Origin of the sequence: Flavobacterium sp. HJSW_4, from assembly GCF_042436695.1 — a bacterium.
Lineage (GTDB): Bacteria > Bacteroidota > Bacteroidia > Flavobacteriales > Flavobacteriaceae > Flavobacterium.
Window position 1 is genome coordinate 1 of sequence record NZ_JBHNPP010000015.1, and the last position, 57,671, is coordinate 57,671.

General features: G+C 33.4%; 52 protein-coding genes. 32 read left to right on the forward strand and 20 right to left on the reverse strand.

Features of this window, described 5'->3' with window-relative positions; translation table 11 throughout:
- The 3 genes from ACE01P_RS14705 to ACE01P_RS14715 all read left to right on the forward strand — a co-directional run.
- The coding region (locus ACE01P_RS14705; RefSeq protein ID WP_379699119.1) for a gliding motility-associated C-terminal domain-containing protein at positions 1–2,792 on the forward strand (2,792 nt) is incomplete at its 5' end.
- 48 nt (positions 2,793–2,840) lie between these two features.
- A complete protein-coding gene (locus ACE01P_RS14710) occupies positions 2,841–3,767 on the forward strand; it encodes a type IX secretion system membrane protein PorP/SprF (RefSeq protein ID WP_379699121.1) in 927 nt (308 codons plus the stop codon).
- Positions 3,768–3,775: 8 nt separating this feature from the next.
- Positions 3,776–5,788, forward strand: a complete 2,013-nt coding sequence (locus ACE01P_RS14715) for an OmpA family protein (RefSeq protein WP_379699123.1) — start codon at positions 3,776–3,778, stop codon at positions 5,786–5,788.
- A gap of 60 nt (positions 5,789–5,848) precedes the next feature.
- Here the strand turns inward: ACE01P_RS14715 and ACE01P_RS14720 are convergent, their stop codons facing one another.
- Complete coding sequence (locus ACE01P_RS14720) at positions 5,849–6,289, reverse strand: hypothetical protein (RefSeq protein WP_379699124.1); 441 nt, start codon at positions 6,287–6,289, stop codon at positions 5,849–5,851.
- A gap of 492 nt (positions 6,290–6,781) precedes the next feature.
- Between ACE01P_RS14720 and ACE01P_RS14725 the strand changes: the two genes are divergently transcribed.
- The 16 genes from ACE01P_RS14725 to ACE01P_RS14800 all read left to right on the forward strand — a co-directional run bounded on the left by ACE01P_RS14725 (position 6,782) and on the right by ACE01P_RS14800 (position 26,643).
- Entirely contained in the window at positions 6,782–7,207 is a 426-nt protein-coding gene (locus ACE01P_RS14725; RefSeq protein ID WP_198854486.1) for a CBS domain-containing protein, read from the forward strand.
- Between the two features lie 153 nt (positions 7,208–7,360).
- Positions 7,361–9,652 carry an NADP-dependent malic enzyme gene (locus ACE01P_RS14730; protein ID WP_379699126.1) on the forward strand — a complete coding sequence of 764 codons (2,292 nt, stop codon included), beginning with the start codon at positions 7,361–7,363 and terminating at the stop codon, positions 9,650–9,652.
- Between the two features lie 78 nt (positions 9,653–9,730).
- Entirely contained in the window at positions 9,731–10,312 is a 582-nt protein-coding gene (ruvA, locus tag ACE01P_RS14735) for a Holliday junction branch migration protein RuvA (RefSeq protein WP_379699128.1), read from the forward strand.
- A 25-nt stretch (positions 10,313–10,337) separates the two neighbouring features.
- Positions 10,338–17,537, forward strand: a complete 7,200-nt coding sequence (gene sprA, locus ACE01P_RS14740; RefSeq protein ID WP_379699130.1) for a cell surface protein SprA — start codon at positions 10,338–10,340, stop codon at positions 17,535–17,537.
- Positions 17,538–17,623: 86 nt separating this feature from the next.
- Complete coding sequence (gcvH, locus tag ACE01P_RS14745; RefSeq protein ID WP_379699132.1) at positions 17,624–18,004, forward strand: glycine cleavage system protein GcvH; 381 nt, start codon at positions 17,624–17,626, stop codon at positions 18,002–18,004.
- Positions 17,997–18,380 carry a VanZ family protein gene (locus tag ACE01P_RS14750; protein ID WP_379699136.1) on the forward strand — a complete coding sequence of 128 codons (384 nt, stop codon included), beginning with the start codon at positions 17,997–17,999 and terminating at the stop codon, positions 18,378–18,380. Before gcvH ends, ACE01P_RS14750 begins: the two co-directional genes overlap by 8 nt.
- Positions 18,381–18,496: 116 nt before the next feature.
- The gene (deoC, locus tag ACE01P_RS14755) at positions 18,497–19,240 is read left to right on the forward strand and encodes a deoxyribose-phosphate aldolase (RefSeq protein WP_379699138.1); all 744 of its coding nucleotides are present in this window, start codon (positions 18,497–18,499) and stop codon (positions 19,238–19,240) included.
- A gap of 19 nt (positions 19,241–19,259) precedes the next feature.
- The gene (locus ACE01P_RS14760) at positions 19,260–21,383 is read left to right on the forward strand and encodes an energy transducer TonB (protein ID WP_379699140.1); all 2,124 of its coding nucleotides are present in this window, start codon (positions 19,260–19,262) and stop codon (positions 21,381–21,383) included.
- Positions 21,384–21,540: 157 nt separating this feature from the next.
- Positions 21,541–22,443 carry a heme o synthase gene (gene cyoE, locus ACE01P_RS14765; protein WP_379699142.1) on the forward strand — a complete coding sequence of 301 codons (903 nt, stop codon included), beginning with the start codon at positions 21,541–21,543 and terminating at the stop codon, positions 22,441–22,443.
- 2 nt (positions 22,444–22,445) lie between these two features.
- Positions 22,446–23,033, forward strand: coding sequence for a heme-copper oxidase subunit III (locus tag ACE01P_RS14770; RefSeq protein ID WP_379699144.1), 588 nt, complete (start codon positions 22,446–22,448; stop codon positions 23,031–23,033).
- Between the two features lie 42 nt (positions 23,034–23,075).
- Complete coding sequence (locus tag ACE01P_RS14775) at positions 23,076–24,059, forward strand: cytochrome c oxidase subunit 3 (protein ID WP_379699146.1); 984 nt, start codon at positions 23,076–23,078, stop codon at positions 24,057–24,059.
- A 19-nt stretch (positions 24,060–24,078) separates the two neighbouring features.
- Positions 24,079–24,429 (forward strand): cytochrome C oxidase subunit IV family protein, encoded by a 351-nt coding sequence (locus ACE01P_RS14780; protein ID WP_201998583.1) that lies wholly within the window; start codon positions 24,079–24,081, stop codon positions 24,427–24,429.
- Between the two features lie 78 nt (positions 24,430–24,507).
- Positions 24,508–25,149, forward strand: a complete 642-nt coding sequence (locus tag ACE01P_RS14785) for a hypothetical protein (RefSeq protein ID WP_379699149.1) — start codon at positions 24,508–24,510, stop codon at positions 25,147–25,149.
- Between the two features lie 12 nt (positions 25,150–25,161).
- Positions 25,162–25,848, forward strand: coding sequence for an SCO family protein (locus tag ACE01P_RS14790; RefSeq protein WP_379699151.1), 687 nt, complete (start codon positions 25,162–25,164; stop codon positions 25,846–25,848).
- Positions 25,849–25,850: 2 nt separating this feature from the next.
- Positions 25,851–26,393 carry a DUF420 domain-containing protein gene (locus tag ACE01P_RS14795; RefSeq protein ID WP_379699153.1) on the forward strand — a complete coding sequence of 181 codons (543 nt, stop codon included), beginning with the start codon at positions 25,851–25,853 and terminating at the stop codon, positions 26,391–26,393.
- Complete coding sequence (locus tag ACE01P_RS14800) at positions 26,383–26,643, forward strand: hypothetical protein (protein ID WP_379699155.1); 261 nt, start codon at positions 26,383–26,385, stop codon at positions 26,641–26,643. Before ACE01P_RS14795 ends, ACE01P_RS14800 begins: the two co-directional genes overlap by 11 nt.
- Before the next feature lies 1 nt (position 26,644).
- Here the strand turns inward: ACE01P_RS14800 and ACE01P_RS14805 are convergent, their stop codons facing one another.
- Complete coding sequence (locus tag ACE01P_RS14805) at positions 26,645–26,989, reverse strand: tetratricopeptide repeat protein (RefSeq protein ID WP_379699157.1); 345 nt, start codon at positions 26,987–26,989, stop codon at positions 26,645–26,647.
- Here ACE01P_RS14805 and ACE01P_RS14810 point away from each other — a divergent pair.
- Positions 26,979–27,365, forward strand: coding sequence for a hypothetical protein (locus ACE01P_RS14810; protein WP_379699159.1), 387 nt, complete (start codon positions 26,979–26,981; stop codon positions 27,363–27,365). The genes ACE01P_RS14805 and ACE01P_RS14810 overlap by 11 nt on opposite strands.
- Complete coding sequence (locus ACE01P_RS14815; protein ID WP_379699160.1) at positions 27,349–27,867, forward strand: hypothetical protein; 519 nt, start codon at positions 27,349–27,351, stop codon at positions 27,865–27,867. The genes ACE01P_RS14810 and ACE01P_RS14815 overlap by 17 nt, the downstream gene beginning before the upstream one ends.
- Before the next feature lie 98 nt (positions 27,868–27,965).
- Here the strand turns inward: ACE01P_RS14815 and ACE01P_RS14820 are convergent, their stop codons facing one another.
- Complete coding sequence (locus ACE01P_RS14820) at positions 27,966–29,372, reverse strand: DUF4403 family protein (protein ID WP_379699162.1); 1,407 nt, start codon at positions 29,370–29,372, stop codon at positions 27,966–27,968.
- 179 nt (positions 29,373–29,551) lie between these two features.
- Between ACE01P_RS14820 and ACE01P_RS14825 the strand changes: the two genes are divergently transcribed.
- The 7 genes from ACE01P_RS14825 to tsaB all read left to right on the forward strand — a co-directional run bounded on the left by ACE01P_RS14825 (position 29,552) and on the right by tsaB (position 37,383).
- Entirely contained in the window at positions 29,552–30,253 is a 702-nt protein-coding gene (locus ACE01P_RS14825; protein ID WP_379699164.1) for an ABC transporter ATP-binding protein, read from the forward strand.
- Positions 30,246–31,490 carry an ABC transporter permease gene (locus tag ACE01P_RS14830; protein ID WP_379699166.1) on the forward strand — a complete coding sequence of 415 codons (1,245 nt, stop codon included), beginning with the start codon at positions 30,246–30,248 and terminating at the stop codon, positions 31,488–31,490. Before ACE01P_RS14825 ends, ACE01P_RS14830 begins: the two co-directional genes overlap by 8 nt.
- 2 nt (positions 31,491–31,492) lie before the next feature.
- Entirely contained in the window at positions 31,493–32,758 is a 1,266-nt protein-coding gene (locus ACE01P_RS14835) for an ABC transporter permease (protein ID WP_379699168.1), read from the forward strand.
- Positions 32,759–32,796: 38 nt separating this feature from the next.
- On the forward strand, positions 32,797–33,912 hold the full coding sequence (locus tag ACE01P_RS14840) for an efflux RND transporter periplasmic adaptor subunit (RefSeq protein ID WP_379699170.1): 1,116 nt from the start codon (positions 32,797–32,799) through the stop codon (positions 33,910–33,912).
- 85 nt (positions 33,913–33,997) lie between these two features.
- Positions 33,998–35,380 (forward strand): TolC family protein, encoded by a 1,383-nt coding sequence (locus ACE01P_RS14845; RefSeq protein WP_379699172.1) that lies wholly within the window; start codon positions 33,998–34,000, stop codon positions 35,378–35,380.
- A gap of 6 nt (positions 35,381–35,386) precedes the next feature.
- Positions 35,387–36,679 (forward strand): efflux RND transporter periplasmic adaptor subunit, encoded by a 1,293-nt coding sequence (locus ACE01P_RS14850; protein ID WP_379699174.1) that lies wholly within the window; start codon positions 35,387–35,389, stop codon positions 36,677–36,679.
- A 32-nt stretch (positions 36,680–36,711) separates the two neighbouring features.
- On the forward strand, positions 36,712–37,383 hold the full coding sequence (tsaB, locus tag ACE01P_RS14855; protein WP_379699176.1) for a tRNA (adenosine(37)-N6)-threonylcarbamoyltransferase complex dimerization subunit type 1 TsaB: 672 nt from the start codon (positions 36,712–36,714) through the stop codon (positions 37,381–37,383).
- A gap of 2 nt (positions 37,384–37,385) precedes the next feature.
- Here the strand turns inward: tsaB and ACE01P_RS14860 are convergent, their stop codons facing one another.
- The 3 genes from ACE01P_RS14860 to ACE01P_RS14870 form a co-directional block, all read right to left on the reverse strand.
- A complete protein-coding gene (locus tag ACE01P_RS14860; RefSeq protein WP_379699178.1) occupies positions 37,386–38,198 on the reverse strand; it encodes a mechanosensitive ion channel family protein in 813 nt (270 codons plus the stop codon).
- Positions 38,199–38,284: 86 nt separating this feature from the next.
- Positions 38,285–38,695: a YtxH domain-containing protein gene (locus ACE01P_RS14865; RefSeq protein WP_379699180.1), complete on the reverse strand. Its 411-nt coding sequence runs from the start codon at positions 38,693–38,695 to the stop codon at positions 38,285–38,287.
- A 146-nt stretch (positions 38,696–38,841) separates the two neighbouring features.
- Positions 38,842–39,741: a NifU family protein gene (locus ACE01P_RS14870; protein WP_379699182.1), complete on the reverse strand. Its 900-nt coding sequence runs from the start codon at positions 39,739–39,741 to the stop codon at positions 38,842–38,844.
- A 143-nt stretch (positions 39,742–39,884) separates the two neighbouring features.
- On the opposite strand from ACE01P_RS14870, the gene ACE01P_RS14875 reads away from it, so the two are divergent.
- Both ACE01P_RS14875 and ACE01P_RS14880 read left to right on the forward strand, forming a co-directional pair.
- The gene (locus ACE01P_RS14875; RefSeq protein ID WP_379699184.1) at positions 39,885–40,874 is read left to right on the forward strand and encodes a type IX secretion system membrane protein PorP/SprF; all 990 of its coding nucleotides are present in this window, start codon (positions 39,885–39,887) and stop codon (positions 40,872–40,874) included.
- A gap of 10 nt (positions 40,875–40,884) precedes the next feature.
- Positions 40,885–41,400 (forward strand): gamma carbonic anhydrase family protein, encoded by a 516-nt coding sequence (locus ACE01P_RS14880; protein ID WP_379699186.1) that lies wholly within the window; start codon positions 40,885–40,887, stop codon positions 41,398–41,400.
- A gap of 99 nt (positions 41,401–41,499) precedes the next feature.
- On the opposite strand, the gene ACE01P_RS14885 is transcribed toward ACE01P_RS14880, so the two are convergent.
- From ACE01P_RS14885 to ACE01P_RS14910, 6 genes are all read right to left on the reverse strand, one after another.
- On the reverse strand, positions 41,500–42,213 hold the full coding sequence (locus ACE01P_RS14885; RefSeq protein ID WP_379699188.1) for a LytR/AlgR family response regulator transcription factor: 714 nt from the start codon (positions 42,211–42,213) through the stop codon (positions 41,500–41,502).
- A 109-nt stretch (positions 42,214–42,322) separates the two neighbouring features.
- On the reverse strand, positions 42,323–43,033 hold the full coding sequence (locus tag ACE01P_RS14890; protein WP_379699191.1) for an intradiol ring-cleavage dioxygenase: 711 nt from the start codon (positions 43,031–43,033) through the stop codon (positions 42,323–42,325).
- 11 nt (positions 43,034–43,044) lie between these two features.
- Positions 43,045–44,160, reverse strand: coding sequence for a sensor histidine kinase (locus ACE01P_RS14895; protein WP_379699194.1), 1,116 nt, complete (start codon positions 44,158–44,160; stop codon positions 43,045–43,047).
- The gene (locus tag ACE01P_RS14900) at positions 44,161–44,487 is read right to left on the reverse strand and encodes a DUF4907 domain-containing protein (RefSeq protein WP_379699197.1); all 327 of its coding nucleotides are present in this window, start codon (positions 44,485–44,487) and stop codon (positions 44,161–44,163) included.
- Positions 44,477–45,484: a Kelch repeat-containing protein gene (locus ACE01P_RS14905; RefSeq protein WP_379699200.1), complete on the reverse strand. Its 1,008-nt coding sequence runs from the start codon at positions 45,482–45,484 to the stop codon at positions 44,477–44,479. The genes ACE01P_RS14900 and ACE01P_RS14905 overlap by 11 nt, the downstream gene beginning before the upstream one ends.
- A gap of 14 nt (positions 45,485–45,498) precedes the next feature.
- Positions 45,499–46,341 (reverse strand): DUF6268 family outer membrane beta-barrel protein, encoded by an 843-nt coding sequence (locus ACE01P_RS14910; RefSeq protein ID WP_379699202.1) that lies wholly within the window; start codon positions 46,339–46,341, stop codon positions 45,499–45,501.
- A gap of 231 nt (positions 46,342–46,572) precedes the next feature.
- Between ACE01P_RS14910 and ACE01P_RS14915 the strand changes: the two genes are divergently transcribed.
- Positions 46,573–47,901: a DUF4270 family protein gene (locus tag ACE01P_RS14915; RefSeq protein ID WP_379699205.1), complete on the forward strand. Its 1,329-nt coding sequence runs from the start codon at positions 46,573–46,575 to the stop codon at positions 47,899–47,901.
- Positions 47,902–49,137, forward strand: coding sequence for an aromatic hydrocarbon degradation protein (locus tag ACE01P_RS14920; RefSeq protein WP_379699208.1), 1,236 nt, complete (start codon positions 47,902–47,904; stop codon positions 49,135–49,137).
- 4 nt (positions 49,138–49,141) lie between these two features.
- Here the strand turns inward: ACE01P_RS14920 and murI are convergent, their stop codons facing one another.
- The 8 genes from murI to ACE01P_RS14960 form a co-directional block, all read right to left on the reverse strand.
- Positions 49,142–49,918 carry a glutamate racemase gene (gene murI / locus ACE01P_RS14925; protein WP_379699211.1) on the reverse strand — a complete coding sequence of 259 codons (777 nt, stop codon included), beginning with the start codon at positions 49,916–49,918 and terminating at the stop codon, positions 49,142–49,144.
- 150 nt (positions 49,919–50,068) lie between these two features.
- Positions 50,069–50,572, reverse strand: coding sequence for an OmpH family outer membrane protein (locus ACE01P_RS14930; protein ID WP_379699214.1), 504 nt, complete (start codon positions 50,570–50,572; stop codon positions 50,069–50,071).
- A 14-nt stretch (positions 50,573–50,586) separates the two neighbouring features.
- On the reverse strand, positions 50,587–51,621 hold the full coding sequence (locus ACE01P_RS14935; protein ID WP_379699217.1) for an OmpH family outer membrane protein: 1,035 nt from the start codon (positions 51,619–51,621) through the stop codon (positions 50,587–50,589).
- A 42-nt stretch (positions 51,622–51,663) separates the two neighbouring features.
- Positions 51,664–54,411 carry an outer membrane protein assembly factor gene (locus ACE01P_RS14940; RefSeq protein WP_379699220.1) on the reverse strand — a complete coding sequence of 916 codons (2,748 nt, stop codon included), beginning with the start codon at positions 54,409–54,411 and terminating at the stop codon, positions 51,664–51,666.
- Entirely contained in the window at positions 54,344–55,084 is a 741-nt protein-coding gene (locus ACE01P_RS14945) for an isoprenyl transferase (protein ID WP_379699223.1), read from the reverse strand. Before ACE01P_RS14945 ends, ACE01P_RS14940 begins: the two co-directional genes overlap by 68 nt.
- Before the next feature lie 2 nt (positions 55,085–55,086).
- Positions 55,087–55,779, reverse strand: coding sequence for a DUF6089 family protein (locus ACE01P_RS14950; protein WP_379699226.1), 693 nt, complete (start codon positions 55,777–55,779; stop codon positions 55,087–55,089).
- A gap of 173 nt (positions 55,780–55,952) precedes the next feature.
- On the reverse strand, positions 55,953–56,837 hold the full coding sequence (locus tag ACE01P_RS14955) for an NAD kinase (RefSeq protein WP_379699229.1): 885 nt from the start codon (positions 56,835–56,837) through the stop codon (positions 55,953–55,955).
- A 100-nt stretch (positions 56,838–56,937) separates the two neighbouring features.
- Complete coding sequence (locus ACE01P_RS14960) at positions 56,938–57,597, reverse strand: CBS domain-containing protein (RefSeq protein WP_379699232.1); 660 nt, start codon at positions 57,595–57,597, stop codon at positions 56,938–56,940.
- Between the last annotated feature and the right edge of the window lie 74 nt (positions 57,598–57,671).

A 57,671-nucleotide genomic window follows, 5' to 3' on the forward strand; every position in this document is an offset into this window, starting at 1 on the left:
TAATTGCAAATGATAAATTAAACGGAAATCCAATTGTTGTAGGAACAGCTGCGGGAGAAGTTAAGTTTGAAATTGTTGGAACGCTTCCGGCGGGTCTTTCATTAAATTCAGATTACACGATAAGCGTTGCACCGAATACTCCAAAAGGAGATTACAAAGTAGAATACAAAATCTGCGAAAACACCAATCCGTCAAACTGCGATTCAGTTATAGATACTGTACCGGTTACAGCAGGAAATCTAGTGGCAAATGCAGATGAGATTCCATCAGTTTTAGGATCGAATGTTCCTCAGACTTTAGGGAAAAATGTTTTTGACAATGACACTAAAAACTCACAGCCGTTAGATCCGAAAGATGTTACGCTGAAAACTACAGCATCAGATCCAAAAGGATATCTGACAGTAGGTTCAGACGGAAGCATTGTCTTGGGCGCTAATCCTCCAGCAGGAGATTACGAGCTTACGTATGAAATCTGCGAGAAATTAAACCCAGACAACTGCAGCTCAAACACTGTAAAAGTAACAGTTAGTTTGCCTGCAATCGATGCGGTTGAAGATGTGATCGCTTCGATCAACGGAAACATTGGAGGAAAAACCATTTCATTAATTGCAAATGATAAATTGAACGGAAATCCGATTGTTATAGGAACAGCGGCGGGAGAAGTTAAGTTTGAAATTGTCGGAACGCTTCCGGCGGGACTTTCATTAAATTCAGATTATACAATTACTGTTGCACCGAATACGCCAGCAGCAAATTATAATGTAGAATACAAAATCTGCGAAAACACGAATCCGTTAAACTGCGATTCAGTAGTTTTAATTGTACCAGTTAAAGGAGGTAAACTTATAGCAAACGAAGATCTTGTACCAGCAGTTGGAGTAAATGTTCCTCAGGAAGTAATCAATGTTTTTGCGAATGATACAAAAGACGGAAATCCATTAGTGCCTTCAGATGTAAATCTTACTGTAACTAAAGCTGATCCAAAAGGATATTTAACTGTAGATGTAAACGGAAATGTTACACTAGCGCCTAATGCGCCTGCAGGAGACTATGAATTGACTTATGAAATCTGTGAAAAATTAAATTCAAATAACTGTGATTCAAATGTTGTAAAAGTAACGGTAACAGAACCAAAAATGACAGTTGTAGCAAACAGCTATTGTTCAAACAATGTTCCGTATGTTAATTATACAGTTACACCAGACAATTTCGTAGCAAATAATTTATTGACTATTAGATGGATTGATAGCAATAATAATGTTGTTGCAACTCAGACCAATCAGCAATTAAGCGGAAAGATTTTATGGCCAGGAGCAGTAATTGATAGTAATGAAAATGGAATTGATTGGCCAGGATGGGTTTTAAATAATGGTATTTGGACAGAAGGTGCTGATGGATTTGAAGCTACCAGAAATGGAGTGAAAATGGAGTTTTCATTAAATCCAACGGTAACAGTTTCTGTTGCATATCCTTCTGCTACATCAGATTGTAATGCGCGTCCAACATTCTCTATAAAAGCAAATAATGATGAGACAGGTCCAATAAATGTGAAAAAAGGAGCAAACGCTACGGTTAATATTTTTGAAAATGACGTATTGAATGGAGCTGAAATTAAACCTTCAGATGTTATTTTATCAGTACCAGTAGTAAATCCAAACTTCTCATTAAATGCAAATGGCTCAATTAATATTTCGGCAAATACGCCAGATGGAGTTTATGAATTGACTTATCAGATCTGTGAAGCTGCAAATACATCAAATTGTGCTCAAGCGATAATTAAAATTACAGTAAATAATGTTGCAGATCCAGTTCCGCCAACAGTAAATGAGATCACTTTAAATAATGATAATGATGTTAGCGCAGACGGAATTAACGGCTCTCTGGAATTTATCAATGTTTTAGAAAATGATTTAATAAACGGTCAGCCAATTAATCCAGCAGATGTTATTGTAAAACCATTAATTCCTGATGCTTATTTTGAATGGAATGCTGACGGAACAGTAAGCGTAAAACCAAACACACCAGGAAATACGTATACATTAACGTATCAAGTTTGCGAAAAAGCAAATCCATCAAATTGTGCTACGGCGACATTAAATGTTTTTGTTGAAGTTCCAGCTATTTCGGTTGTTAAAACTGCAGTTTTCAATGATGAAAATAAGAGTGGTTTTGCAAATGCGGGTGAAACAATTACGTACAAATTTACTGTAACCAATACAGGAAATGTGCCTCTTGTTGGTATCACGATAAACGATCCGTTGCCGGGAGTAGTAGTTTCTGGACAAGCAATTAATTTGGGAGTTAACGAATCGAATGAAACCAATTTTACAGCAGTTTACAAAATAACGCAAGAAGATATTAATCGAGGAAGCGTAAGCAATCAAGCAATTGCAAATGGAAGCAGTGTAAGAGGAGTTATGGTTGAGGATAAGTCAGATGATGCAAGCAATAGCGGAGATAATCCAACAGTCTTAGACTTAAACGGATGTTCTATTAAAGTGATGAATGCTTTCTCTCCAAACGGAGACAGCAAGAATGCAAGATTTTACATAAGAGGAATAGAGTGTTATCCAGAGAATACGGTTGAAATTTATAATCGTTGGGGAGTTCTAGTTTTCAACATAGATCAGTATAACAATAACGATCGAGTTTTTGTTGGATATTCTAACGGACGTTCTACAATCAAACAAACAGATGGTCTTCCAGTTGGAACGTATTTCTATGTCTTAAAATACAAAGACGGCGCTCAAAATTCTCACCAAGAATCTGGTTACTTATACCTTAATAAATAAAATTGGACTACGGCTTAGTTAGCGCTAAGCCGTTCTAAAGCTTAATAAATGAAAAAATTAATTTTAGTTTTTATGTTTTTTTCGATTGTGTCACACGCGCAACAAGATGCGCAGTATACACAATACATGTATAACACAATCGAAGTTAATCCAGCATATGCAGGTTCGCGAGGAGCTTTAAGCGTTTTTGGTTTGTATCGTACGCAATGGGTTGGATTAGATGGAGCGCCAGAAACGAGTACATTTTCTGTTAATACACCTTTGAAAAATAGTGATTTAGGACTTGGAGTTTCTTTGGTAAATGATAAAATCGGGCCAACTGTAGAAAATACTTTATCGGCAGATTTGTCTTATACAATTCCGACTTCAGACACTTGGAATTTATCTTTTGGAATTAAAGGAACAGCGAATCTTTTTAACATCGATATTAATAAATTGAGTTACGAAGATCAAGATGATCCGCAGTTTCAGAACCTTAAAAATAAATTTTCGCCAAATGTTGGAGCAGGACTTTATTTTCATTCTGACAGAGCGTATGTTGGATTGTCGGTTCCAAATTTTATAGAAACCAATCGATATGATTCAAATCGTCATGATTCAGGCGATGTTGCTATTTTCAAAGAAAAAATTAATTACTATTTAATAGCAGGTTATGTATTTAATCTAGATCGTTTAGAATACATCAAATTCAAACCAGCTTTAATGGCTAAAATGGTAGAAGGAGCTCCTTTGCAGGTTGATGTTTCTGGAAATTTTATGTTTAATGACAAATTCGTTTTAGGGCTTGCTTACCGTTGGAGCGCATCTGTTAGTGCAATGGCAGGATTTCAAGTTACAAAAGGAATGTACGTAGGTTATGGTTACGATCATGAAACGACGCAATTAAGAAAATACAATTCTGGATCTCACGAGATTTTCCTAAGATTCGAATTCTTTAATAATTACAATAAAATGATATCCCCAAGATTCTTTTAATACAACCTATGAAAGCTAGAAATTTAATATTGATCGTTTTACTGTTTAGTTTTATTTCCAATGTAAATGCACAAAATCCATTTACGACAATGAACATAAAATATGCAGATAAAAAATACGAAGAGTACGCTTACGCGGATGCCATAAAAGTATACGAGACTTTAGTAAATGCAGAAACTACTAACGAAGGCGTAATTCAGCGTTTAGCAAATTCATATTATTTTAATGGAGAATTAAAAAATGCATTAAAATGGTACGAACAATTATTTGTGATAAACGAAAACCAAGATGCAGAATATTTATACCGATATGCACAATCGTTAAAATCGGCGGGAAATTATCGTAAGTCTGACGAGATTTTGCAGAAATTCAATCAGAAAGCAACTTCAGAAAAAAGAGCAGATCTTATTAGAAGCGACAAAAATTATTTAGAGGATATAAAAGAAAATTCAGGCCGATTCCAAATTGCCGATGCGGGAGTTAATTCTCGTTATTCAGATTACGGAAGCACTGTTTACAATAACAAAATCGTTTTTACTTCTGCGCGCGATACTGGCGGAGTGGTAAAAGCCAATTTTCAATGGACAAACAGATCTTTCTCTAGATTATACATGGCAGATTTAATGCCAGACGGAAGTGTTGGAAAACCGCAACTTTTAGTTAAAAGAAAAAAAGACAATTTTAATGAGTCAAGTCCGATTTTTACAAAAGACGGAAGAACGATGTATTTTACCCGAAATAATTTTACAGATGGTAAAAGACGTAGCAACGACAAAAATGTAACCTTATTAAAATTATATAAAGCAGAATTTATCGATAACGAATGGAAAAATGTTGCGGAACTTCCTTTCAATAGCGATCAATATAGCACGGCACATCCGGCTTTAAGCGTAGACGAAAAAACACTTTATTTTGCATCAGATATGCCGGGAACGTTAGGACAATCTGATATTTACAAAGTTGCAATTAATAATGACGGAACTTTTGGTGCGCCAGAAAACTTAGGTCCAGCTATTAATACAGAAGGAAGAGAAACTTTTCCTTTCATTTCTGAAGAAAATGAATTGTATTTTGCTTCTGACGGACGTCCAGGCTTAGGCGGATTGGATATTTTTGCTTCGCGTATAAAAGCAAACGGAACTTACGATGACGTTCTAAATGTTGGAGAACCTGTAAATAGCAAGCAAGACGATTTTGCTTTCAGCATTGACAGTAAAAGCAGAAGCGGTTATTTTTCTTCAAACAGAGAAAACGGACTTGGGATGGATGATATTTACAGATTTGCAGAAACCAGAAGATTAATCTGCGAACAAAATTTATCAGGAACTGTTACCGATGCAGAATCAAACGCAATCTTGGCGAATACTTCTCTGACTTTATTCAATGAAAAATTTGATCCAATTGGAACTATCACAACAGACGAAAAAGGAAATTATGTTTTTCCGGATTTAAGATGTGGTAAAAAATATACGATTAGAACTGCGAAAGACGATTATAATGCCAAAGAAGTTGTAGTAACTATTAGCAGAGAAAAAGGAGAAACGACTCAAATGATTGGATTAAACAAAGTGTTTAAACCGCTTGCAGCAAAAACGGTAGCGATCAAAAAAGTAGCTATCAGTCCAGTAAAATTGAGTTCGATGCGAGTAGGAGTAGATATTGCAAAATTGCTAAACCTTCCTATGAATTTCTTCGATTTGGGTAAAGCAACGATTAAAAAAACATCAGAACCACAGTTAATGAAAGTGGTGAATCTTTTAAACGATTATCCAAACATGAAACTAGATATTCGTTCGCATACAGACAGCCGTTCTTCTTCAGAAAGCAATCAGATTCTTTCGGAGAAAAGAGCGCAATCAACCAAAAACTGGTTGGTTCAAAAAGGAATTGCCGAAGACAGATTAACTGCCAAAGGTTACGGAGAAACACAATTGGTTAACAAATGTGCAGACGGAGTAAAATGTTCAGAAAAAGAACACATGAAAAATAGACGAAGCGAATTTATTATTGTAGCAATGTAAAACGAACTTCTTCAAATAAAATAAAAACCCTTTTCTAAATTTTAGAAAAGGGTTTTTTAGTTAATCCTTAATAGTAGAATCTCCAGCAAGCAAATAATTAATTTCACTTAAAAACTCAAATTCATTCATTGGAATTAATTGGAGAACTGTTTCTAAAATGAGACTAACATTAATAGATTGGCTTTTGTTGGTTTCAGAAATTTTATGAGCATCTTGCTCTAAAGCCAAAATGCATAATTTCAACATATCAGTAATTACACAACCCAATTCCAAATAACTTTGAAATTTAATTTGGGCAACGTTATCTTCTATTTTGCCATTAGTCGGTTTTAAGGTTTGAAAATAGAAAGAAGTTAGTTTTTTAAGTTGGACTGAATTTTTGATTTCGTTTAATTCCATAAGTTGTTGTTTTTTTATTTTAAGTTTCGCAAGTTCCTTTTTCTTTTTATCTTTTTTGACATACGATAATATGTTTTTAAAGTAATTTCTTATTTTTTTCAAATGTACTTCAATTGGAAGAAAGATCGAACGACATATATGTCGTGTTATGATTTTTTTTCTGGTAAGTCCCAGAGGGACGAAATATTTATAGAAAACATAATAATTCTCCATAAAAAAGCCCCATCGGGGGTGATATGTCGCTCCGCTGGAGCTTCTATATTCTTGTCTTTTTTTTGCTATAAATCTTGTGCTCCGCTGGAGCATTTTTTTTGTCGTTGTGAAAAATGAAGATTATTTCGATTTTTAAAATTAATTAAAATTCGTAACTTTTTTTTGAGCCAAGTATCAGATACACAAAATGTTTATAGTTAAAAAATCTAATTTTCCTCAAAAAAGTATTCTAAACAATTCCATTCTTTACAGTATACTATTCAAAAAACGACTTTTTGTTTATTTTGTTTAAAATGAATAAGTTATGATTTCAATAAAACGTTTTCGTTGCAGATCGTGTTGGTTTTTATTATAACTTTATAATCCTAAAAATTTTTCATTATGACTGTAGATCAAATACTTAAAGCAAAAGGAAGAAATGTCTATTCGATTGTCTCCAATTTAACGGTTTATGATGCGTTAAAAGTTATGGGAGAAAAAAACATTGGAGCAATTTTAATTATTGATGATAACGTTTTGAAAGGAATATTATCTGAAAGAGATTATGCCAGAAAAATTGTTCTGAAGGATAAATCTTCTAAAGAAACTTTTGTTCATGAGATTATGGAAAGTAATGTTTTTACAGTAAAACTTTCAGATAATCTTGAAGATTGTATGGAACTTATGAGCGAAAAAAGAATAAGACACTTGCCTGTTCTCGAAGACGGAATCGTAGTTGGAATCATTTCAATCAGCGATGTAGTGAAGGCAATTATAGAAATTCAAAAAGATACAATCAACCATTTGAATTCTTATATTTCTCAATAAACGGTATCTAAAAACGATAAAAATTCAAACGAGTCCAATTTCTATTGGACTTTTTTTATTTATTCGAATGGATTTTAAAAAAAGAAAACGCTAAAAAGACTCCATTTTAAAACAAGACTTATATCTTTGTAAGCTAGAATAAATGCTAAAAAAATGAACAAAGAGAGTAAAAGAAGAGAAGCGTTACTGTATCACGCAGAACCAACTCCAGGAAAAATTCAGGTAGTTCCAACAAAAAAATATGCAACCCAGAGAGACTTATCATTGGCTTATTCGCCAGGAGTTGCAGAACCATGTTTAGAAATCGCAGCAAACAAAGAAGACGTTTATAAATATACAGCAAAAGGTAATCTAGTAGCCGTTATTTCAAACGGTACAGCTGTTTTAGGACTTGGAGATATCGGTCCAGAAGCAGGAAAACCAGTAATGGAAGGAAAAGGATTGTTGTTTAAAATATTCTCTGACATTGACGTTTTTGATATCGAAGTTGATACAAAAAATGTTGAAGAATTTATTCAGACTGTAAAAAATATTGCTCCAACTTTTGGAGGTATTAACCTTGAAGATATCAAAGCTCCAGAATCTTTTGAAATTGAAAGAAGATTGATCGAAGAATTGGATATTCCAGTAATGCACGACGATCAGCACGGAACAGCAATTATTTCTTCTGCAGCTTTAATCAATGCACTTGAATTGGCAGGAAAAAAAGCTGAAGACATAAAAATGGTAGTTTCTGGTGCAGGATCTGCAGCAATTGCTTGTACAGATTTATATGTTTCTTTAGGAGTAAAAGTAGAGAACATTTTAATGTTCAACAGTAAAGGACTTTTAACAAAAGACAATTCTTCTTTATCAGATTTACAATTAAAATACGCTATTGACGGAGCAAAAATTCCTTTAGACGAAGCAGTAAAAGGCGCTGATGTTTTCATCGGATTATCTTCTGGAGACATTTTATCGCCAGAAATGTTATTGACAATGGCAAAAAATCCGATTGTATTTGCAATGGCAAATCCAAATCCGGAAATCGACTATAATTTAGCTGTAGAAACGAGAAAAGACGTTATTATGGCGACAGGACGTTCAGATTTTCCTAATCAGGTAAATAACGTTTTAGGTTTCCCTTATATTTTTAGAGGAGCGTTAGACGTAAGAGCGACAAAGATCAACGAAGAAATGAAAATGGCGGCTGTAAAAGCTTTAGCTATTTTGGCAAAAGAACCAGTTCCTGAGCAAGTAAACGTAGCTTACGGTGCAACAAAACTTGGTTTTGGTCAAGAATATATCATTCCTAAACCATTCGATCCTAGATTGATTACGGTTGTAGCTCCTGCAGTTGCAAAAGCAGCAATGGAATCTGGAGTTGCAAAAAATCCTATTACAGACTGGGCAGCTTATGAAGATGTGCTTCGCGAACGTATGGGTAACGATAACAAAATGGTGCGTTTAATTACAAACCGTGCAAAATTAAATCCGAAGAAAATTGTTTTTGCTGAAGCAGATCAATTAAACGTTTTAAAAGCAGCTCAAATTGTTTACGAAGACGGAATCGGATTCCCAATCTTATTAGGAAACAAAGAACAGATTTTAGAGTTAAAAGCAGAATTAGGTTTTGATGCCGATTTAGAAATTATCGATCCAAAAACCGATGAGGAAGCCGTAAGACGTAACCAATTTGCAAATTCATTCTGGGAAGCTAGAGGAAGAAGAGGTGTTTCTAAATTAGACGCTGAAAAATTCATGCGCGAAAGAAACTATTTTGCAGCAATGATGGTGAATGAAGGTGAGGCAGATGCAGTGGTAACAGGATACTCTAGAAGTTATCCTTCTGTAGTTAAGCCAATGCTTCAATTAATCGAAAAAGCACCTAATGCTTCTTTGGTAGCAACGGCAAACATGATGCTTACTTCTCGCGGACCAATGTTCTTATCAGATACTGCAATCAACATTAATCCTTCTGCACAAGATTTGATTAATATTGCAATTATGACTGCTAAAACAGCAAGAATGTTTGGTATTGAGCCAGTTATAGCAATGGTTTCGTTCTCAAACTTTGGTTCTTCAACTAGTGAAAGCGCTTCAAAAGTTAGAGAAGCGGTAGCTTATTTACATAAAAATCACCCAGAATTAATTGTTGACGGAGAGATTCAAGCAGATTTTGCTTTAAACCCAGAAATGCTTCAAGAGAAATTCCCATTCTCTAAATTAGCAGGTAAAAAAGTTAATACTTTGGTTTTCCCTAACTTAGAGTCAGCAAATATCACTTACAAATTATTAAAAGAATTGTATAAAGTGAATTCAATTGGGCCAATCATGATGGGTATGGGTAAACCAGTTCACATTTTCCAATTGGGTGCTAGCGTTGAAGAGATGGTCAATATGGCTGCTATTGCTGTTATTGATGCACAAGAAAAAGAAATTAAAAAGAATAAAATAGCACAATAAACGTTCTAACAAGGATTGAACAAATTTGTCGTAGTTTTATGGCATTTTTGTTATATTTGATACTAAGAAATTACATTTATGATAGCACATTTGCAGGGAAGATTAGTAGAAAAGAATCCTACAGAGGTTGTAATTGATTGCGGAGGGGTTGGTTATCAGGTAAATATATCACTGCACACCTTCTCCTTAATTCCAAATTCTGAAAATATAAAATTGTATACGCATCTTCAAATTAAAGAAGATGCGCATACTTTATATGGTTTTGCCGAAAAATCGGAGCGAGAAATCTTTAGAATGCTAATTTCTGTTTCAGGAATTGGAGCAGGAATCGCAAGAACAATGCTTTCGTCAATAGAGCCAAAGCAAATTATAAATGCCATTGCATCGGGAGATGTGGGCATAATCCAGTCTATCAAAGGGATTGGAAACAAAACAGCACAAAGGGTTATACTAGATTTAAAAGAAAAAGTTGTTAAATTGTACGATATAGACGAAGTTTTTGCTGTTCAAAACAATAGAAATAGAGATGAAGCGTTATCTGCTCTAGAAGTATTAGGTTTTGTTCGAAAAGCTTCTGAAAAAGTAGTAGAAAAAATCGTAAAAGAAGATCCTGAAGCTACTGTTGAAACAATTATCAAAAAGGCTTTAAAAAGCTTATAAATTTCATTTTATATAAAAGAATTCTATGCGTAAAATTTGTATTTTGTTGCTGGTATTGCTCTGCGGTAATGTTTTGCGCGCACAGGTCACACCGGCAGCTCAAGATACAACTAAAACTCAGTTTTCAGTAGGTAAGATAGAGATCGGAGATCCTCCGAGCATACTCTCTGCATATCGATACGATCCTATTACAGATCGTTATATCTACACCAACTCAGTAGATGGTTTTTCTATTAATTACCCTTTAATTTTAACTCCAAAAGAATACGAAGATTTAGTTCTAAAAGAAGCCAGAAGAGATTATTTTAGAAAAAAATCTGATGCCATTGACGGTAAAAAGGCTGGAGCAGAAGCTGCAAAAAAAGACTTATTGCCAAGATATTATATCAATTCGAGTTTATTCGAAAGTATTTTTGGAAGTAATACCATAGACGTAAAACCCACAGGGTCAGTTGAAATGGACTTGGGGATGCGTTACACCAAACAAGACAATCCTTCATTTTCACCAAGAAACAGATCCAGTCTGACTTTTGATTTCGATCAAAGAATCAGTATGAGTTTGATGGGGAAAGTCGGAACTCGTTTGGAGGTAAATGCCAACTATGATACACAATCAACTTTTGCTTTCCAGAATTTATTTAAACTGGCTTATACTCCCTCAGAAGACGACATTGTTCAGAAGGTTGAGGTAGGTAACGTTAGCATGCCTTTAAATAGTACTTTGATTCGAGGTGCTCAAAGTTTATTTGGGGTTAAAGCGCAACTGCAATTTGGTAAGACAACTGTTACTGGAGTTTTCTCAGAACAAAAGTCACAAACCAAAAGTATAGTCGCAGAAGGTGGAGGAACGGTGCAGAACTTTGATTTGTTTGCATTAGATTATGATAATGACCGACATTTCTTCTTATCACAATACTTTAGAAATAAGTATGATGCTTCGCTTAAAAATTATCCATTAATTGATAGCCGTGTTCAAGTTACAAGAATTGAGGTATGGGTTACCAATAAGCAGAACAGAGTAACTACGTCAAACAATAACTTAAGAAACGTTATTGCGCTTCAGGATTTAGGAGAAGGGCAGGTTTCTGGTGTGCCAGATAATCAAGTTGTTGTAATTACAGATCCAATTGGATTTTTTAATAATCCTATAGATTCTCCGACTGATAATACAAATAACAAATACGATCCGGCAGCGATTGGAAAAGCAGGAAGTTATTTAAATTCTAATATTAGAGAAATTGTAACGGCAAAATCTGGATTCAATAACACGAACGTAAATGAAGGAACAGATTATTCTGTTTTAGAAAATGCTCGAAAATTAACCACAAACGAATTTACTTTCAACGCTCAATTAGGTTATATCTCTTTACAGCAGCGTTTGGCAAATGATGAAATCCTAGCGGTTGCGTTTGAATATACTGTTGGAGGAAAAACATATCAAGTTGGGGAGTTCGGTAGTGACGGTGTAGATGCAACTGTAGTTACAGGAAACAACAATGCGAATCAGGCAATCGTTACACAGAGTTTGGTTTTGAAAATGCTGAAAAGCAGTTTAACAAACGTGCAAAATCCAGTTTGGAACTTGATGATGAAAAACGTGTATCAGATTCCACAGGCTTATCAAATCAAACAAGAAGATTTCAGACTTAATATCCTTTATACGGATCCTTCGCCAATAAATTATATTACGCCAGTATCAGGAAGTACTTTCCCTGCAAATCCAGCACCAGATGATAAATTAGAACAAACGCCTTTATTAAATGTCTTTAATCTTGACCGTTTAAATTACAATAACGATCCGCAGACAGGAGGAGACGGATTCTTTGATTACGTTCCTGGAGTAACTGTTGATGTACAGAATGCACGAATTATTTTTACAACTAAAGAACCTTTTGGAGAGCTTTTATTTAGAAAATTAAACACCAATTCGGGAGAGAGCTATAATGATCCAACTACATATAATGCGAATCAGAGGAAATATGTATTTAGAAACATGTATAAGAATACTCAGGCTGGAGCATTACAGGATAGTGATAAAAACAAATTCTTATTAAGAGGAAAATACAAATCTTCTGGAAGTAGCGGTATTCCTATCGGTGCATTCAACGTTCCGCAAGGATCTGTTGTGGTAACCGCAGCAGGACGTGTTTTGGTAGAAGGTATTGATTATAGCGTAGATTATCAATTAGGGCGAGTTCAAATATTAGATCCTTCACTTCAAGCTTCTAATACGCCAATTGAAGTTTCATTAGAAAATAATTCAATATTCGGTCAGCAGACAAGAAGATTTATGGGATTTAATGTTGAACATAAAATTTCTGAAAAGTTTGTTGTTGGAGGTACTTTCTTAAAAATGACAGAACGTCCTTTTACTCAAAAATCAAGTTATGGACAAGAATCTGTAAATAATACGATTTTCGGTTTTAACGGAAACTACGCAACCGAAGTTCCATTTTTGACAAGATTAGCCAACAAATTACCAAACATAGATACAGATGTTCCTTCTAATCTTTCGATTCGTGGAGAAGTGGCATTTTTGAAGCCAGATGCTCCAAAAGCAAGTGATTTTGAAGGAGAAGCTACAATTTATATTGATGATTTTGAAGGTACTCAAACTACAATTGACATGAGATCTGCTTATGCATGGAGTTTGGCTTCAACACCATTCATTAATTCTGCTACAGATAATACATTTAATGCAAGCGCAAGTACATTAGAATATGGTTATAAACGTGCTAAATTATCTTGGTATACTATTGACCCAATTTTCTTTACTTCTAAACCGTCTGGAATTTCAAACGATGATTTGTCTTTGAATACAACGAGAAGGGTTTATAGTAAAGAGCTTTATCCAAATACAGATATTGCACAAGGACAGATTCAGGTTATTAATACGCTAGATTTAACGTATTATCCATCAGATAGAGGACCTTACAATAACAACCCTAATTTTGGAGCAAGCAATCCGTCAACTAATTTTGGTGGAATTATGCGTGCACTTAACTCTACGAACTTTGAGCAAGGAAATGTTGAGTATATTCAGTTTTGGGTACTTGATCCATATGTTGGAACAGGTCAGGCTCAGGGAACTAATAACGGAAAGATTTATTTCAATTTAGGTGAAGTTTCTGAAGACGTTCTGAAAGACGGAAGAAAACAATATGAAAATGGTTTAGGACCAGATCAGGTTATGGTAAACCCACAGCCAATTTGGGGAGACGTACCAGCATCTCAGTCCTTAATTTATGCATTTGATACTAATGCAGACAATCGTAAAAATCAGGATGTTGGTTTAGACGGTTTGCCAGATGCAAAAGAAGGATCAATTTATACGAATTATGCAGGAGAGCCAGACCCTGCTGCTGATAACTATAAGTATTTCTTAAATACAGAAGGAGGCGTATTGCAACGTTATAAGCAATATAATGGAACTGAAGGAAACTCTGCTGTGAGTATTGATGATCCAAATCGAGGCTCTACAACTCTACCAGACGTTGAAGATATCAATCGTGATAATACCATGAGTACAATCAATGCTTACTATGAATATAGTATTGATGTAAGACCAGGTATGCAAGTTGGAGAAAATTACATTACCGATATTAGAGAAGTTCAAAATGTAGAACTTCCTAATGGAGCTTCAACGAATGCAAGATGGATTCAGTTTAAAATTCCTGTTTCGAAACCTCAAAATACGATTGGAAATATTAGCGATTTTAGATCGATTCGTTTCATGCGTATGTTTATGACCGGATTTAACGATCAGATGACAGTTCGTTTCGGAGCGTTGGATTTAGTTAGAGGAGAATGGAGAAAATATACTGGAACATTAGATGCAAATGATACAAACCCTGATGACGACGGAACACAATTTGATGTTGCAGCTGTAAATATTCAGGAAAACGGTACAAAATGTCCTGTAAATTATGTTATTCCACCTGGAGTTCAAAGAGAGCAATTGTATAATAACAATACAATTATCAATCAAAATGAACAATCTTTAGCATTGCGAATAGCAGGTTCAGGATTGGAATATCAAGATTCTAGAGCAGTTTTTAAAAATGTAAGTGTTGATATGCGTCAGTACAAAAAACTGAAAATGTTCCTTCACGCAGAATCACTTCCAAATGAAACTCAACTTTTAGACGATGAGATGATCGGATTTATTCGTTTTGGTAATGACTTTACACAGAACTTTTATCAAATCGAGATTCCATTAAAAGTAACAAGAACTGGAGGTTCATGTACAATCAGTCCAGATCAAGTTTGGCTTGAAGAAAATAACATTGATGTAGCTTTATCATTACTGACAAGAATGAAAGTTTTGGGAATGAATATCGATATTAACTCTCCAAAAAGAGATATAAACGGTATTTATTATCCAGACCGAGATCCAGATGTAGATGGTGGTGACCAAGACGGAAAATTAACTTTAGGTATTAAAGGAAATCCGAATTTTGGTTTAGTTCGAAATTTAATGGTCGGAGTAAAAAGCGCGGCAAACCATAAAGATATTATGGGTGAGGTTTGGTTTAACGAACTTCGTATGTCTGATTTGGAAAATAAAGGAGGTATGGCTGCATTGTTGAATGTCGATACCAATATGGCCGATTTGATGACATTGTCTGCTTCTGGTAAAAAGAGCACGATTGGTTTTGGTTCTCTTGAACAAGGCGCTAATGAAAGAGATCGTGAAGATATTCAGCAATACAACATTGTAACCAATATAAATTTAGGAAAACTGCTTCCTCCAAAATGGGGTATTAATCTTCCATTCAATTATGCAATTGGAGAAGAAGTTATTACACCAGAATATGATCCGTTTAACCAAGATATTAAATTAAAGCAGTTAATAGAAGAAACGACAGATCAAGCAGAAAAAGATAATATCAGAACGCGTGCTGTAGATTATACGAAGCGTAAAAGTATTAACTTTATTGGGGTAAGAAAAGATAGAGCGCCAGAACAGAAACCGCATGTTTATGATGTGGAAAACTTTACATTCTCTCAATCGTACAATCAAGTAGAGCGACACGATTATGAGGTTGAAAGTTATGATGATGAACAATCAAATACTTCGGTTAACTATGCTTATACTTTCCAGCCGAAAGAAGTAGTTCCGTTTAAGCAGACCAAATTCATGAAAACAAGTGAATATTGGAAACTGTTGAGCGATTTTAACATCAACTATCTTCCTTCAAATGTTTCGTTTAATACTAATATTTTAAGACAAAGCAATCGCCAGCAATATAGACAAGTTGATGTTGAAGGTATCGGACTTGATCCTCTTTATAGAAGAAACTTCGCATTTAATTATCAATATGGTTTTGGATTTAATTTGACAAAATCATTAAAATTAAATTATACAGCAGCTTCTAATAATATTGTAAGAAACTTTTTGAACGACGATAATACGCCAAAAGAAGACTTTAATATTTGGGATGATTATTTTGACATCGGTATACCAAACCAACATTTACAGCAATTGGTTTTAAACTATGATATTCCGATTAATAAAATTCCAATATTTAGTTTCGTAAAAGCTACTTATTCGTATACGGCAGATTACAATTGGCAGAGATCTTCAACAGCACTTTCTCAATATGTTGATGAAAGCGGAGTATCTTGGGATTTAGGAAATACGGTTCAAAATGCCAATTCAAATACTTTGTCGACGACATTAAATATGAATATGCTGTATAAATATTTAGGTCTAACACCAGGAGGAAAGCCAGCAAAACAAAAACCTGCGGCTCCACCAAAACCAGGAGAAAAGATTGTAAATACGGCTAAACCAGTTACGAGCAGTAATCCTTTTTATGATGGTTTAATTGGAGTTTTGACAAGTATTAAAAACGTTCAGATTAACTATACTAAAAATAGCGGTACAGTTTTACCAGGTTATATTCCAGGAGTTGGTTTCTTTGGTACATCTAAGCCTTCATTAGGATTCGTATTCGGTAGTCAGGATGATGTGCGTTTTGAAGCGGCTAAAAATGGATGGTTAACTAGTTATCAAAATTTTAATCAAAACTTCACGCAAGTAAGCAACAAGCTTCTGAAAGTAACAGCAAATGTAGATTTACTGCCTGATTTGAAAATTGATTTGGCTATGGATCGCGCTTATTCTGAAAACTCATCTGAACAATATAGTGTGGATCAAAATACAGGCGAATACATACCATTGTCACCGTACAGTTATGGAATGTTTTCTATTTCAACGGTATTGATTAAAACAGCATTTTCAACAAGTACAGAAACAGTGTCATCGGCTTTTGATGATTTTAGAAGTAATCGTTTGATTATTGCAGACCGTTTGGCGGCGCAGCATTATGGCGGAGCTGAAATTCCTAGATATGGAGATGCAAACAATCCAATTCCAGCTGAAACAGATCCGAACTATAAAATTTATGTATCCAATGTAGGCTATCCTATCGGTTTCTCAAAAAGTAACCAAGCCGTGTTGTTGCCTTCATTTATGGCGGCTTATACAGGCGGAGATGCATCAAGTAGTTCAACAAGTATTTTTAGAAGTTTCCCTATTCCAAACTGGAATGTGAAATATAATGGTTTAATGCGTTATAAGTATTTCAAAGACCATTTTAGACGTTTTTCATTACAACATAATTATAGAGCATCTTACACGATTAGCCAGTTTAGATCAAACTTTGATTATTTTGAAAATCCAAATGGTCAGGACGTAAACACAAACTTTTTTAATAAAACGATTATGTCGAATGTCAATTTAGTGGAGCAGTTTAGCCCGTTGATGAGAATTGATTTCGAGTTGAAAAATTCATTCCGTTTATTGACTGAAGTTAAAAAAGACCGTGCTTTGTCTATGAGTTTCGATAATAATTTATTGACAGAGGTAAGAGGAGTGGAGTATGTTGTTGGAGTAGGATATCGTTTTAAAGACGTAATTATTTCGTCAAGATTGGCAGATAATCCAACAGGAATTATTAAAAGTGATATTAATATAAAAGCTGATTTTTCATTTAGAAATAATGAAACTTTGGTTCGATATTTAGATTACGATAATAATCAGTTGGCAGCAGGACAGAATATTTGGACTTTAAAATTAACAGCCGATTATGCTTTCAGTAAAAACTTAACAGCAATATTTTATTATGATCATTCGTTCTCTAAAGCAGTTATTTCAACTTCTTTCCCATTAACGAATATCAGATCAGGTTTCACACTTCGTTATAATTTCGGAAATTAAATTTGAGTTTATAAACTAGATTTTATTAGAAGATTATTACATTTGTGGCTAAAATTTTAAACAATCAATTTTCAAACACAACGATTATGAGCATACCAGCAAATTTAAAGTACACAAAAGATCACGAATGGGTTAGCATCGAAGGAGATGTTGCGACTGTAGGAATTACTCATTTTGCACAAAAAGAGTTAGGAGATATCGTGTATGTTGAGGTAGAAACTTTAGATCAGACACTTTCAAAAGATGAAGTTTTTGGAACTGTTGAGGCTGTAAAAACAGTTTCTGATTTATTTTTACCATTAACAGGTGAGATCATTGCTTTTAATGAAGACTTAGAAAGTGCTCCAGAAACTGTAAATTCAGATCCTTATGGAGATGGATGGATGATTAAAATAAAAATTGCTGATGCTTCAGAAATTGATACTTTATTATCTGATCAAGCTTATAAAGAATTAATCGGTGCCTAAACAACTATTATTAATTTGGGCAATTATCTGCTCTGGGATCATTACTTATTTTTGTCTGACAGATGCTAGTAATATACCAGCGGTTAATTTTCCGAGTATTGATAAAATTATACATTTCTGTTTTCATTTTGGATTTACAATTTCATGGATTTTGTTTTTCAAAAAAGAATTGAAAGGAAAAGATTCAGACGAATATAAAGCGTATTTAATTTCGTTTATATTTTCTGTTTTTTTCGGAATTACAATCGAAATTCTTCAAAGTGCTCTTACGGCAACAAGAACTGCAGATGTCACAGATATTTTAGCAAATGCTCTTGGGGCTTTCGTTGCGGTTTTTTCTGCAATCGGATTTAAAAAGCAAATCGATAAAATATAATTTAAGAAAACCCACTTCGGTGGGTTTTTTATTACAAGAAAATCAAGCGTTTAAAAAGCTATGTTTTATCAATATAAAATGTACTTTTGTGCTGGTTTTCTGCAACTTCAAACAAAATGAATGTAAAGCAATATTTAGACTCTACGTATTTAAAAACTGCATCCCAAGCTGGTCTTTCGGAAGCAGAAAATACTGTTGTGGTCAAAAATGCAATTGAAGAAGCTATTCAAGAAGGTTTTAAATTGATCATGATTCGTCCAGAATATGTTTCTTTAGCGAAGAAAATGATTGTAGAAGCCAATTCTGTTTTATTGGTTGGAACCGTAATTGATTTCCCGGAAGGAAAGTCAAGTTTGGAAACCAAAATTAAAGAAGCAAACGAAGCTATTGCAAACGGAGCCGATGACTTAGATTTTGTTTGCAACTATGAAGCATTCCAGAATGGAGATCTTGATTTAGTGAAAAAGGAAATCTTAATCGGAACACAGATAGGATTAGCAAATGATAAAACAGTAAAATGGATTATTGAAGTTGCGGCTTTAACAGATAAAGAAATCATTCAGTTGTCTGCTTTGATCAAACATGTTGTAGTTTCTAATTTTAAAGAAGAAGATTTTGATTCTGTTTTTGTAAAATCATCTACGGGTTTTTATAAAACAGACAATAATCAACCAAATGGAGCAACTGTTCCAACAATAATTATAATGCTCGAAAATGCTTCGCCACTTTCAGTAAAAGCTGCTGGCGGAGTCCGTTCATTTGAAGAAGCTGCAGAAATGATTCGTTTAGGAGTAAAGCGCATCGGTACTTCGGCCGCAAAAGCAATTGCAAACGGAGAAATTTCCCCAAATCAATATTAAATAAATACCCCAATTTTAAGTGAATAAGTTTTTTTTGTCCCTTGTTTTAATTTCTTCATTCTTTATTGTTTCTGCTCAGCAAAATGGTAATTCTTCGGTTCAGCCTGGTTTTACATCAGAAATGTTTCCAGTTTTTCCTAGCTGCGAAAATTTAGAAGCCAAAAAATTAGAGAATTGTTTTTACAAAGAAGTTCAGGATTTTGTGTTCAACAATTTTCAAGTTCCGCAAAGATTAAAAGAAAGCAATTATAAAGGGGCAGTAAAAGTACTTTTTGAAGTAAATGCTGAGGGAGAATTTAAAGTGATTTATGTTTCTGCTGAAACCGAAGAATTGTCTGAAGAGGCAAAAAGAGTTTTTGGCACATTTCCAAAAATAAAACCTTCAACTTATAACGGAAAACCAACTTATTCAAAATATACTATTTCTATTGCTATTCCACTAAAAAGCGCAGCACAACTTGAGGCAGAAGCTTTGGCAGCAGCAGAAATTTTAAAACCGATAGAAAAGCCAATGACAGAACTGGATAGTATTGTGTATAAAAAATACAATAATCCAGAATTTGATAGTCATTTAAATATTCCATTTTCTCATAGTTATTATTCGCAATTTGATGCAGAAATGAATCAAGTAGGGAGTAATAATCATACGGCATCTAAGCCTTATACTTATGCTGAGGTTTCAAAATATTATAATTTGAAAGCTGTAAATGAGTCGTTGCAAAAGAAAACTTCAACTTGGTTGGGAAGAAAATGGTGGAATGAAAATCTAGTGCAGATTCAGGGAGAAGATTATTGGTTTGCCTTAAACCCGATTGTAGATTTGCAATTAGGAAAAGCTTCAGATCTTGATGCTTCTTACACTTACGTGAATACTAGAGCGTTAAACTTTAGGGGAGGTTTAGGAAAACAAATCAACTTTACGACTACATTTTTTGAAAGTCAAGGAAGATTTGCAGGATATTATAATGATTATGCAGAATCACTTAAGCCATCTGGAGGAAATCCAGCAATAATTCCGGGAATTGGAATCGCTAAAAATTTCAAAACAGATGCTTATGATTTTCCTTTAGCGGAAGCAAATATTACTTTTGCGCCAGGTAAAATCTTTGATTTTCAATTAGGTTACGGGAGAAATTTTATAGGTGATGGTTATCGCTCATTATTAGAAAGTGATGGAGCAAGTCCGTACCCATACTTTAAAATTAATACCAAATTTTGGAAAATTAAGTACACCAACACTTATATGTGGATGAAAGATGTTCGTCCAGAAGTGACTGCAGAGAGAACATATGCAACAAAATTTATGGCTAACCACTATTTGAGCTGGAACGTTTCAAATAGATTAAACTTAGGTTTTTTCGAATCTGTAGTTTGGACAGACACGAACAATAGAGGCTTTGACGTAAATTTTGTTAATCCAATTATTTTTTACAGAGCGGTAGAGTTTAGTTCTTCTTCTAGAAGCGGTAATGCACTTTTAGGGATAACAGGGAAATACAAATGGAGTAATAGCTTCAATCTTTATTCACAATTCTTGATCGATGAGTTTTCTGTTTCTGATGTTGGAGCTGGAAATCAAAGCTGGAAAAACAAATTCGGATTTCAGTTAGGAGCAAAATACTTCAATGCGTTTAATGTGAAAGATCTTTTGTTACAGGTTGAATTGAACAGCGTGCGTCCTTACGTATACTCACATAGTGCGGTTATTACAAATTACGGACACAACAATCAGAGTGTAGGGCACCAATGGGGAGGGAACTTCAACGAAATTCTAGCAATTGCAAGATATCATAAAGGGCGTTGGCTTGCTGATGCAAAACTGACTGTTGGAAAAAGAGGTTTGGATTTTGATACAGCAACTGATTCTTATAACTACGGAGGAAATATTTATAAAAGTTATGATGTAAAACGCCCGTATGATACAGGTGTGAAAATCGGACAAGGAAACAAAACCAATGTTTTTATTGCTGATGTGCAAGGAGGATATTTGATTAACCCGATGACAAACTTGAAGTTATTTGGAAGTTTGATCTATAGAAATTTTGACCCAACACAAGAAACGGCGGCTACTTTTAAGCAAAGCACCACTTGGTTTAGTATCGGATTACGTTCAGATATTTTTAATATGTATTTTGATTACTAGTTTTTAATAAGATTTTTCGAAATAATAGTGTTAAAGAATGCTGAGATCTTAATTTGTATAGGTTTTATTGAAAAAAATCTAAAATTATAGGTTTAAATTCTACAATCTAATTTGTACATTTGCACCACTCAAAAAAAATACACAAAATACAACGGTATTGAACGCTGCAAAAAATACATTATCACTCAAATCAATATTTCTAGATTTTAAAGAGATTACTAAAGCTGGATTAGCTATTAGTGTTTTGTTTTCTTCTATTGCGGGATATTTATTAGGAGTAGACTCTGAGCATCCTTTTAAATGGAGTGTTTTGGCTGTTTTAGCAGTTGGAGGTTACTGTATGGTGGGAGCTTCGAATGCTTTTAATCAAGTAATCGAAAAAGATATTGATTCTTTAATGGATCGTACCAAAAATCGCCCGGTTCCTTCGGGGCGTATGTCTCCTAGAGTGGCATTATTTGTAGCAAGTTTACTTACTATTGTTGGTATTGCACTTCTTTATACTATAAACGCTAAGTCAGCAATGTTTGCTGCAATTTCTATATTTTTATATACAAGTGTTTATACACCACTGAAAACCGTTACTTCGCTATCTGTTTTTGTTGGAGCTTTTCCTGGTGCGATTCCGTTTATGCTGGGCTGGGTAGCAGCTACTGGCGAATTTGGAATTGAAGCAGGGACTTTATTTTTAATTCAATTTTTTTGGCAGTTTCCACATTTTTGGTCTATCGGATGGTTTTTGTATGAAGACTATGAGAAAGCGGGAATCTTTATGCTTCCTACAGGCAAAAAAGATAAAGGAACTGCATTACAGATCATATTGTACACAATTTGGCTTATAATAGCATCGTTATTACCTGTATTAGGTTTTACAGGGCAATTATTTATTTCTCCAATTGCAGCAGTTTTGGTGTTTCTATTAGGGATTTGGATGCTTTTTTATGCAGTTCGTTTGTATAAGTTAAGAACCGCAAAGGCAGCGAGAACATTAATGCTGGTAAGTGTTTCTTATATTTCGCTTTTACAAATTGTATTTATAGTAGATAAATTTTTAAGATAGTTATGGAAATGACATTGAAAACAAATGAAGAACAAGTAAGAAAATCAAAATCAGCAAAACTGATTCTGCTTTTCGCGATGGTTAGTATGACCATGATGTTCGCTGGGTTAACAAGTGCGTTTGTAGTAAGTAAGTCAAGAGCAGACTGGTTGAAGAACTTTGAGCTTCCTTCTGCGTTTTACTGGAGTACAGCGGTAATTATTGCTTGCAGCGTTACTTTTCATCTGGCAAAAAAGGCAATTCAAAAAGACAATAGAAGCGCAGTTACGAGTTTGCTTCTTGGAACATTGGCTTTAGGGATTTTATTTATAATACTTCAATTTCAAGGATTTGGACAAATCGTTGCGCAGGGGTATTATTTTACAGGAGAAGGTAGTTCAATTACTACAACTTTCCTTTATGTTGTGACGGTTACACACTTGTTACACTTAGCTGGCGGATTAATTTCACTTTTAATTATAATTTATAATCATTTTAAACAAAAATACAATTCGACTCAAACTCTTGGTATAGAACTAGGTGCGATGTATTGGCACTTTTTGGATTTATTATGGGTATATTTATTTTTATTTTTATATTTCTTTAAATAAGAAAAAAACGTAAATTTGGGAACTTTTTAACGAATATCTTTTATGGGAGCGACAGTTACTACTGCAAACAACGACGAAAAAACTTGGGGAGGCGGTCACAATGAGCCTTTAGGAGCAAGTTATGGTAAAATGATGATGTGGTTTTTTATCGTATCAGATGCCTTAACATTCTCTGGATTTCTAGGAGCTTATGGTTTTTCTAGATTCAAATTTATTGAAACTTGGCCTTTGGCTGATGAAGTGTTCACTCACTTCCCATTTATGCATGGTGTTGCGGCTCCAATGTATTATGTAGCATTAATGACTTTTATTTTGATCTTTTCATCTGTAACAATGGTATTAGCTGTTGATGCAGGACACCAATTGAAAAAGACAAAAGTTGCAATCTACATGTTCTTAACTATTATTGGAGGTTTAATTTTCGTTGGTTCTCAAGCTTGGGAATGGAAAAACTTCATTAAAGGTGAATATGGAGCAGTTGAAACTGTTGGAGGTAGCTTACTTCAGTTTGTGGACAAAGATGGTAAAAGAGTAGCTTTAGCTGACTTTGCTGTTAAATTGCCAGAACAAAGAGAAGCTTTAACAAGAAGCCACTCAACTTGGTTTATGGAAGATGCAGAATCTCTTCCAACTTATACAGTTGCTGAAGTTCAGGCTGGTTTTAAAGCTCACCCTGAAATTTTAATCAGAACAGAAAAACTTACAGATAAAAAGAAAAAAACAGTTTTATCAAGAGAAGAATCTGAAAAACATTTAGCTACTGCTAAATATGTAGTTGAAGGAGCTAACTTGATTAGAAACGAGTACGGTAATAAATTATTTGCTGATTTCTTCTTCTTTATTACAGGTTTCCACGGATTCCACGTATTCTCTGGAGTTATTATCAATATCATTATTTTCTTTAATGTATTATTAGGTACTTACGAGAAGAGAAGAAGCTATGAAATGGTAGAAAAAGTTGGATTATACTGGCACTTCGTAGATTTAGTTTGGGTATTTGTATTTACAGTTTTCTACCTAGTTTAATTTTTAGAATTTAATTATTATGTCACACGAGCACGTATCAAATACAAAAAGAATCTGGTTTGTTTTCGGATTACTTTCAGTAGTAACTACAGTTGAAGTTATTTTAGGTATCTACAAACCTGCATCATTAGAATTTACTCATTTTGTTGGTTTGAATCTGTTAAACTGGATTTTCTATATCCTTACAGTTTTTAAAGCATATTATATTGTATGGGCATTTATGCACATGGAAGGTGAAAAAAGCAGCCTTAGATGGTCTGTAGTTTCTCCTGTTATCTTCCTAGTTTTATATTTATTGTTTATTCTGTTGACAGAAGGACATTATATTTATGGGGTTTTTAAAGATTCTACTATTAAATGGAATTTTTAACATGATATTAATTCGAAAAGAAGCTCCGATTTACGGAGCTTTTTTTATTTTTGTACCTCAATAATTTCCGTTAATACAATGAAAAAAAATATAGTTCTCTTTGTACTTTTTGTTTTGCCAATTGTTGCTTATTTATTTTTTGCTTCTGGTGTAAATAGTTTTACAACTCTTCCTGTAATAACACCAAAAGTCGCCGATTTTGGAAATTGGAATTCATTAAACGGAAAAAAAATCTCCCTTGATAAAAAGATTACTGTATTAGGTTTTTCTGGTACAAACATTCTTGAAAACAGAGGTAATTATTTTAATTTAAATGAAAAGATCTACAAACGCTATAATGGTTTTGAGGATCTTCAATTTGTAGTTCTTTGTCCAATCGGAACAGAGAAAGAAGCTCAGAAAATAGTTGATGCATTATCTCCTTTTACAGATGTCAAAAACTGGAATTTTGTATTTGCTTCGAAAGAAGACATTCAGAAATTCTATGATGGATTACATTTAAAAGAAAAACTAAATGAGAATCTTGGGACTTCTAATGTTTACATCGTAGATAAAGAGCGTAATTTAAGAGGAAGAAAAGACCAGAAAGAGTATAAAGAAGGTTATGATACTTTTCATCCGTCTGAGTTGAGTAATGAAATGCTAGATGACTTCAAAATTATTTTATACGAATACCGTGCAGCTTTAAAGAAAAATCATAACGCTACAAAGCAACTTTAAAAACCATTTATAATGTTTAAAAACAAATCATATATTGGAATCTCTTTTATCATTCTGATTTTTGGGATTTATGCCATTCCTAAAATTGTTGATCGAGTAAAAAACGGTGACGTTGTAAAAGGAAATCGTTTGGACAACGTTGGAGCAAAAACTTCAAAAGATACTAAACTTTTGACAATTGGTCCAGCTCCAAAATTTGAATTAACAAATCAAGACAATGTCAAAGTTTCTAATGAAACGTATAAAGGGAAAGTGTATGTTCTGGAATTCTTTTTTACAACATGTCCATCGATCTGCCCAAAGATGAATATGAGTATGCTGGAAATTGAAAAGACTTTTTTCGGAAACCCTAATTTTGGAATTGTTTCTATTACAATCGATCCAAAACATGATACACCGCAGGTTTTGAAAGATCATGCAAAATTACTTGGAGTAAAATCTTCTAATTGGAATTTCTTGACTGGAGATAAAAACGTAATTATGGATTTGTCAAATAAAGGTTTTAATCTTTATGCAGGAGAAAATGACAAAGTAAGCGGCGGATTTGAACACTCTGGTTTGTTTGCTTTGATTGATAAGGATGGGAATATTCGTTGCAGAAAAGACGAGTTTGGAAATCCGAATATCTATTACGATGGTTTAGATAAAAAAGGAGTAAGAGATATTCAAGAAGACATTAAAATTTTATTAGCAGAATAAAAATGGAAGATAATACTTTAGAGAAAAAATATAATAAATTCATTATTGCGGTTTCAATTGTGATTCCAGTTGTGGTAGCAATTTTATTTGGAGTTAAACTTAAAGATTTTGGTTTTAATGTTGAGCCATTGTCGTTTTTGCCTCCAATTTATGCGACTACAAACGGAATAACAGCTGTTGTTTTAGTTTGGGCTGTGATAGCTATAAAAAACGGAAAGCAGAAACTACATGAACGATTAATGACTTTTGCCATTGCTTTATCGGTTGCTTTTTTGGTTATGTATGTTGCGTATCACATGACTTCAGATTCTACAAAATTTGGTGGAGAAGGAGCAATGCGTTACATCTATTTCTTTATTCTTGTAACACACATTTTACTATCAATTGCTATTATTCCTCTTGTTTTGATCACGTATGTGAGAGCGCTAGCGAAACGTTTTGACAGGCATAGAAAAATAGCTAAAATTACTTTTCCTCTTTGGCTGTATGTTGCAGTAACAGGAGTAGTGGTTTACTTAATGATTTCACCATATTATGTACACTAAAAATAAAATACAAAAGTCAAATTCCAAATTTCAAAGTTTTATTCTTGGAATTTGTATTTTTTTAATTGGGATTTCTGCCAATGCACAATGCGCCATGTGTCGTGCGGCTTTGGGAGGGGATTCTAATACAAAAAAAGCTGAAGCTGTAAATGACGGAATTGTTTACTTAATGGTAATTCCGTATTTACTCGTATTAATAATCGGATATTTGATTTATCGAATGTATTCTAAAAAGAAAAAAGCAGTGTAATTTACATTGCTTTTTTTTGTTCATTTTCTAAGTATTTTTTTGCCTTTTCTTTAAAAAGATCAATTTCTTTTGAAGGAATTTTTATAGGTAAATCAATTATTTCTTTGGCTGTTTTTCTTGCTTTTTCTTTCTGATTTGTTTTTAGGTATAAATTAAGCAAATCTATTCTAGCATCAAATCTAAATGGTTCCACATTCTTATTGTAAGTGAAAATTTTTTCAGCCTCATTGTATTTATCCATTCTCTCAAAAAAATGAGCTAAGTTTTTTCCTAAAATAGGTTTTCCAGATTGTTTAAAACCATTTACTAAATAGTTAAAAAATTTTATGCTTTTAATGGGATACAATAAGGAGCAAGTAGAGTTTTTATTGTGGGAAGAAAGTTTAAAATTTAGAATGAGAGCTGCTGATATTTCTAATTGGGGTTTGTACGAGAGATGGGTAACTCCTAGTGTTTTTTTTGTCAGAAAAGATTTGGTTGACTCTTTGGAGACAGGAGGATATAAAGTGTCCGGTAGTGATTTGACTGTAAATGACACTGGTTTTTTTATAGCTATGATAATCGTGCATAAATTGATTCACTATGCAAGAGGGGTGAATAATTTACCACAAAAAGTCGATACATATGAAGCTGGACAAGTATTTGAAAATAATGTTTTTGGAAAAGTATTAGGTAGTAGTAATGTAAAAAATTTATGGAAACAATATGGATGGAATTTTTAATAAAATAGTCTTAGTATTATTAGTACTCTTAGTGAGTTGTAAGAAAGAGCAAAAAATAGATGCAGTCAAAAACAATTTAATTGCAGAAGGGAAAACACTGATTAAGCAGAATATGAATGTCTTGCTTGATTCTTTGGAAAGGCATGATATGAGTCTCTATAACAAAGAAGGAGGGTTAAAGCCTTTAAAAATTGCACTTCTTGATTCAGTAGGCATTAATGAAAGGTTTTCTCGAGAAACTCTTAAATGTATCACGTTTAAATTGGAGGAAAATAACTTTTCAAATTTTAAGTCTAACTATAGGTTAGATCTTGTAAAAAGGGAGGTTAGTGAATCTCAAGTTGCTTTTGTTTCATTTTTGAATTTGGAGATTCAAAAGGATCATGCAAGCATAGTTGTAATCAAAATCTATGGGATTAGTTCTGAAATAGATCGATATTGCTTTGAAAAACAGAGAAATAAATGGGTTTTTGCACGAAAAAAGGAAATAAGTAGGGGGTGATTTTGTCTTTATTAGTTAGATAAAAGAACCCTGTTTTAAATTAAATAAGCCTCTAAAATCTTTATGATTTTAAAGGCTTATTTGTTTTGGTATGCTAATTATTTCAACCCATTCACCGAAACATTCACCGTTCCGTTTATTTTGATGAAAGCTATAATTGCTTGATTGGTTAGCTGTATTTTGTCAAACTGAATGTCTTCCATTTTTCCGTTTACAAATACGCCTGGCATTGGTGAGTAATTCTTTAAATAGCTTGCCATACTTTTTTTACCTTCTTCTAAGTTTGGCTGAATTGAATAACGGCAACTTTCTTCCATTTTTCTTAGAATGTATCCTTGCGCTAGCCAGTTTGCAGTTCTCATTAATCTGCTTTTGGTGTCTAGGACGTAATCTAGTTTTTCGAAATAAATTTCTTTTGTTTGTGCATTGTATGAAGGAAATCCATTTAAATAAAGCGTTCCGTTTATAGATCCTAAAACGTCTAATGCAATAACCATTTTTCCGTCTTTATGCCAGATTGAAACATTTTTCACGGTTACTTTTTTACTTCCAGAACCAAATTCCTGACCTGTAAAATTTTGGGTCATAATCTTTGATGCATCCACGTAGCTTGAAATAGCAGCAATATTAGCAGCAATCTGATTTGGGATTTTAGCAACTGGTTTTATGGCAATTTTGCTAGCATTGTATTTTGATTGTGGTTGCTTACCAATGATAGTTTCCATGTTGCATTTCATTCCCATATCAAGTAAGAATGAATCATTTTTAAGTTTGGCGTTTGTAGAATAAATTTCAATTGGCGCAATTCTTAACCAGCTTTCATATGTGTCACTCATTTGAAAAGGAGTAGAAATTTTTTCAACTGCTTGAAGCACATTAGGCTTAAAATCCATTGATTGTTCGATTGCGTTGTCAATTTCCTTTTCTATTTTGCTTTTAAAAATAGAAACCGCCGGATTTATTAAATAAGTAATCGGCATGTTTTTGCCAAATATGCTCATTGTTGGACTTTCATTCCAGTTTAGAGACTTGAATTCAGTTTTTGTAGTAAGTTTCCAATTGGTTAAAGCTGTTTCGCTAGATAAGGTTATAACTCCGTTTAAGTTAAATTCTCTAACATCGTAGAATTCCACTCCCATTTTTTTGGTTCCAATTCTATATTTGATATTCGCTTTAAGCGGCAAAATCGTTCTAATTTTTTTATCAGGATTTGATGGATCATTTTGAATTTTAATTGGAGCTTGCTTCCAGATTTTCATTTCAATATCATCATCTTCGATATTGTTGTCTTCATAAATTAATCCATTAAGAAGAGTATTTGTTTGATTTTCAATATCCTTTAGTTTTATCGTAATCGGAAGATTGATAAACGAAGGACTGCTGTCATAAACTAATGGACTAGCATCATCAGGTTCAGGTTTTAAAGTTTCTAATTTTTGAGTTGAAGAACAGCTTGTTAATACGGCAAGCACCGAAAACATTACAATAATAGAATTAAGTTTCATTTTAATATGAATTTTTAGACAAGGTAAAAGTATAAAAACAATCATATTTTATAAAAAAAAGTGTAACAATAACTAAAAAAGGAAGTCTAATAGAGAATAGGTAACCAAATTATTAACTTTTTATTATCATAAATTACTTAATAAAAATGTTATCATTGTCTAAAAAATTTAACAATACCATGATTGAAATTAAAGATTTACACAAATCCTATAAAATGGGAAGTTCGCAATTACACGTATTAAAAGGCATCAATTTTAATATAGAAGAAGGAGAATTGGTTGCAATCATGGGGTCATCTGGTTCGGGTAAATCAACGCTCCTAAATATTTTAGGAATTTTGGACGAAGCTGATTCTGGAAGTTATATTTTAGATAAAACACCAATTAAGAAATTAAACGAAACAATTGCTTCAAAATATCGTAACAAATTTTTAGGTTTTGTTTTTCAGTCTTTTAACTTAATAAATTACAAAACAGCATTAGACAATGTTGCAATGCCATTGTATTATCAAGGGATTAAAAGAAAGGAACGTTACGAGATTGCGATGAAATATTTGGAAAAAGTAGGATTAGGTTCTCACGTTCATCACTTGCCTAATGAACTTTCTGGAGGTCAGAAACAACGTGTTGCTATTGCAAGAGCTTTGGCATCCAATCCGAAAGTATTACTTGCCGACGAGCCGACCGGAGCGCTAGATACCAAAACTTCTTATGAGGTGATGGAGCTTATTCAAGGAATTAATGACGAGGGAAAAACAATTTTAATTGTTACACACGAACCTGATATTGCCGCAATGTGCAAAAGAAATGTAGTCCTAAAAGATGGATTAATTATCGATGATAAAAAAGTAGAACAAGTTAGAGCTTCGTCTTATGTTTAATATTGAACGTTGGCAGGAAATATTTGAGGCCATTTCTAAAAACCGGTTAAGAACTTTCTTAACTGGAATTTCTGTGGCTTCGGGAATTTTTATTTTGGTAATTCTGCTTGGTGCGGGTAAAGGGCTTCAAAATGGAATTGAAAAACAATTTGAACGTGATGCTGCAGGAATTATTGAGGTTTGGTCTGGAACAACTACTAAAGAATACAAAGGGTTAAATCCAGGAAGACAAATTCAATTTCGCAATAGCGATTATAATCAATCAGTTCAGAAATTTGAAGATAAATTAGATCTGAGAGCTTCAACAAATAATTATTGGGGACAGCCTTTTGCTTATGGCAAAGAATCTGGTAGTTATCAATTTAGAGGTGTTAATCCGGATTATGGTGGAATTGAAAATTTAACCATAGTTCAAGGCCGTTATATAAATGCTAGGGATATTGAAAGTAACGCAAAAGTTGCCGTTATCGGAATGAAATTAAAAACCGATTTGCTAAAAGACAAAGAGGCAATAGGAGAAGAAATCTTGATTAACAACATTAATTTTAAGGTAGTTGGAGTTTTTACAGATCCAGGAGGAGAAAGAGAAGAAACTCGCGCTTACTTACCATTGACTACGGTTCAGAAAACATTTGGCGGTGGAGATAAAATTAGCAACTTGTTTTTTACCTTGAAAAAGACAAATAATTATGACGAAGCATTGGCTCAGTCAGAAAAATTTACGCAAGATTTAAAAAATTTGTTGAAAAGTAAAAATGTTGTGGCCCCTGATGATGAAGGTGGTGTAGGAATTTATAACTCGGTAAAAGATGCTAAACAGGTTTACGATTTAAATTTATATATCAGACTCTTTTTCTGGTGGGTTGGTATATGTACAATTATTGCTGGAGTAGTTGGAGTTAGTAATATCATGCTTATTATCGTAAAAGAAAGAACAAAAGAAATCGGAATTAGAAAAGCGTTAGGAGCTTCGCCTTTTTCGATTATATCAATGATTCTTCATGAGTCTATTTTTATTACCACAATTGCTGGTTTTGTCGGTTTATTGGCGAGTCTTTTATTATTGGAATTTGTTGGCCCGATGGTTCAAAGCGAGTATTTTAGAAATCCTGAAGTAGATTTTAGTGTAGCTCTAACTACTTTGATATTACTCGTTTTTGCTGGAGCAATGGCTGGTTTTTTTCCAGCTTACCGAGCAGCCAAAATTAAACCTATTGTAGCACTTAGAGATGAATAATTATGTTTAGTAAAGATAATTGGGACGAAATATTACAAGCTTTAACAGCAAATGTCTTCAGAACAGTTCTGACTGCTTTTGGTGTGTTTTGGGGAATATTTATTTTGGTAATATTGCTTGCTGCCGGAAAAGGATTAGAAAATGGCGTAAAAAAAGGGTTTGACGGAATTGCGACAAATACCATGTTTATGTGGAGTCAGACTACCTCAAAAGCATATAAAGGTTTGCCAAAGACGAGACGTTATGATTTTAGAAATAGTGACGTTGCGGCATTAAAACAAGCTCTTCCAGATTTGTTGTACGTTTCTCCTAGAAATCAGCTTGGAGATTTTAACGGAACCAACAATGTCGTTAGAGGAACTAAAACTTCTGCATTTACAGTTTATGGAGATTATCCGGAATTGATTAAACAACAGCCAATGGATATTATCAAAGGCCGTTTTGTAAATCAGCAGGATATTGAAGGAAAAAGAAAAGTTGCGGTAATTGGTAATGGTGTTATTAACGAACTTTATGGAAAAGCAGAAGAATGCATAGGAACATATATTAAAATTAATGGCATTAACTTTATGGTGGTTGGAGTTTATAAATCCAAGCAGCAAGGTGGAAATGCAGAACAAGATCAAAAAAATATTTTTATTCCATTTACGACTTTTCAACAGGCTTTTAATTATGGAGATAAAGTAGGGTGGATGGCGCTTACAGCAAAAGATGGATCGTCTATAACTGATTTGAAACCTAAGATCTTAGAAATAATTAAAGCACTACATTATGTAAATCCTGCAGATGACCGTGCTGTTGGAAATTTTGACCTCTACGAACAATATAATAAAGTACAAAGTTTGTTCAATATTCTGCAAGTGATTGCCTATTTTGTCGGAACATTGGTATTGATTTCGGGAGTAATTGGGATCTCCAATATCATGCTAATTGTGGTTAAAGAGCGTACAAAAGAAATTGGAATTAGAAGAGCTTTAGGAGCAACTCCATCAGCAATTAGAGGGCAAATATTATCAGAATCTATATTTTTAACCATTATTTCAGGGATGTTTGGAATTGCAGTTGCAACCGGAATTATAGCGCTTTTAAATATGGCGTTAGATTCGATGCCTCCAGGAAGTGATACCATGTTTGCAAATCCGACAGTAGACTTAGGGGTAGTGTTTGTGGCACTATTGATATTAGTTGGCTCAGGATTACTTGCAGGTTTTATTCCGGCACAGATTGCTATTAGCGTTAAGCCAGTAGATGCATTAAGAACAGAATAAATTATCAATCAAAATAAATCGATTAAACCAAAAACAAAATGAAAAAAGGAGTAACCGTTACCATTTTAATATTTATCGCAATTGTTTTTTTTGGCGCGCTTTACTATTTGTATGCTAAAAATCAAGAATCGCCGATTGTATTTAAAACGGAAAAAGCAGAATTGAAAACTATCGTAAAAAATACTATTGCGACAGGTAATATTCAACCTGATGAAGAGGTTCTAATCAAACCAAATATTTCAGGTATTATTGAAGAAGTGTACATCAAAGCTGGAGAAAAAATCAAAGCTGGTGATATGATTGCTAAAATTAGAGTTGTGGCGAATGTTTCGAATGTAAGCAGTTCTCAAAATCAAGTTACGACAGCTAAAATTGCTTTGGATAATCAGGAAAAGCTCTATAAAAGACAAAAAACATTGTTTGAGAAAGATGTAATTTCTGCAAATGATTTTGATGCAGCTCAAGTAGCATACAATCAGGCTAAACAAACTTATATGGCAGCAAAACAAGGATTGGATATTGTTAAAACAGGAACAACTTCATCTTTAGGGAATTATGCTAATACTTTAATTCGTTCTACAGTTAACGGAATGGTTTTAGACGTTCCTGTAAAAGTAGGTAACCAAGTTATCGAAAGTAATAACTTTAACGAAGGAACTACAATTGCCAGCGTTGCCGATGTTGGAAGAATGATTTTCATTGGAAAAATTGATGAATCTGAGGTTGGAAAAATTAAAGAAAAAATGCCCATTGAAATTACAATTGGTGCTATCGAAAATAAAAAATTTGATGCAGTTTTAAATTACATTGCTCCAAAAGGTGTTACAGAAAATGGTGCAATCCAATTTGAAATAAAAGCACAAATGATCAACAGAGACGATACTTTTATTAGAGCAGGTTTAAGTGCCAATGCTTCTATTATTTTGGAAAAAGCCGATAAAGTGCTGGCAATAAAAGAATCTTTGGTTCAATTTGACAAAAAAACACAAAAGCCTTATGTAGAAGTTGAAAATGCTCCACAAAAATTTCAAAGAAGAGATTTGGTTCTTGGAGTTAGCGACGGAATCTACGTTCAAGTTAAAAGCGGTATAAATGATACAGATAAAATTAAAATCTGGAATCAGGGCTTGATTACTGAAGGGGAGAAAAAATAATTTAATTTGAGAGTTTAAGGATCTTTTTGGTTTTAAAAATGTTAAATTTGCGTAGTTCGGTTTACTGCGCTTTCATTAAAAGTATATGAAAATAAATAAATATAGTAGTCTGGTTTTTGCAATGTTATTCGGTTTCGGATTAACTGGACAGGCGCAATCTAAACAATGGACTTTAGAAGAGTGTGTCAGATACGCACTCGAAAATAATATCACGGTAAAATTATCTGAATTAGATGTAAAAAATGCTGATATCGATAAAAGAGCAGCTTTAGGAAATTATCTTCCATCTGTAAACGGTACTGCTTCTCACTCTTGGAACATTGGTTTGAACCAGGATGTTACAACAGGTATTTTACGTAATCAAACTACGCAATATTCTTCTGTAGGGTTAAATGCAGGAGTAGATATCTACAAAGGTCTGCAGAATCAAAATACGATGAGAAAAGCAAAACTAACAATTATTGCTTCTCAATATCAACTGTTAAAAATGCAGGAAGATATTTCTTTGAACGTGGCTAGCGCATTTTTGCAAATTTTATCTAATAAAGAAGATTTAAAGGTAAAAAAAGAGCAGTTGTTAATAGATGAAAAACGTTTTGCTCGTTCTGAAGAAATGGTAAACGCAGGAACTATTCCTCGTGGTGATTTGTTCGATTTAAAAGCAACTGTTGCAACAGATAAGCAAAATATAGCGGTTTCTGAAAACAATTTGTTGATTTCTAAATTAAGTTTAGCCCAACTTTTACAGTTAAAAGAATTTGCAGATTTTGATGTTGTAGATGATACGAATGTCAAAGATGAAAACAATATTCTATCTCAGACTCCAGTAGAAATCTATAATAGAGCTAAAGAAACTAGAACAGAATTAAAATTAGCGCAAACAAATCTGGAAATTGCAGAGAAAAACGTTTCTATAGCTAAAGGCGCATACCAACCAACACTTTCTGGTTTTTATGGATTTAATACAAGAGCAAGTTACAGTGATCAGGTTAGGTTAGATGCAAGTGGTAACCCTTACACAGTAGGACCAGATCCTATATTCCAACAGTTTAGCGATAATAAAGGGCATAACTTTGGTTTACAATTGAATGTTCCGATCTTTAATGGTTTCTCGGTTAAAAATAATGTAGAACGAAATAAAGTAAGTTTAGAAAAATCTAAAATAGATTTAGAGCAAAAAAGTTTAGATTTGCAACGTAACGTTTATACTGCTTTTACAGATGCAAGAGGTGCTTTAAACACATACGAATCTTCTACTGTAACTTTAGAAGCAAGACAGCAGGCTTACAATTATGCAAAAGAAAAATATGATGTTGGTTTAATGAATTCATTTGATTTCACGCAAGCTCAAACATTATTGACTAATGCGCAGTCTGATGTTATCAGAACAAAATACGATTACATGTTCAAAATTAAAATATTAGAGTTTTATTTCGGAATTCCAATTGTTCCAATTATTACAAAATAATTTACTATGTCAAAAAAAACAGTTTATTTCTTATTAGGTGGTGCAATAGTCATTATTGTAGCTTTGGTTGGTCTTTCTAAGGCTGGATTAATAGGAAATAAAGACGAAGGAAAAGAAGTAGAAATTGCAACAGTAAAAGCTTCAACTATTGTAGAAACCGTTTCTGCAACAGGTAAAATTCAACCAGAAATTGAAATTAAAATTGCTTCGATGGTATCGGGCGAGATTATTGCATTAAATGTAAAAGAAGGGCAAGTGGTTAAGAAAGGAGATTTATTAGTGAAAATAAATCCCGATTTATATACCTCAGGATTAGATAGATCTGTTGCGAATTTGGCTGGAACAAAAGCAAGTCTTACTCAATCTGACGCTAGTTTTAAAGAAGCGAAAGCAAATTACGAACGAAATAAAATATTGTACGATAAAGGCGTAATCTCAAAATCAGATTGGGATAAAGCCATTTCTACTTTTGAAGTTGCAAAAGCGACAAAACAAAGTGCGTATTATAATGTTCAAAGTGCTTCGGCATCTGTTACAGAAGCTCGAGACAATTTAGGGCGTACTACAATTTATTCTCCGGCTGGCGGAACTATTTCTGTACTGAATGTAGAATTGGGAGAAAGAGTTTTAGGAACGCAGCAAATGGCTGGAACAGAGCTATTGCGTGTAGCGAACTTAAACAATATGGAAGTTGAAGTTGATGTGAACGAAAATGATATTGTAAAAATTAAAATAGGAGACGAAGCAAATGTTGAAGTTGACGCTTATCTAAAAAAGAAATTTAGAGGAGTTGTAACTAGTATTTCTAATTCTGCAAGCACAACATTGACTTCAGATCAAGTAACGAATTTTAAAGTTAAGGTTCGTATTTTGAAAGATTCATACCAAGATTTATTAGAAGGAAAACCAAGTACATACTCTCCTTTTAGACCTGGAATGACGGCTACAGTTGATATTATCACAACAACAAAAACAAACGTTTTGGCAGTGCCAATTAGTTCTGTTGTAGTAAAATCAGATACAACGGCTGTAAAAGATTTTAAGGTTGAAGACCCAAATGAAGATAAAAAAGCAGCTCCAAAAAGCGATAAAAAATTCGAATGTGTTTTTGTTAAAGTTGGAGACAAAGCTAAAATCAGAATCATTAAAACTGGAATTCAAGACGATACTAATATCGAAGTAATGTCTGGTCTAAAACCTGGCGACGTTGTTATTACAGGTCCTTATACAACAGTTTCTAAAGAACTTAACTCTGGAGATAAAGTAAAGCTTAAAAAAGCCGAAGCTCCAAAGAAATAATATAATACCACAATCATTTAAAATTTAATATTTTGTCTTTTATTCTCAATATCGAAACGGCTACTAAAAATTGTTCTGTATCTATTGCAAAAGATGGTCAGACCATTGTTTGCAATGAATTGGCAGATGAAGGATATTCGCATGCTGAAAAACTTCATGTTTTTATAGAAGAGGTAATAGCAAAGGCGGGAATAACGGCACAGGATTTAAAAGCAGTTGCGGTTAGTCAAGGACCAGGATCGTATACTGGTTTGAGAATTGGCGTTTCGGCAGCAAAAGGCTTGTGTTATGCTTTAAATATTCCGCTAATAGCTGTAGACACTTTGCAAACTCTAGCTTCTCAAGCTGGAGTTACAGATGGGAAAATTATCCCGATGTTAGATGCGCGCCGTATGGAAGTTTACAGCGCCATTTTTAATTCAGATTTGACAGTTGAAAGAGCTATTCAAGCTGAAATTATTGACGAAAATTCATTTCAAGAATATACAGATAAACTTTATTTTGTTGGCGATTGTGCCGATAAATGCAAGCCTGTTTTGACTAAAGACAATTTCGTGTTTTTAGAAAATATAAAATATCCTTCAGCGCAAGCAATGAGTAAAATCAGTTTTGATAAGTATCAAAAAAGCGACATTGTAGATGTCGCTTATTTTGAACCTTATTATTTAAAAGATTTTATGATTGCTCCTCCAAAGAAACAATAATCTTATTTCTGTATCGTATACGGTTGAATTGCAATTCCAGCTTCATCCAAAGCTATTTTGCAATTCTCTAATGTGTCAGAAAAAACAGCTCCATAATTCGCATTTTTTGCCCAAGGACGCACTGCAAAATCGATAGAACTTGCCGATAGATTTTTTACGAAGACTTCGGGTGCAGGAGTTTTTAAGACTTTTGGATTTTTATTCAAAACATCTATAAGTATATCTTTCGCTTTTTTAATATCAGAATCGTACGAAATAGAGAATGTCAAATCGGCTCTTCTTTCTCCTTGCATGGAGTAATTGATGATATTTCCGTTAGATAAAGAACCGTTAGGGACAAATACAGTCTGATTATTTCCTGTAAGCATTTTGGTTACAAAAATCTGAATTTCAAGAACTGTAGCCACTACGCCTTGTGCTTCTATAGTGTCTCCTACTTTAAACGGTTTAAAAACAATAATAAGCATTCCGCCAGCAAAATTCGAAAGCGATCCTTGCAATGATAAACCAACCGCAAGACCCATTGCACCTAAAATAGCTACGAATGAAGAAGTCTCAATTCCTAATTTAGAAATAAAGGTTACAAACAGTAATATTCGCAACGCCCATAACAAAATATCGGATAAGAATTTGGTTAATGTCGGATCTAGATTTCGCTGAATCATTATTTTTCTAATAATTCGATTAATCAATCTGATGGCATACAAACCAACAAATAAGATTAAAAATGCAGAAATCAGTTTTGGTGAATAATCGACTAAAATATCAATAAATCGAGCAACGTATTTACTGACTTGTTCTGGGCTAATGTTCATGATTTTAAAATAAAAAAACCTTCTCAAAAGAGAAGGTATATTAGTGGTGCAAATATAAAAATATTTACATTATCAGAAAAGTGTGTTTATGCTTTGTCGGCTGCTTCATCTGCGATTTCTTCTACTTCCGTAACAGATTTTTCGCTTTCATCAAAAACGGTTTCGGCAATAGTCTCTGGTGCTTCGCTAACTCCTATAGAAGCAGTTTTTTCTTTAACAGAATCTACCACATCGTTTACCACTTTCGCTGCTTTGTCAGCATATTCGCTTACAGTATCTTTTGCTTTTTCTGCATAATCTGCAGCTTGGTCAATGATAGGTTCAGAAACTTCTTTTACTTTTTCAATTGTTTCTTCTGCAAAAGCTTCAGCTTTCTCAATATATGGAGTAGCGGCTTCTTTTGCTTGTTCAAAAGTATTTTCGGCGTTAGTTGCCAATTCAGTTACAGACTCTTTGGTTGAGCCAAATAAATTTTTAAAAAATGATGATAATCCCATGGTTGTTAATTAATTGGTTAAGAATACAATATTAATTAATTTTATAGAATTACTCGTTTTTTTAATGGTAAATAATTGATAACTAGTGATTAATAATAAAAAAAGCGCCTCAAATGAGACGCTTTCTATGATGTTTTTTTAAGAAATTAAGCATTTACCGCTTCAACTTTAATAGCTTCATCGTTTAACATGCTTTTCAACATATTTTCGATACCGCTTTTTAAAGTAAATGTAGATGAAGGACATCCGCTGCAAGCACCTTGCAATAATACTTTTACTGTTTTATCATCTTCATTATAAGATTCAAAAGCAATATTTCCACCATCTGCAGCTACAGCTGGTTTTACGTATTCTTCTAAGATGTTAATGATTTGCTGTGAAGTAACATCCAATTTATCAAAAGCTTCATCTTTAGAAGCCTCATTTTTAGTATTTGTCTGAATTAAACTTTCATCTAAAACAGTTCCTCCGTTTTCGATAAATTGTTTGATGAATGTTCTTACTTCTAAAGTGATTTCATCCCAGTTGTTGATTTCGTATTTTGTTACCGAAATATAGTTTTCGTCAATAAAAACTTCTTTCACGTAAGGGAATTTGAATAATTCCTGAGCAAGCGGAGAAGAAGCAGTCTGATCGATGTTTTTGTATTCTACAGCAGTACGAGTTAACATTCTGCTCACAACAAATTTCAAAGCAGAAGGATTTGGAGTAGTTTCTCCGTAAACCGTAATTGGCTGTTTTTTTGCTTTTGTTTCGTCAATTTTAATGATAACACCGCCTTTGTCAACAAAAGCGCTGATTTGCTCTGCAACTGCATCTTTTACATCATCCCAATCCACAATGCTGTATCTTTCGATCGCGATGAAGTTTCCTGAGATATAAACTGTTTTAACAAATGGTAAATAGAATAATTGTTGTGCTAGAGGAGAAGCCTGAGCTTCATCAATATTTTTGAACTCAAAGTTTTGATTCTGAGTGATGAAATCCTCAAACTCAAACTTTAAAATAGTTGGGTTTTGGGTTTCTTTTATAGTGATTTTAGTCATGGTAATATATTTTTTGCAAATTTACTAAAGTTATTTTCTACTAATGGCTATATTTGATTTTTTAATGAAATAATTAAGACTCTTTTCAAATAAATCGTGTTAAATTGCGAGAGTGAAAATTATAAAGAAACAAAATTGTCTTTATGAAATTTAAAATCAAGGTTTTATTAATTTTTCTCATTACCGCTTTTCACTCTTATTCCCAAGAGGGAATACCCGTTTATTCTGATTATTTGTCTGATAATTATTACTTAATTCACCCTTCGATGGCTGGCGCGGCCAACTGTGCCAAAATAAGATTAACAGCCAGAAAACAATGGTTTGGAGAAGAAGACGCTCCATCACTACAGACTCTAAGTTTTAACGGAAGAATCGGCGAACGCTCTGGAGCTGGGATCATTGTTTTTAATGATAAAAATGGATATCATTCTGAGAAAGGCGTAAAATTGACGTATGCACACCATATTATGTTTTCACGAGATGAATTGGATTTAAATCAGTTGTCTTTTGGAATTAGCGGTGGTTTAATACAAAACCAATTGGACGAAACTAAATTTGGAGGAACTTTTGATCCTATTATTTACGGCTCGATTCAGAAAGATTCTTATTTCAATATTGATGTTGGAGCTTCGTATAATTATTTGAATTTTTATGCACATGCAACAGTTCAGGGATTGTTAGAAACCAGAAGAGAGTTGTACACAGATTATGAAAGTGACAATCTTAGAAAGTTTTTATTGAGCGCTGGTTATGTATTTGGTAAAAACGATAATTGGACTTGGGAGCCTTCTATTCTTTTTCAGCTTTTTGATCAGACGAAAGAAAAAACACTTGACTTGAACATGAAAGCCTACAAAAACATGGATTTTGGAAGTCTATGGGTGGCTTTGTCTTATAGAAGAGGTTTTGATGGCGCGCAATATGTTTCAGGAAGTGGCGTAGCTTCTCAAAAATTACAATATTTTACACCGATTGTTGGAATTAATTACAAGAATTTCATGTTTGCTTATACTTATTCTCAGGTAATGGGAGATGTTAAGTTTGACACAGGCGGTTATCATCAAATTACTTTAGGAATTAATTTATTCTGCAAAAAAGAACGCTACGACTGTAATTGTCCTGCAATAAACTAAATTTATTATTATGCTGATTAAATCTGTAAATGGAAAATCACCTCTTATTCCAGAGGATTGTTATGTTGCCGAAAATGCAACTATTGTAGGAGATGTTACTTTTGGAGAATCTTGCAGTGTTTGGTTTAATGCTGTTGTGAGAGGAGATGTTCATTTCATTAAAATAGGAAACAAAGTAAACATTCAAGATGGTGCTGTAATTCATTGCACGTACCAAAAACATCCTACAATTATAGGAAACAACGTTTCGATTGGACATAACGCAATTGTACACGGCTGTACGATTCACGATAATGTTTTAATCGGAATGGGAGCGATTGTAATGGACAACTGCGTAGTTGAAAGCAATGCGATTATTGCTGCCGGAGCCGTAGTAACTCAAAATACAGTTGTGACTTCAGGAAGCATTTATGCTGGAGTTCCTGCCAAAAAAGTAAAAGACATTGATCAATCTGATTTTGCTGGTGAAATAGGGCGTATTTCAAATAATTACGTAATGTATTCTAGCTGGTTTAAAGAAGAATAGATTTAAAAATTCCAATAAAAAGAAATTCCAAATCCCAAGAGTCTTACCTTTTCGGAATTTGGAATTTTTATTTAAGATTTAAATTTTTTAGGATTTAAATTAGAGGTTGATTTTTTCGAAGAAAGTATTTTTATAGCTTTCGCTGATTGGAATTCTTTTGTCGCTTATTAAAACCTTGTTTTTCTGAATCGATTTTACGTGTTTGATGTTGATAATATACGATCTGTGAACCCTCGCAAACCCCTTGTTTGAAAGCAGATTTTCAAGTTTGATTAAACTAATTAGCGTCAGCGTAAATTTATTGTCTGTGGTGTAGATTTTGACATAATCTTTTAAGCCTTCAATAAAAAGAATATCAGCAAAATTCAATTTTACATTTTCATATTCAGCTCTTACAAACATAAAATCCTGATCAATTTCTGGTGCATTTGCATTTTCAGAAATTGTTTGTGGTGTTGTTGGTGAAAATATTTGCTGCGCTCTTACAACAGCTTTTAAAAATCGGTGAAACGGAATTGGTTTTACCAAATAATCAACAGCGCCAAGATTAAAACCTTCTACGGCATAATCAGAATAAGCAGTTGTAAAAATAACCAGAGGCTTTTTTTCTATTGTATTTAAAAAATCAATTCCAGAAAAATGAGGCATCTGAATATCCAGAAAAACCAAATCAACATTATTCTGATTGATGAATGAAACAGCATCAATAGCATTGTTGAAGGTGCTCACCAGATCAAGAGTATCTACTTTTTTGACAAAATCCTGTAATAAGTCTACTGCTAAAGGTTCGTCATCAATAATTACACATTTCATTTCTTCAGAATTAAATTTATAATTGTTTTGGCATTCAAAAGTAATTTTAAACCAGTAAATTAAGTTTTAAAATTTTCTTAAAATACTGGTTCCACCTAATCAAAAAAAGTTATGCGTTTACAGTTATGGTTTTTGTAAGTGTAAAACCATCTGTCAAATTACCTGTTATTGTTGCCATTTCATCGGCTAAACTATCAGCAAAAACATTGTCTTTTGTGTTTGCCGTATCCGCTTGTCCGTGTGCGGCATAATTAGTGCTTGAATATACTTCACTCGAAATCGTTTCTGGAAAAGCAATCTGCGTTACCAATAAAGAACTTCCTGTACTTGACAAAACTTCTACATGTACGTGCGGTGCTCTTCCTTGATACCAGCCAGGATAAATAGAGATAAAAGAAACTTCTCCGCTAGTATTTGAAGTTTGTCTTCCTCTTAAGAAATGAACAGAAGTATAATCTGTCTGCTGCATTTGCGTGCCGCCATATTCCGAATAATTTCCGTCTTTGTCGCAATGCCAAACATCGACCAAAGCTCCCGAAAGAGGTTCGCAATTGTTGTTTTTGTTTTCAATTTTTAAATTAATCAATAACGCAATTCCAACACGGTCAGATTTGATGTTTTCTAAAACCAGCTGACTTGGCGTTTTGATAGGAAACGGGCCTTTTGTTTCTGAAGGAGAAACCGTGCAGCTTCCGTCTCCAGAATTGCTAGTATCGGTATCATCATTGTCGCTTTTAGAACAAGATTCTAAAAATTTTGAAGCTGTTGCCAATGATGCAATGCCCAAAATACCATTTCGGAGAAATTTTTTTCTGTCCATAATCAGTTTGTTTAATGTATTGCGGTTTTAATTTCGTCTAACTTTAAATTCAAATGAACTCGGTAATATTCATTATCCTGAGTAATGGTTAGTTCGTGTGCGTTAGGATATAAAAGATCAAGACGGCTTTGAATGTTCACCAATCCAATTCCGGAGTTTTCAGGATCTTTTACATAATTCTCAATCGTGTTTTCAATCCAGAAATCAAGATTGTGATCTGTAATTAGAACCTTAATTTTTACGTGAGCCGCGCCTTTGTAATCAGTTCCATATTTAAAGGCATTTTCAACAAAAGAAATCAATAATAAAGGCTCGATAAACTTGTTTTTGGTATCGCCATGAACATTAATTACAATGTCTTCAATATTGTTCAATCGAAGTTTTTGCAATTCGATATAATTCTGAATATAATTGACTTCTTTTTCTAAAGCCACCGTTTTGTTATCTGTCTCATACAGCATATAGCGCATAAGTTCAGATAAAGTCACGATGGCATCAGGGACCAAATCAGATTTTTTGTGTGCCAAAGAATAAATACTGTTTAAAGAATTAAATAAAAAATGCGGATTGGTTTGTTTGCGCAAGTAGATTAATTCGGTATTTGTTCTATGTGTTTCGGCAATCAGTTTATTTTGCTGATTATTGTAAAATTCAGTTAGTGTTCTAATAATTGCAGAGATCGTAATAACCAAAATATAGAAAAACGATGGGCCAATTTTAAAGAAAAGAGGCTGTCTCATTTCGACTCTCTGATACATTTTTTCGTTTCTAGGAAAAAAATGAACATCATGAGGAGCCATTCTTGGCGGCATTATGTTCTCAGGTCTTAAATGTCTAAATTCTGGAATAAAATAATGCAATCTAATAATCATAAATACTGCAATCAGAAGAAGGGCAAACGTAAAGTAAAGCCAGTATTTTTTTTGCAGTAAATAATTGGGTACCAAATAAAAATAGTTAAGATAGAACAAAACAATTCCTGTTAGCCATTGCGCATAAAAGTCATTATTCATCTTAAACGGACTTTCGTAAAACTGAATTAGTGAAGTCAAAATAAAGAAAACCCATATTGCACAATGGAAAAGTATTTTGTTATAGCCGGTATTTTTAATGGTATCTATCTGCATTTACAATTTTATTTTTAATAAAATTAATTCATTTTTGGTTACCGTTGGAGATAAGTTTTGTTTGAGTTTTTGCTTAACGAGATCTGCAACCTTCAAAGCATCGTCTTTTGTTTCAAAACTTTTAGTATCGCTTATTACGGGAATAATTGACTGTTTAATTAAAACTTTTTCTTTGTAGGCAATTGTGTAGCCCCAACCAGAATTTGTTTTAAAAGAAGCTGTTGTTAACGTTTCTTTTTTTGCACAGGATGCTAAAAGAAGAATTACAAAAACTATCAAATACTTCTGGATGTTACTCCAGAAGCATTGTTTATTATTAATTATCATCGTCGCTTTGTTCGTCTAATGGGCTAAATTCCCAAGCATCATCAAAATAAGTAGAGCCAATTCGTCCTAACATATAGAATCCGCGGTTATTGATGGCAAAACCAACAGCATCAGTTCTTGTCGCTCCTTCCATTGGGGTTCTTTCTGTCCATAAATCAGTAGTCGGATTGTATTCCCAAACTGTTTTTATGTTTTCACCTCCAACAACATATCCTAAACCATTCATGGCGAAGCTTGATGCGTTAGAACGTACAATTGCGTAATCGTCGTTGTAGCTGTAATCATCATCTGTATCTTTGTCGATGTCTCTTTTTCTTGTCCACACATCTGTTGCAGGATCAAATTCCCAGAAATCTTCTTGGTAAACGCCATTGTTAACACCAGTTACTAAATACGCTTTGTCAGCAATTGTAAAAACAGTCGCATTACGTCTTTTGTTTCCGCTGAAACCATTTACCAAAGTCCAAGTATTTGCTTGGTCATCGTATTGATAAAAATCTTTTAAATAGTTTCCGTCGTAACCTGTTCCAAAATAAGCTTTACCGCCAACCTGAAAACCTACAGCTGCATAGCGCGCAGTTCCTGCAAAGTCTGTTTTTTGCGTCCAACTATTTGCAGAAGGATCGTACTGATAAAAATCTTTCAGTTTGTTTGTTCCGTCATAGCCAAGACCAACATAACCTTTTTCGTTTAATGCAAAACTAGAAGCAGAACTTCTTCCAATTCCTCCAAAATCTGCTTTTTGTTCCCAGTAATCTCCGTTTGAGTTGTAAACCCATAAATCTTTTAAATATACATCTCCAGTATAACCGCCAACTACATAAGCAAAATCTCCGATAACGAAACTTGTTGCACTAGATCTTGCAGGGCCATCAAAAGCCGATTTTTTAATCCAGTTTCCCATCAAATCATCATCATCATTATCATTGCTGCAGCTTATCAAAAAGAGGCTTGAAAAAAGCGCTGTGAATAAAATTCCTTTTTTTAGATTAATCATAGTGTATTTAATATTTATTGTTTGTATTTGATCCCTATTCCTAAAACGTAACCATTTCCGCTATTGTAGTCGTATATTTTATGGTCACTGCCATCTAGTAAATTGTATTTTTTATTGAAATCGTAACCTGCTTTAAAATTTAAAAACCAATTGCCCGAGACATTTCTTTCATACTCTAGAGCTGATGTCATTTGCGATAAAACTGCTTTTTCGGCAGTATTGTCTGTATGAGTTGTTTGGTCTAAATGATAAAAGTTTCCATTAAAACTATTCGTTAGACTGAATTTGTTTCTTTCATTATTTGAATAAGAAATTTTCGAATCTGGAAAACCAATTTTAAAATCTGTTTTTTCATTCATTTTATAATCAAAAGCAATAATCGGCGTAACCTTTGGCGTTCCAAAAATTGTTGTTCTGCTGGCTCCAAGAATTACATTTAATTTCGAACTCAACTGTTGGTTAATAGACAAACTTCCTAGAACTGTCACATCAGAAATATCCAATTTGCTCTGGAAATTTGCTGTCGGAACAATAGAAAGTTGCCATTTTGTTTTTTCTGTTATTTCAGATGAATATTCAAACTTGTTTTGAACTTGGTTGAATTTTTCCTGATCCGCATAAAAATTATAGGGATTGAAATCGTAATTCACCTTCAAATTAGAATATTCTAACGTGTTCGCTATTTTGCTTTTTGTTCCCAGTTTCTTCTGATAAAAAAGAGCAATGTCTGTTTCGCTAAAATTTATTTTATCTGTTGGCACAGTTTTAAAATTTACAGCAGCACTAAAATTTTCCTGAGCTCTTAAACCTAAAAATGAAATCAAAAAAAGAGAACAAATTAAAAACCTTACTTTCATTATTTATTTTATTGGCTCAAAATTAGATGGATGATGCCCTTAAAAAAAAGAAGATATATATATGGGGTGTTTTGATAGACAAAATCGCTGTTTTTAAGGTCGAATTAAAATTTGAGAACAGAATTCAGATTATAGATCGTTTTGTGCAATTTGTAGCCTAAAAAGGCGTGGTAGTATATGTTATAGTGTGTCGCCAAAGTGCGCAATTTATATTTGCTCAAAAATTAAATTATGCACAAGTTTATATTGCTACTGCTTTTTGTACTTACCTTATTTTCATGCGGTACAGATACAGACACTGGAGAATTTACTGTTGGGTCAGATTATCTGGCTTTAAGCAATAAAGTGATCATGATTGATACGGTGACTGTAGAAATGTCAACGATCAATTTTGACTCATTGGTAACTTCAAATAAAAGTCGAATCTTAATCGGGAATTATGATGATCCTATTTTCGGAAAAATAAAATCAGATAGTTATTTTCAGCTTTCAGGGAGTAGTTATGCATTAAATAGTACAGGCTCTGATACCGAATCTGTAAATTATGTTTTCGATTCTATCTCGATGATTCTTAAATACGATAAATATTATTATGGAGATACGACAAAGGTGCAAACATTTGACATCCATCGTTTGCTTCAAAAGGTTAAGCCTAATACAGACGACAGTAATTTCTACAACAATTCTACCTTAAGTTATAGTTCTGAAAGCTTGGGAAAGGTTTCTTTTGTACCAAGACCAAATCAAAAGGACTCTATCAATATTAAAATGGATAAAGAATTTGGAGAAGCTCTTTTTCAGAAAATTAAAAAAAGAGAAGTTACAGATTTTGATAGTTTTACAGAATATTTAAAAGGACTTGTTTTGGTTCCAGAAACATCCAATTCTTCTAATGTAATCGGATTTAGTGCAGGAAGCAGTAAAGTAAGATTGTACTATTCAAAATATATGGCCGATCAGGATGAGGTATCGTATATTCTCGATTTTACAATTGGAGATCAAACCAAACAATTCAATTCTATTTCTTTGGATAAAACAGGAACACTCCTCCAGAATCTCCCCGTCTCAAGTAGCTATTTGTCCAGTACTCTAACCAATAATCAAGGTTTTATTCAGTCAGGAACTGGGGTGGCTTGCAGAGTTGATTTTCCGAATATCAAACAGTTTAAAAATATCTCTACTAACGGAGCTATTGTAAATGCAGAATTGGTTTTAAAGCCTGTCAATAATTCTTATTCAGAGAAATATCCGTTGGCAGATTCTTTGGCGGTTTACATTGGAGATAATTTAAATCGAATAAGCGGAACTTTAGTAAATTCTGCGGGAACTACTGTTTACGGAATATTGAATAAAAAAAGCGATGAGTTTAATGAAAATGTCGGTTACACAATTCCTGTTGGGACTTTTCTTCAAAAAGAAATGCTTAAGGCAGCCGATTCAAGATCATCTCTCATTCTAACATTACCTGGAATTTCTAAATCTGTTAATAGAATTGTTTTGGGCAACCAGAAACACGCCGACAATAAAATTCAGCTGAAAATTTATTACATCTCTTACTAAATGAAAAATAAAATTGTTTTATGGAGTTGCTTCCTTTTAATGTCGCTGACTTCCTTCTCTCAAAGCATCTCTAGTTCACCATATTCGCTTTATGGCGTTGGAAGTTTGTATGAGTCAGATTTTGGTTATTTGCCATCAATTGGCGGTTCTGGAATTGCGTTGCCTTCAGATACTTTTATCAATAATTTAAATCCAGCATCTTTAGGATTTATGTATCAGAATCATTTTCTTTTTGATATTGGAGGAAAAGCTATTGCTACAACTTATCAGAGCAGTAATCGCTCAGAAAAGCGAAATAATTTTCAATTTTCTCACTTAGCTTTTGCTTTTCCAGTTTCTAAAAATTCTGGTTTTAGTTTGGCGCTTCGTCCATATTCTAGTTCCGTTTTCAAAATCTCAAATTTAAAACTTCAAATTGCCGATAGTCAAGAATATTATTATGTAACGGCGCAAGGATCGGGAGGTTTAAATAATTTAGACTTTTCATACGGTTACAGATTTGGAAAAAAACTGACAATAGGAGCAACCGGATCAGTACTTTTTGGTAATACAGTTGATGATCGCGCTTTTTTAATTTCGAATGCAGTTACAACAATACACAAACAAACAGATTATAGGGGAGTGCGTGCAACATTAGGGTCTCAATTCAAAATAGATTCAACCTTTACAATCGGAACGACAGTTAAAGTTCCTGCAAGAATAAACGCTTCCAAAGTACAGTCGGTAAATAGTATTGCAGATGAAGTTGTGTCTTCTATAGAAACGGACAAAGCTACAGCTACAGACGATTACTATATGCCTCTAGAAATTGGTTTTGGAGCCAGTAAACGATTTAAAAATAATTTAAATGTAACTCTAGATTACGAGAAAAGTTTCTGGAGCAACACCAAACAGTCTGATCTTTACGGCGAATTTGTAAATCAGGATCGTTTTGCACTTGGTCTTACCTATAGTACAAAAAAGAATGTTAGAAAATATTGGGATAGAGTGGGGTATGCGGCAGGCGTAAATTTTGATAATGGTTATCTGGAAGTCGATAAACAGCGTGTCAATAATGCGTCTATTTCTATCGGATTAAATCTGCCAATTGAAAATACATTTTCATCACTCAATATTTCATATTCTTACGGACAGAAAGGCAGAATTGCAAATGATTTGATAAAAGAAAATTACCATAAAATATCACTCAATTTATCGTTGGACGGAATTTGGTTCGTCAAGCGAAAGTTTGAATAATAATCTAAAAGTCTTTTTTGATTACCGGATATTTATACTCTAAAATTGACTCTAAAACTTTTGGGTTTGAGTTAACGTAGAATATAGGATCATGATCCGTATTTTCAGAAAAACCAACTTTATCGCGAAGCAGATTTTTTGTCTGACGCGCAACAGCTTCTCCTGAATCTATTATTTTAATATGATCTGGGAGAATTTTTTTTATTTGAGGAATAAGATAAGGATAGTGGCTACATCCTAAAACCAAATAATCAATATTAGCTTCGATCATAGGTTGAAGATACGATTCTAATAATTGTGTCATTTCTGGTGAGTACAAATTACCGTCTTCAATAAGTTGTACAAGTCCGTGGCCAACCTGTTCAATGATTTTGGTATTCTGGAACATTTCAGCAGTCTTATTAAACAATTCACTGTTAAGAGTTCCTTTTGTCGCTAGAATTCCGATTACTTGTGTTTGAGAATTATTTGCTGCAGGTTTAATAGCAGGCTCAATTCCAACAAACGGAATATCATAATCTGCACGAAGTTCAAATATCGCATTTGTTGTAGCAGTATTGCAAGCAACAACGATTAGTTTACAATTATTTTCCAGTAAAAATTCTACATTTTTTTTACTTAATGCAACAATCTCTTCTTTGCTTTTTTGGCCATAAGGCGCATTTTTGCTGTCAGCCAGATAAATAGTTTTTTCATTTGGAAGAAGATCATGAATGGCGCTCCAAATGGAAGTTCCACCAATACCAGAATCAAAAACGCCTATAGGATTATTGTTTGTCATAAAGCAAATTTACTATTTTTTAAATATAATTCGTTATTCTAAGTTAAGTCAAATCTTGAAATAATTTCGAAGATTGCTTTTAATTTTTTGTAAAAAAAAACTGCTCAAATTATACAAATTGAGCAGTTTAATTAAAGAGATTTTAATTTCTTAGAATCCTAAATCTTTTTTAACATCAGCAGTGATGTTTGGACCATCAGCTAATAATAAAGTAGAACCATCTAAAATGTATTGGAATCCTTTAGCTTTTCCAACTTTTTGGATAGAAGCTCTAACTTTTTCCATTAAAGGTTTTACGATATCAGTTTCTTTTTGTTGTAATTCTTTTTGAGCATTGTCTCTGTAGTCAACAATTCTCTTTTGCATATCTTGAACTTCTTTAGAACGCTCACCGTTTACAGCATCAGTTACAGTTGCAGCTTCAGCTTCGTACTTTTTGATTTTTACTTGATATTCATCAACCATTTTTTTGTATTCAGCATCATATGTACCACTTAATTTTTGCAGTTGATTTTGAGCATCTAGCATAGCAGGCATTTTCCCCATGATCTCGCTTACGTCTACATGAGCTACCTTCGCTTGCGCGTTCATTGTGTTACTTGCTCCTAAAATAAGAATTGCAGCAATTAGTAAAGTTTTGATTTGTTTCATCATTTTTAAAATATTAATTAATTATTGGTCGTATTTGTTTTTTGTGTTTCGGCTTCCTTTGCTTTTTTAGCCGCTTCTCTTTCTTCTAAAATTTTCTTTCTTCTTTCCTCCAATTCTTTTTTACGTTGTTCGTAAAGTAATTGTCTTTCTTCTGCTTTTGTCATTCCTGACTGTTCAGCAGCAGGTGTTTCTCCTGCGACTGGCGATGTGGTTTTAGCTGTAGAGCCATTTGCAGCAGGGCTCGCTGTTGTTGCAGCGGGAACGGCTGTTGATGTTGCTGTTCCAGAAACCGTGCCATTTTTTTTGGCGTCTCTTTCTTCTTGTAAAGCTTTTCTTCTGTCTTCGTATTCTTTTCTTTTAGCTTCTTGCTCTAATTTTCTGTCCTGAATTAACTTTTCTCTAGCAGCTCTTTTTTCATCAAGTGCTTTCTGGCGATCAGCCATCGCTGGATTTTCATCAATTGCATTTTCAATATTTTCCTTAGCTTCTTGCTCTTTCAATTGTTTTTTGGTCAGCTGCTCACGTTTTTCAGTACGGTTTAAAATCCTTAAAACCTGATCGCTGATATCAAATCTTTTATTGCTAAAAAGCATTGTAAGATCTGATGATTTATCAAAAACAAAATCATAATTTTTTGCTTCTGCTATATCTTGCACAGCAGTAAAAACCTGATCTTGTATAGGCTTTGCTAAAGCTGCTTTTTGTCTCATTAGATTTCCGTCAGAACCAAATTGTTTCTGTTGGTAATCCATCATTTCTTGTTCAAGAAACTTAATTTCAGTTTCTCTTTCTTCTATTAATTCTTTTGTAAGTAAAGCTTTTTCTGCTTTTAAACTTTCTTTTAAATTATTAATATTTAATTTTTTAGCCTCAACTTCCTGTTTCCACTTTTGAGCTTTCTGCTCTAATTGTGATTTGGCTTCTTTATAATCGGAAACATTTTCTAAAATATATTCCATGTCGATGTAGCCAATTCGAGTCGTCTTTCCTTGTGCCTGACTTGTATTTGCTACAATCAAGGCTAAAAATATAAATAAAAATTGTTTTCTCATAACATAACTTTATTTGATGATTTTTAACCAAACGTTATTTCACTAAAATTGTTGTCCAATGATAAAGTGTGTTTCCCAACCATTAGCTTTTGTTTGTCCTGGAAGAGCGTCAAACCCGTAACCAAAGTCGATACCCAATAATCCGAATGCAGGCATGAATACACGTAAACCAGCACCAGCAGAACGATTTAAATCGAATGGGTTATAATCTTTGAACGTTGGGTAAGATGAACCTGCTTCTAAGAACGTTAATGCAAAAATAGAGGCAGATGCTTTTAATGTAATTGGGTAACGCAATTCCATTGAGAATTTGTTGTAAATAGTTGCTCCAATTGCTTCACCTGCAGTATTTACTGGAGTTAAAGAGTTGTTTGGATAACCTCTTAACTGGATAGTTTCTCTACCATCCATTGAGTATTGCGCCATACCATCTCCTCCTAAGTAAAAACGCTCAAACGGAATTACTCCTCTTTCTTGGTTGTAAGCTCCTAAGAAACCAAATTCAGTAAGTGTTCTTAATACTAATTTTCCATAAACCTTAGTATACCAGTCTCCTTTAAATTTAACTTTATAGTACTCTAACCAGTTGTATTTTTTCTGATCGACTTTTGCTACATCTGTATCTGCACTTGCATAGTCAGATCCAACACTTACGTAACCAGTTGATCCATTTACAGTTTCTGTTTTAACATAGTCACCGTTGTTAAGCGGTTTTCCGTCTATACCACTTCCTGATGTTCCTGTATATTGTGTTTTGTATTCTTTTTGATTTTGCAAATCGCCATAATCAATACCATTAAATAAAGAGTATGGAGGTGTAACTTTTGCACTAATACTAAATTCAGAACCATAAGTAGGGAATATCGGGTTTACCCCTTTATTACTTCTTGAAATTCCGATAGTATAAGCTAAGTTTCTTGATGCACCATTACCAAAAGTAAACAAACCTGTATTATAATTATTCAAGTCATAGTGCTGATAACTTACAGATTGTGATAATACGAAGTAATCATCTGGCACGGTTAATCTTTTCGCTAACCCAACTTGGATTGTAAAAATATTAAAACTTTTGCTTTTATCAACGGTTCTAGTGATGTAATTGTTAAGAAATTGCTTACTGTATGAAATAGATGAACTAAATTGTACCGGTTTTTTTCCTCCAAACCATGGCTCTGAGAAAGATAAACTATAGGTTTGGAAATAAGTACTTCCTTGTAAACGAAGTGCAACTTTTTGTCCGTCTCCCATTGGTAAAGGCTTGTAAGCTTCTCTGTCAAAGATTTTTCGTGCCGAAAAGTTGTTGAACGAAAGTCCCAATGTACCAATGAAACCTCCACCGCCATAACCTCCTTGAAGTTCAACTTGGCTAGATCCTTTTTCTACTACATTGTACTCGATATCAACAGTTCCCGCTCCAGCATCTACGTTTTTAAATTTAGGATCAATTGCCTCAGGATCGAAGAAACCTAATTGTCCAATCTCACGAATGGTTCTAACTAATTGCTCTTTACTATATTTTTCACCTGGTTTTGTTCTTAACTCACGGTAGATAACGTGGTCGTTTGTTTTGTCATTTCCAACAACAGTAATTTTGTTGAAATAAGCGATAGGACCTTCAGTAACTCTAATCTCAAAATCGATAGTGTCATTAACCGTTCTTACCTCTACAGCATTAATGTTTGAGAACAAATAACCATTGTTTTGGTATAAATTCGTGATGTCTTCTGCATCTGGTTTTGTCTTATCAGCAATTCTTTTTTCTAGTAAAACTCCGTTATAAGTTTCCCCTTTTTTGATTCCTAAATAACGATTTAAAAGTTGGTCTGAATAAACAGTATTTCCTAAGAATTTAATATTACCGAAATAGTATTTATTCCCTTCTTCTACATTAATTTTAATAGCAAGAGTATTCTTTTTCTTGATGTATTGTACAGAATCGTATATAATACGAGCATCGCGATATCCTTTTTCTTTGTAAGCAGCGATTACTTTTTCTAAGTCAGTTTTGTATTTTTCTGGAATAAATTTAGAAGCTTTAAATACACGAATGAAATTTTTCTGTTTCGTGTCTTTCATTGCGGCGCGCAATTGATTATCTGTAAGTTGTTTATTTCCAGTGAAATCAATGCTGCTAATTTTTACTTTATCTCCTTTGTCGACCCTCACAAGCATGTTAACTTGGTGCCCGTTAATAGTGTCAGGAGTATTGGTAATTGTAACTTTTGTGTTATAAAAACCTTCTTTTTTGTATTTGTTTTCGATGTAATTTTTAGTGGTTGTAATTAAGTTTTCGTTGACAATTTTGTTCTTTGTCAAGTTGTTATCCTTAATTAATCCTTCGACTTTACTTTTCTTGATACCAACGAATTTAACTTCATTTAATTTAGGAAGTTCAACGATATCTAAATCTAAATAGATACTATCATTTTCTACCTTATTAACGTAAAAAGCGATTTCGTCAAATAGACCAAGTTTACCTAATTTTTTAATAGCGCTACTAATTTCTTCTCCAGGAACAGTGATTTCCTGACCTTTTTGAAGACCTGAAAAGGTTACAACAGTCTGCTCATTGAAGCTAATTTTACCAACAACAGAGACTTTAGCTAGAATATATTTTTTCCCTTGATCAAAAGGAACTCTTTCTTGTGCTTTAATTTGTGAAAAACTACCCAAAAGTAATAGGGTAAAGACTATTTGTATTTTTTTTTGCAACACTAAAAAATTATTTAATTTGTTCACTGGTTTTTCCAAATCTACGTTCTCTTTTTTGATAACTAATAATAGCCTCATATAAATCTTGGTCTTTAAAGTCTGGCCACAAGACATTAGTAAAATACAATTCTGCATAGGCTATCTGCCATAGCAAAAAATTACTTATTCTATGTTCTCCACTTGTTCGTATTAATAAATCTACGTCAGGTAAATTTTGCGTGTAAAGATGCTCATTTATAATTGAATCGTCAATAGTGTCTATTGAAATTATATTATTTTTAACTTTATCACTAATTGACTTTACAGCATTTACCAATTCTTCCCTAGAGCCGTAGCTTAAAGCGAGAGTAAGAGTTAAGCGAGTATTGTTTTTAGTTTTTTCCATAACATCCAAAAGTTCTTTTTGGGCTGTTTTTGGCAATTTGTCAAGATTTCCAATAGCATTAAGGCGTATATTGTTTTCTTGAAGAGTAACTAGTTCTTTTTTTAATGAATTGATCAATATTTTCATTAACGCCTGGACCTCAAGTTTTGGGCGATTCCAGTTTTCTGTAGAAAAAGCATATAAAGTTAAATACTCAATTCCAAGTTTAGCAGAGGTTTTGATTATTTCTTTTACAGATTTTGTTCCATTTTCATGGCCAAACGCGCGCAAAAAACCTTGTTGTTTTGCCCATCGTCCGTTACCGTCCATAATAATGGCCAGGTGTTTAGGTAAGTTTGTGTGATCTATTGATTCTATCAAATTCATTTTTAGTATGCGCAATAGCATGGTTTTTTTCCAAAGGTATACGTTAAAGTCATACCAGAAAAAATATACCAGTCATTATTATTTAAATTTCCAAATTTCATGATATTTGGATTGCTTGTATTCGGATTGCTTCCGTCAATATTGTCTGTAAAAGTATAGCGTGCACCAACTTCAGCAGCTAAAACAAAACGTGGCGATATATTCGATTTTATACCTAATGTAATAGGTATAGACATTGAGCTTCGGTTTTTTAGCTCGTATACGGTATTTGGGCTTGTAGTATATCGGTATAAATTATTGAAGAAAAAGTAATTTAAACCAGTAAAAACATAAGGCGTTATTTTGGTGTGATAATCGTGAAGATTAAAATCAAAAAAATTGAATTCTAAACCAGCAGAAAGCTCTTTTATGTCATTGTCAAAACGATAGCCTCTTTGATTTCTTCCAGTTTCATCTGATTTGAAGTCGTTTCCACTAATATTTGATTGTGTGTATGAGAAGCGCCATGCATGTCTCGGACTTCTGTTCCATTTATAAAGAACACCAAAAGCTAGTTTTTCTGGAGCGATATAAGTTGTTTTTCCAACATCGCCTACAAAGTTGCTTCCGCCAAGAAAAACACCAATCTCATTGATCTGAGCATTAAGTGTGATAAAGGGGAAAAAACATAACAATAAATTAAAAATTTTCTTCATTTAATTCAAAATTGCGTGCAAATATAATAATTATCGATACGAATCAAAGTTCCTTTAGTTAAATGTGCTTTTTTTTCAATTTACATTATGATTTTGAGCCATTTAATGATGATTCACTACATGCAGAACGAGAAAATGTGGTATTATCGTATAGTGAAGAATCAGAAAAGAGTTTAATTTCTTTTATCTTCTCCCCAAAGCAGTTTATTTCTTAAGGTCTTTAAGAAAGTCTCGCCTGGTATTTCAACCATTTTAATTTTGTAATCTGTTTTTTTAATCTTTAAAATAGATTCATTTTTTACAGAAGAAATTCGCGAATCTAGAGAAACCAAATATTGGTCTTCTCTTCCAGTTACGCGTAGTGTGATTTCTGTATCGTCTGGAATGACAAGTGGTCTGGCAGTTAAATTGTGTGGGGCAATAGGCGTAATTACTAAACTTTTGACATCTGGCGTTAAAATTGGTCCGCCGCAGCTTAAAGAATATCCTGTAGAACCAGTTGGCGTAGAAATAATTAATCCGTCGGCCCAATACGAATTCAAATATTCGTTGTTCAAATAAGTTTCAACGGTAATCATCGAGGTTGTATCTTTTCTACTCACTGTAACTTCGTTCATTGCGAAATTAAGTTCTTTGAAAGCTTCATTATAAGGTTCGCATGTAATTCCTAATAAAGTTCTTTCAGAAGTCGTGTAGTTTTGATCAATAACATATTCTAGTAAACTTTCGATATTTTCTTTCTGAACTTTAGCAAGAAATCCTAATCGTCCAGCATTTATACCTAATAAAGGAACGCCTGAATTACGAACAAAAGCAGCGGCTCTTAAAATCGTTCCGTCACCTCCAATACTAATCAGCATTTCGAAGCTATTATCTAAAGCAGTATTTGGCGAAAAAGTTTTATATTCTTTTTTTACAAGCTGTTTTTCATAAAGCATATTCAGGAAATTTTCTTCAATTACCATTTCAACGTTATTGGTATTGAAAAATTTGAAAATGTCTTTTATAATAGGTTCAGTGCTATTCTGATAGTATTGTCCGTAAATGGCTATTTTCATTCTTTGTTAAATTAGAGAATTTGTCAATGTGTCAATTAGATAATTGTGAAATGCGAAAATTATCTAATGAACTAATTTTCTCATTGGCACATTCATAAATTTATATGTTAAGATACTTGTCTAAATAATCTGATCGCTCTTTTAAGCTATTGATATAGTTGTCTTCCTGATGTTCTGAAATAATTTCGTACCCATATCTTCTATAAGTCTGAATAATTTCATTGATTGCTCCTAAGCCAATTTTTACAGTAATTTGAACATTTTCTGTGTCAGCTTCAGAAACAAAACAGCCTAAAACTTTGCCATTATTGCTTTCTACAATCTGAGTTACCTCACTCATAGAATAATCTAAAAGGCCTTTTTGTACAATAATAATAGCACCAGGTTCTTTTAAGAATGGAGTTTCCTGAAAAAATTTCATGATATCTTCCATTTCATAGTAACCTATGTAATTATTGTTTTCGTCAAGAATAGGGAGGATGTTAGTATGATTTTTTGCAAAAACTTCTAAAACATCAAGCCAAATCATCGATTTTCTGGCAAAAAAACGTTCTAAAGTATATTTGTAATCAATCGCTTTTTTATCAATATCAAACGTTTCAACATCATCTGAAGAGATGCTTCCGATAAAAATACCATCTTCTAAAATCGGAAAATGAGAAAAATTTACATCGATAAAAAAGTCCTGAATCGAAGCAATCGTTTCCTGACTGTCAATCGCTCTGAAATCGTTTGTGATATAGTTTGTAATTTCTGTCATAAATCAATTGCGGATATTTGATGCAAAATAATCAAAAAATACCGAAAACCGCTCTGTTTTACTTTGTATTTTTG

Coding starts and splice junctions, on each gene's coding strand:
- ACE01P_RS14710 (WP_379699121.1), top strand. CDS start 2,841: ATGAAAAAATTAATTTTAGTTTTTATGTTTTTTTCGATTGTGTCACAC.
- ACE01P_RS14715 (WP_379699123.1), top strand. CDS start 3,776: ATGAAAGCTAGAAATTTAATATTGATCGTTTTACTGTTTAGTTTTATT.
- ACE01P_RS14725 (WP_198854486.1), top strand. CDS start 6,782: ATGACTGTAGATCAAATACTTAAAGCAAAAGGAAGAAATGTCTATTCG.
- ACE01P_RS14730 (WP_379699126.1), top strand. CDS start 7,361: ATGAACAAAGAGAGTAAAAGAAGAGAAGCGTTACTGTATCACGCAGAA.
- ruvA (WP_379699128.1), top strand. CDS start 9,731: ATGATAGCACATTTGCAGGGAAGATTAGTAGAAAAGAATCCTACAGAG.
- sprA (WP_379699130.1), top strand. CDS start 10,338: ATGCGTAAAATTTGTATTTTGTTGCTGGTATTGCTCTGCGGTAATGTT.
- gcvH (WP_379699132.1), top strand. CDS start 17,624: ATGAGCATACCAGCAAATTTAAAGTACACAAAAGATCACGAATGGGTT.
- deoC (WP_379699138.1), top strand. CDS start 18,497: ATGAATGTAAAGCAATATTTAGACTCTACGTATTTAAAAACTGCATCC.
- ACE01P_RS14770 (WP_379699144.1), top strand. CDS start 22,446: ATGGAAATGACATTGAAAACAAATGAAGAACAAGTAAGAAAATCAAAA.
- ACE01P_RS14775 (WP_379699146.1), top strand. CDS start 23,076: ATGGGAGCGACAGTTACTACTGCAAACAACGACGAAAAAACTTGGGGA.
- ACE01P_RS14780 (WP_201998583.1), top strand. CDS start 24,079: ATGTCACACGAGCACGTATCAAATACAAAAAGAATCTGGTTTGTTTTC.
- ACE01P_RS14785 (WP_379699149.1), top strand. CDS start 24,508: ATGAAAAAAAATATAGTTCTCTTTGTACTTTTTGTTTTGCCAATTGTT.
- ACE01P_RS14790 (WP_379699151.1), top strand. CDS start 25,162: ATGTTTAAAAACAAATCATATATTGGAATCTCTTTTATCATTCTGATT.
- ACE01P_RS14795 (WP_379699153.1), top strand. CDS start 25,851: ATGGAAGATAATACTTTAGAGAAAAAATATAATAAATTCATTATTGCG.
- ACE01P_RS14800 (WP_379699155.1), top strand. CDS start 26,383: ATGTACACTAAAAATAAAATACAAAAGTCAAATTCCAAATTTCAAAGT.
- ACE01P_RS14810 (WP_379699159.1), top strand. CDS start 26,979: ATGGGATACAATAAGGAGCAAGTAGAGTTTTTATTGTGGGAAGAAAGT.
- ACE01P_RS14815 (WP_379699160.1), top strand. CDS start 27,349: ATGGATGGAATTTTTAATAAAATAGTCTTAGTATTATTAGTACTCTTA.
- ACE01P_RS14820 (WP_379699162.1), bottom strand. CDS start 29,372: ATGAAACTTAATTCTATTATTGTAATGTTTTCGGTGCTTGCCGTATTA.
- ACE01P_RS14825 (WP_379699164.1), top strand. CDS start 29,552: ATGATTGAAATTAAAGATTTACACAAATCCTATAAAATGGGAAGTTCG.
- ACE01P_RS14830 (WP_379699166.1), top strand. CDS start 30,246: ATGTTTAATATTGAACGTTGGCAGGAAATATTTGAGGCCATTTCTAAA.
- ACE01P_RS14835 (WP_379699168.1), top strand. CDS start 31,493: ATGTTTAGTAAAGATAATTGGGACGAAATATTACAAGCTTTAACAGCA.
- ACE01P_RS14840 (WP_379699170.1), top strand. CDS start 32,797: ATGAAAAAAGGAGTAACCGTTACCATTTTAATATTTATCGCAATTGTT.
- ACE01P_RS14845 (WP_379699172.1), top strand. CDS start 33,998: ATGAAAATAAATAAATATAGTAGTCTGGTTTTTGCAATGTTATTCGGT.
- ACE01P_RS14850 (WP_379699174.1), top strand. CDS start 35,387: ATGTCAAAAAAAACAGTTTATTTCTTATTAGGTGGTGCAATAGTCATT.
- ACE01P_RS14860 (WP_379699178.1), bottom strand. CDS start 38,198: ATGAACATTAGCCCAGAACAAGTCAGTAAATACGTTGCTCGATTTATT.
- ACE01P_RS14865 (WP_379699180.1), bottom strand. CDS start 38,695: ATGGGATTATCATCATTTTTTAAAAATTTATTTGGCTCAACCAAAGAG.
- ACE01P_RS14870 (WP_379699182.1), bottom strand. CDS start 39,741: ATGACTAAAATCACTATAAAAGAAACCCAAAACCCAACTATTTTAAAG.
- ACE01P_RS14875 (WP_379699184.1), top strand. CDS start 39,885: ATGAAATTTAAAATCAAGGTTTTATTAATTTTTCTCATTACCGCTTTT.
- ACE01P_RS14880 (WP_379699186.1), top strand. CDS start 40,885: ATGCTGATTAAATCTGTAAATGGAAAATCACCTCTTATTCCAGAGGAT.
- ACE01P_RS14885 (WP_379699188.1), bottom strand. CDS start 42,213: ATGAAATGTGTAATTATTGATGACGAACCTTTAGCAGTAGACTTATTA.
- ACE01P_RS14890 (WP_379699191.1), bottom strand. CDS start 43,033: ATGGACAGAAAAAAATTTCTCCGAAATGGTATTTTGGGCATTGCATCA.
- ACE01P_RS14895 (WP_379699194.1), bottom strand. CDS start 44,160: ATGCAGATAGATACCATTAAAAATACCGGCTATAACAAAATACTTTTC.
- ACE01P_RS14900 (WP_379699197.1), bottom strand. CDS start 44,487: ATGATAATTAATAATAAACAATGCTTCTGGAGTAACATCCAGAAGTAT.
- ACE01P_RS14905 (WP_379699200.1), bottom strand. CDS start 45,484: ATGATTAATCTAAAAAAAGGAATTTTATTCACAGCGCTTTTTTCAAGC.
- ACE01P_RS14910 (WP_379699202.1), bottom strand. CDS start 46,341: ATGAAAGTAAGGTTTTTAATTTGTTCTCTTTTTTTGATTTCATTTTTA.
- ACE01P_RS14915 (WP_379699205.1), top strand. CDS start 46,573: ATGCACAAGTTTATATTGCTACTGCTTTTTGTACTTACCTTATTTTCA.
- ACE01P_RS14920 (WP_379699208.1), top strand. CDS start 47,902: ATGAAAAATAAAATTGTTTTATGGAGTTGCTTCCTTTTAATGTCGCTG.
- murI (WP_379699211.1), bottom strand. CDS start 49,918: ATGACAAACAATAATCCTATAGGCGTTTTTGATTCTGGTATTGGTGGA.
- ACE01P_RS14930 (WP_379699214.1), bottom strand. CDS start 50,572: ATGATGAAACAAATCAAAACTTTACTAATTGCTGCAATTCTTATTTTA.
- ACE01P_RS14935 (WP_379699217.1), bottom strand. CDS start 51,621: ATGAGAAAACAATTTTTATTTATATTTTTAGCCTTGATTGTAGCAAAT.
- ACE01P_RS14940 (WP_379699220.1), bottom strand. CDS start 54,411: ATGAGGCTATTATTAGTTATCAAAAAAGAGAACGTAGATTTGGAAAAA.
- ACE01P_RS14945 (WP_379699223.1), bottom strand. CDS start 55,084: ATGAATTTGATAGAATCAATAGATCACACAAACTTACCTAAACACCTG.
- ACE01P_RS14950 (WP_379699226.1), bottom strand. CDS start 55,779: ATGAAGAAAATTTTTAATTTATTGTTATGTTTTTTCCCCTTTATCACA.
- ACE01P_RS14955 (WP_379699229.1), bottom strand. CDS start 56,837: ATGAAAATAGCCATTTACGGACAATACTATCAGAATAGCACTGAACCT.
- ACE01P_RS14960 (WP_379699232.1), bottom strand. CDS start 57,597: ATGACAGAAATTACAAACTATATCACAAACGATTTCAGAGCGATTGAC.